Raw genomic sequence first — 57,282 nt, 5'->3', positions numbered from 1 at the left:
CGCCGTATGTACATGCCTACCAACGCCAGCATCCAACCGCCAAATTGCATTTGGTGATATCCATGCTCGCTGATAAAGACATCGAGCCCGTGCTCGCCCATCTACAGCAATTCTCCCAGACGGTGATGCCGATTGACAGTGTTCACAGCGGCGTTATATCTCACCCTAGAGCGAGTAGCCAAGAGCGCTTAACTGAGCTGTTACCGCGCTATTTTAATTCTGTATGTGTTTTTGAGGATTTGAGTTTAGCGACCCAATCTGTGATTGACCGAAGCCAAGATAATGACCTGATTTTGGTGTGTGGTTCTTTTTATACCATCAGCGGTGTACTGACCAGCCAATCACTGAGTGAATAACGAATTTGTGCGTCAAATGATTTTACTTTTCAAAATTTTCAGTTAATATCTCAACAATGGTAAAAACTGCTCACGCGAATTTTGCTATGATTAGTCAAAATTCATTGATTTTTATAGGTTGAAAAAATCATTTATCAAGACACATAAACTAGGGTAATTGGCATGAAATTTTCTAAGCAAGCATTATTGGGTACAACGGTATTGTTAGGCGGTAGCGTGTTGTTATATGCCACTATGCACCAAGTCTTAAACGCGCCTGCCAAACCTGCAGCCAATAGCCAACAAGTTATCGCTAAACCCACGACAGATAAACAATCGGCAATCAGCAACGAGCCACTCACTGCGGATGTCGCAACCGAAAAAAATTTGCTGGCACAAAAACAAAAAGAACGGGAGCAACGAGTCGCTGCGCAAGAACAACAAGCCCAGCAATACATGACCGAGCAACAGCGGATTGAAGCCAAAGCTTTAGCGCGTAGCCGTGCTGAAAATCAACTGTATGCCAACAAAAATGCCGCCAATACCAATTCGGTGGTTGCCAGCTCAGTGACCGCGATTACCCAACCTGTGGTAAAGCCCCGACCCGTTGACACGGTCGCCGCGCCACCACAAACGCAAGCTGCAGTACCCAATAGCGCACAAAATACTGCACAGAGCCAAAGCGCTGCGCAAACTAAAGTACAAGCAGCTACGCCAACGCCCACAGTGGCAGCACCCGTCGTCGCACAGCCACAGCCCGTGGCAAAAACCACCCCTAACAATACTGGTGCCTATCAAGTCAAGGCAGGCGAGGGGTTGATAGGGTTATCACGTCGCTACAATGTGCCAGTCGACGTATTGGCAAGCGTCAATAATCTCAACACCACCAGCAGCTTACGTGTCGGGCAAACTATCACCATCCCGACTGCGGCACAAGTTAACCGTATTACCCAACAAACTCAAGCGCGAGAGCAACAACGTCAAAATGAGATTGCTCGCAAAAAGCAAGAAGCTGAACAAAAAAAGCAACAGGCGCTACTGCAGCAGCAGCAAGAAGTCGCCCGTAAAAAACAAGAAGCCGCGCAAAAAGAGCAGCAAAAACAGCAAGAAATCGCTCGTAAAAAGCAAGAAGCCCAGTTAAGAGAGCAGTTAAAAGAGCAAAAACGTCAACAAGAAATCGCCCAAAAAAAATTAGAAGCTCAGCAACAAGCCCAGAAAAAACAAGCATTCCAAGCGGCACAAGACAATTTAAGGCAGGCGCGTCAGACGGTGAAACAAACGGATGTTAAAGGCACATTTGGGGTACAAGTTGCATTGGCAACCGACCAAAAAAAAGCCAGTGAAATCACCCAAAAATTACAAGCGGCAGGCTATAAAGTCAAAACCACCCAAACGAGTAAAGGGGTACGTATCGTCGTAGGTCCAGAAAAAGGCAAAGTTGCTGCCTTGGCGCTCAAAGACAAGCTTAATAACGATAGCCGTGTGGATGTCAATAGCGGCTGGGTGCTTTACTGGTAACCTTTTTAAAGCCAAACTATCCAAATAAGGCAAACCAATCTAAACAATGCGACATTTTGTGTCGTATTATTTATTTACGCGCTTGTGAAAATCACCCAATAGAGGAATAATGCTGCCTTGTGGTAGTTATCCTGTTGATAAAAGTGTGTGGTTATTGTGACAATTTTTTTAGTGTTAGCGTTTGTGTTGTTTATCCTGTTAGTGTTTGCCTTTCGCAGTAGTGGCAGTAGCCATGAAGAGGTTATTAAGCCCGTTCGGGGAGATGAATTAGCAGTATGGCCGTTTGAGCCGATGCCAATCATGACGCCGACTGAAGTAATATTTTTTAATCGCTTGCAGCAGGCGGTACCTGAGCTGATTATTTTTGGGCAAGTACAGCTATCGCGTATTATTATGCCAAATGACGATGACGATACTGAGCAAGGCTTTTGGTTTAATCGTATTTGTCGTATGAGTGTTGACTATGTGCTGGTCGATCAAGACAAGCAAACCGTACTATTGGCAATTGAATTAGACGACTGGACGCACAACACTCGCCGCCGTCAGCAGCAAGATGAAAAAAAAGACAAAGCGCTGTTGAGCGCAGGCATTTCGATATTACGAATCGATGGGGAAGCCATGCCGGATGCTGCACATTTACGCCGCAAAATCTTAGCGATACTAGGTTAAGATTAAAATCGCAAAAAACTGTAGAAAGTGTTGCATTCAAAAAAAAACTCGCTATAATACTCAAACTCAACATAGGCGATTAGTTCAATTGGTAGAGCGTCGGTCTCCAAAACCGAATGTTGGGGGTTCGAGTCCCTCATCGCCTGCCACATTTTAGTTAGGTTAGCGTGTACGCTGTATTCTAATAATAAAATACGTTTTAATGATAGACAGGGCAGCCTTATGAAACAAATGCTAGAGAACAAACTAGCAGAGCTCAATGGCAAAAGGATGTCTGGTGAAAAAGTGGTTGTCCACGAACCTGCTGCTATTGAGATTGCCAAACGACACTCCCCTAAAGATTTTGCCCTGTGGATTTTTGCTTTTGTCGCATTAATCAGCGCAACTTTAGTCAATCAATATTTACCCGCATATTGGCAACCCGCTAGCAGTTTATGGACGCGCGTGGCTGTTATTGCTGGACTAATCATTGCTGCATTATTGGCACTGGCATTGACCAACCAAGGCAGTGCTTTTAAGACACTTTTGCAAGATTCCCGCGTTGAATTACGCCGTGTGACTTGGCCGACCAAACAAGAAACCCTTGAATATACTTGGCAAGTTGCGGTAGTGGCTGGGATATTAGCCTTTATCGTGTGGTTATTAGATACCGTATTTAGCCAGTTGATTCAATACGTCATTGGTCAATAGCAAAAATTTAGCCAAACCCTTTTATTTGACCCACATCTGTGGGTTTTTATCTATCTAGCAATATCAATATTTTACCTGCATTGCTCATATTTGGTATAGTAGGCGATGTGTTTAGCAATGAATTAGAGGAAGATTATCCATGCGTTGGTATATCGTACAAGCATTTTCAGGCTTTGAAAAACAAGTGCAGCGTTCATTGATTGAACGTATCAATCGCAGCGAATACAAAGAATCGTTTGGTCAAGTACTCGTCCCAACCGAAGAAGTTATCGAAATGCGGGATGGCAAAAAACGCAAATCTGAGCGTAAATTCTTCCCAGGTTACGTATTGATTGAAATGGATATGAACGACAACACATGGCACTTAGTTAAAGACTGTCCACGTGTGATGGGTTTTATTGGCGGTACGCCAGAAAATCCTGCGCCGATTACCCCAAAAGAAGCCGATACCATTTTGAATCGTTTAAATACCAACGAAAATAAACCGCGTCCAAAAACCTTATTTGAGCCAGGTGAAGAAGTATTGGTTATCGATGGTCCGTTTACCGAGTTTAGAGGCTTGGTGGAAAAAGTGGATTACGAAAAATCACGCTTACAGTTGACTGTCAATGTCTTTAACCGTCCAACACCGGTTGAGTTAGAATTTAAGCAAGTAGAAAAAATTAACTAATTTTTAATTTGAATCTACTAATAAAATTGTAACTAAGTGCCAAATTTAGCAATTTTTGCTTTACCTAAGTAAAAATTCGCTTATAATATGGCACTTTATTTTTTCTGTTGTCTGCAAGATTGACAATATCACCCGGGGAGCCAGATAGCCATTCGATGAGTGGGAGTCTAGCGCTATTACCCATAACAGGAGTCTATCATGGCTAAAAAGATTGATGGTTACATCAAACTACAAGTGCCAGCTGGTAAAGCTAATCCATCACCACCTATCGGTCCAGCATTGGGTCAAAAAGGTGTGAACATCATGGCATTCTGTAAAGAGTTCAACGCAGCTACTTCTAGCATGGAACCAGGTCTACCTGTTCCCGTTGAAATCACGGTTTACAACGACAAATCGTTCACCTTCATCATGAAGTCACCACCAGCGGCGTTCTTAATTCGCAAAGCTGCAGGTGCTGCTAAAGGTTCAGGCGTACCGAACAAAACTAAAGTAGGTAAAGTTGACCGTGCACAGTTAGAAGAAATTGCTAACACTAAAAATGCTGACTTAACTGCTGCTGACTTAGAAGCTGCGGTTCGCACATTGGCGGGTACTGCTCGCTCAATGGGTATTGACGTGGAGGGCGTGTAAATGGCTAAATTAACTAAACGTCAAAAAGCAATCGCTGAAAGCTATGATGCGAACAAACAATACACATTGACTGAAGCGGTGGAAATCCTAAATAAATTACCACCTGCAAAATTCAAAGAGTCAATCGATATTGCTATCAATCTAGGCGTTGACCCACGTAAATCTGACCAAGTGGTTCGTGGTGCTACTAACCTACCTGCAGGTACCGGTAAAACCAAACGTGTTGCCGTGTTTGCACAAGGTGCAGCAGCTGATGCAGCAAAAGAAGCGGGTGCTGATATCGTAGGTTTTGAAGACCTAGCAGAAAGCATCAAAGCAGGTAACATGGACTTTGATGTTGTGATTGCGTCGCCTGATGCAATGCGCGTTGTTGGTCAATTAGGTACAATTTTAGGTCCACGTGGTTTAATGCCAAACCCTAAAGTAGGTACAGTTACCCCTAACGTTGCTGAAGCGGTTAAAAACACCAAAGCGGGTCAGGCAACTTACCGTGTTGATAAAGCGGGTATTATCCATACTACAATTGGTCAAGTAGGCTTTAGCGCTGAACAAATCGAGCAAAATGCGTCTGCATTAATCGCTGATTTGAAAAAAGCAAAACCTGCGACCTCAAAAGGTATTTATATCAAAAAAATCACCCTATCAAGCACGATGGGTCCTGGCATCAACTTAGATGCAGTTCCTTATCGTAATGCCTAAGCTTTAAAGCTTAATGGTGAATTTTTAACATATTATAAATTTAGTTCAGCACAAACGGGTTGTGCTGTCTAAGACCGTAGGTTCTATTGGTTTAATCATAATTCTATTGGTTTAATCGTAAATAGTTTAATTGTGAAAGTTTTTCACAGCCTACGCAGACGGGATGGCAGTTTAATTTATCATTGACTGCCACCGTATCGGAGTGATAATAAGTTGTAATTTAACTTATTATATTAACTAAGTTTATTGGTGCCCTAAGTTAATCATAACTAGGAAACTGATAATATGGAGACAACCCATGGCATTAAATCTTCAAGACAAACAAGCGATTGTTGCTGAAGTAAGTGAATCTGCCAAAGGTGCCCTTTCTGCTGTTGTTGCCGATGCTCGTGGCGTGACAGTAGGTAAAATGACCCAGCTACGTAAAGAAGCTCGTGCAGCGGGTGTTGATATGCGTATCGTGCGTAATACTTTATTACGTCGTGCCTTAGAAGACACTAACTACACTGTGTTAAATGACGTATTTGTAGGTCCAACACTTATCGCATTCTCAACTGAACATCCAGGTGCTGCGGCACGTTTGTTCAAAGAATTTGCTAAAACAAACGATAAGTTTGAAATTAAAGGCGCAGCTTTTGAAGGCGAGTTTATCGCTGCTAAAGATATCGATCGTTTAGCAAGCTTACCAACTTACGACGAAGCGATTGCGCGCTTAATGGGTACGATGAAAGAAGCCGCTGCAGGCAAATTTGTTCGTACTTTGGCAGCATTACGCGACAAAATGCAAGGTGAAGGCGAAGCAGCTTAATTTATTTAAGCAAACTCACCTACGCTTAGCATTTTTTAAACCAAATTCACTTATTTAGGAATACACATCATGGCATTAACTAACCAAGAAATTCTTGATGCAATCGCTGAAAAATCAGTAATGGAAATTGTAGATCTTATCTCTGCAATGGAAGAAAAATTTGGCGTATCAGCCGCTGCACTAGCAGCAGCACCTGCAGCAGCCGGTGACGCACCTGCAGCAGAAGAAAAAGACGACTTCAACGTCGTATTAACTGGCGCTGGCGACAAGAAAGTAGCTGTTATTAAAGCAGTTCGCGAAATCACTGGCTTGGGCTTAAAAGAAGCTAAAGACCTAGTTGAAGGCGCACCACAAACTGTTAAAGAAGGCGTAGCGAAAGCTGAAGCTGAAGAATTGAAGAAAAAATTAGAAGAAGCAGGCGCATCAGTAGAATTGAAATAATTCTCGCACCTAAGTTTTCTAAACTTCAAAAAGCCATTATTGCACTTGCAATAATGGCTTTTTTTTATTATAATCATTCTCTTGACCTTTCGTGTCTGATTGAATATAAGATGGCACACGCACCAAGGACAGAATTGTTCCATGCAAGTTAGAAAGTCTGGTAATGCGTAAAAAAACTTGAGCTAAATACCCCAAAGGTGTTTGGCTTTTTGTCGTCTCTACAGTTTTTGTTTGTATCGATTTTATATTATATCGCTGATTGGGTTATGCATCCTGTGATGATTAACTTATCCGCTGATTGAGCAAGGTTTTAAGATTTCCGTTAGGAAATTGGATTTAAGTTGGTGACCTAAGACTGTAGGGATTGGGTCATCAAATCTTTTAAAAATAGATTCCATCGTTAATAAATGCGCAAAAAACTTAATTTCCTAACAGGAAATGTGGTGATTTGTGGCTTTATCAGTGCACAGCAGTATCAGTGCACTGAAGTATTGATAGATGGGTAGGCATTAACGCTTTGAATGTTTAAGGACTTTTAATGGCATACTCGTATACTGAAAAAAAACGCATTCGTAAAAGTTTTGCAAAGTTGCCCACCGTCATGGACGTGCCATACTTATTGGCCATCCAAGTTGACTCGTATGAGCAATTTTTGCAAGAAAATAAAAAGCCAAAAGGTCGGGAAAACATTGGTTTACAAGCCGCTTTTAATTCTATTTTCCCTATTGAAAGCCATACTGGCAATGCCGAGCTACAATTTGTTGAATACTATCTAGGTGCACCAGAGTTTGATGTGCGCGAATGTATTTTACGTGGTTCAACCTATGCAGCGCCATTACGTGTCAAAATCCGTTTGGTCATCAAAGACAAAGATGTCAAAGACAAAGATGCCAAAGCGGCAATTAAAGATATCCGTGAACAAAGCGTCTATATGGGTGAAATCCCATTGATGACCGAAAACGGTACTTTTGTGATTAATGGTACTGAGCGTGTCATCGTATCGCAGTTACACCGTTCACCAGGGGTATTCTTTGACCATGACAAAGGCAAATCACATTCAAGTGGTAAAGTGTTGTATAACGCCCGTATTATTCCTTACCGTGGTTCATGGTTAGACTTTGAATTTGATGCCAAAGACTTGGTGTTTGCTCGTATTGACCGTCGTCGTAAATTATTGGCAACAGTGATTTTGCATGCCATTGGGATGAATACACAGCAAATTTTAGATGCGTTTTATGAAAAAACCCACGTCTATAAAGGTGATGAGCAATTTGAAATCGATCTTGTCACTGACCGTTTACGCGGTGAAATGGCGCAGTTTGAAATCGTTTCACCTGATGGCGAAGTGATTGTCGAACAGGGCAAACGTATCAACGCGCGCGCGATTCGTAAAATCGAACAAGCCGGTATGACTAAATTGCCTGTGCCTGATGAATACCTGTATGAACGTATTTTGGCACAAGATATCGTTGTGGATGATGAAGTCATTGCACGCGCTAACCAATTGCTTGACCACGAGACTTTGGTCAAAATCAGCAATAACGGTATTAAAGAATTTGATATCTTATTCACTAACGATATCGATCATGGTTCATACATCGCCGATACACTGCGCGCGGATACTGCGATGAGCCGTGAAGAAGCGTTGATTGAAATATACAAAGTGATGCGTCCAGGTGAACCACCAACACTCGATACGGCTGAAAAACTGTTTGAATCGATGTTTTTTAACGCAGACCGCTATGATTTATCAAATGTCGGTCGCATGAAGTTCAACCGTCGTTTGGGCCGTGCCTATGAGCCAACCAATGACCCTGATGTGCAGCGTGAACGCAGTGTGTTGACCAACGAAGATATTATTGACGTATTAAAAATGTTGATTGAAATTCGTGATGGTCGTGGGGTAGTGGACGATATTGACCATTTAGGTAACCGCCGTGTCCGTTCAGTCGGTGAGATGACAGAAAATCAATTTCGCGTGGGTCTAGTCCGTGTTGAGCGTGCTGTTAAAGAGCGTTTAAGCTCAGCTGAAACAGATAACTTATCACCACAAGATTTGATCAACTCAAAACCTGTGGCAGCCGCTATTAAAGAGTTCTTTGGTTCATCACAATTGTCACAATTCATGGACCAAAACAACCCGTTGTCAGAAATCACCCATAAGCGTCGTGTTTCTGCATTAGGTCCAGGTGGTTTAACACGTGAACGTGCAGGCTTTGAAGTCCGTGACGTACACCAAACCCATTATGGTCGTGTGTGTCCGATTGAAACCCCTGAGGGTCCAAACATCGGTCTAATCAACTCACTAGCTGTTTATGCTAAAACCAATGAATTTGGTTTCTTAGAAACTCCGTATCGTAAAGTAGTCGACGGTAAAGTAACGGATGAAATCGAGTATTTATCAGCGATTGAAGAAGTGGGTACTGTGATTGCACAAGCGGATTCGCCGATTGATGAAAGCGGTCAATTGACAGAAGATTATGTCTCTGTGCGTAACTATGGTGAATTTGTACGTATGGCACCAGAGAAAGTGACCCATATGGACGTATCACCGCGTCAGGTTGTGTCTGTGGCAGCAAGTTTGATTCCATTCTTGGAACATGATGATGCCAACCGTGCCTTGATGGGTTCAAACATGCAGCGCCAAGCGGTACCCACTTTACGGTCGGATAAACCACTGGTTGGAACGGGTATGGAACGTCACGTTGCCCGTGACTCCGGTGTGTGTGTGACTGCCAAACGTGGCGGCGTCATTATGGACGTGGATGCGAGCCGTGTCGTTGTAAAAGTGAATGAAGATGAAATGCAAGCGGGCGAAGCGGGTATTGATATCTACAACTTAATCAAATACACCCGTTCAAACCAAAATACCTGTATTAACCAACGCATTATCGTCAACCAAGGTGATGTCATTGCGCGCGGGGATATCTTGGCAGATGGTCCATCAACCGATTTGGGTGAGTTGGCATTGGGTCAAAACATGCGTGTGGCGTTTATGCCTTGGAACGGTTATAACTTCGAAGACTCGATTTTGTTATCGGAGCGTGTGGTTAAAGAAGATCGTTTTACCACCATCCATATCCAAGAATTAACCTGTGTGGCGCGTGATACCAAATTGGGTACGGAAGAAATCACTGGCGATATTCCAAACGTGGGTGAAGCAGCCCTAGCTAATTTGGATGAAGCAGGTATCGTCTATATTGGTGCGGAAGTACAAGGTGGCGATATCTTGGTGGGTAAAGTGACACCAAAAGGTGAAACGCAGCTCACCCCTGAAGAAAAACTACTTCGTGCAATTTTTGGTGAAAAAGCCGCGGACGTTAAAGATACGTCGTTGCGAGTGCCTTCTTCTACCAAAGGTACGGTGATTGACGTCCAAGTCTTTACCCGTGATGGTGTAGAAAAAGACAGCCGTGCGCAAGCTATCGAAAAAGCCCAGCTTGATAGCTATCGTAAAGACTTAAAAGAAGAATTGCGTATCTTTGAAAACGCCGCACGCGGTCGCATTATTTCATTGCTTGACGGTCAGACTGTCAGTGGTGGCGCGGGCTTAAAATCAGGTACGGTATTGAGTGAAGACTCAATGCAAGACATGTCACTTGAAACATTGCTGGATATTCAGCCAACCCAAGAAGATACCGCAGAGCGTTTATCACAAATTGGTGACTTTTTAACCGATAAACAAAAAGAAATCGATGAAAAATTCACTGAGAAAAAACGCAAATTAACGGCAGGTGATGACTTAACGCATGGTGTGCAAAAAATCGTCAAAGTGTATTTGGCAGTAAAACGTCGTATTCAGCCAGGTGACAAAATGGCGGGTCGTCATGGTAACAAAGGGGTGGTATCACGTATCATGCCGATTGAAGACATGCCATATGATGAAAACGGCAACCCAGTGGATGTGGTACTAAACCCACTCGGTGTACCATCGCGGATGAACGTCGGTCAGATTCTAGAAACTCACTTAGGCGGTGCAGCACGTGGTTTGGGCATCAAGATTGATGAGATGATCAAACAACAAGCGGCAGTTGCTGAGTTACGTGATTTCTTAGACAAAATCTACAACCAAATTGGCGGCGAGCAAGTGGACTTAGGCAGCATCAGTGATGAAGAAATCATTGCGATGTCAAAAAATCTACGTGCGGGCGTACCAATGGGTACCGCAGTATTTGATGGCGCTAAAGAACAGCAAATCAAAGGCTTGCTAGAATTAGCGGGTATGCCAACCTCAGGTCAACAAGTATTGTTTGATGGTCGTACCGGTCAACAATTTGATCGTCCGGTGACCGTAGGTTACATGTACATGCTCAAACTCAACCACTTGGTTGACGACAAAATGCACGCACGTTCAACGGGTTCTTACTCACTGGTTACCCAGCAGCCATTGGGTGGTAAAGCCCAGTTTGGTGGTCAGCGCTTCGGTGAGATGGAAGTTTGGGCACTTGAAGCTTACGGTGCTGCTTATACATTGCAAGAGATGTTGACGGTGAAATCCGATGACGTGGAAGGTCGTACCCGCATGTACAAAAACATCGTCGATGGTGAACAGAACATGTCAGCTGGTATGCCAGAATCGTTCAACGTATTGACCAAAGAGATTAAGTCATTGGGTATCAATATTGAGTTAAAAGATCATAGCAAAAGTAAAAACTAAGTCATGATTGTGAGTATGGCGGCTTTAAACGTCACCATACTCAAACTCAATAGTTTACCTTGTTAATGACAAACGAATAAAAATTAACCTTAAATTGAAAGTCAATCTGTAGCGACCTTCAATTTAATCGATGGAGAAGCAGTTTGAAAGACTTATTAGACATCATGAAAAGCCCTGCCGACTCTGGTAACCAAGAGTTCGACAGCATTCAAATTTCTCTTGCCTCACCTGACACCATCAAATCTTGGTCGCATGGGGAAGTTAAAAAGCCTGAAACCATCAACTATCGTACTTTCAAACCAGAACGTGATGGTCTTTTTTGTGCCAAAATTTTTGGACCTGTTAAAGACTACGAATGCTTGTGTGGTAAATACAAACGCCGTAAATTCCAAGGCGTGATCTGTGAAAAATGTGGCGTTGAAGTGACCGCTGCCAAAGTACGCCGCGAGCGTATGGGTCACATTGAGCTAGCAAGTCCAGTCGCCCATATTTGGTTCTTAAAATCATTACCAAGCCGTATTGGTCTACTACTTGATATGACTTTGCGTGATATCGAGCGCGTATTGTATTTTGAAAGCTATGTAGTGACTGACGCAGGTTTAACTACCCTTGAAAAATACCAGTTGCTCGATGATGAAGATTACTTCAAAGCGCTTGAAGAGTTTGGTGATGAATTCACCGCAAAAATGGGTGCTGAAGCGGTGCAAGACTTGCTGCGTGATATTGACGTGGATTTGGAAATCGACCAGTTACGTGAAGAAATTCCTAATACAGGTTCAGAAACCAAACTTAAAAAAATGTCAAAACGCCTGAAATTGCTTGAGTCATTCCGTGATTCAAACAATAAGCCAGAATGGATGGTAATGACCGTATTACCTGTATTGCCACCCGATTTGCGTCCATTGGTACCGCTTGAAGGGGGGCGTTTTGCCACTTCAGACTTAAATGATTTATATCGCCGCGTCATTAACCGTAACAACCGTTTAAAACGCTTGTTGGAACTCAATGCGCCTGACATCATCGTGCGTAACGAAAAACGTATGCTGCAAGAGTCAGTGGATGCGCTGCTTGACAACGGTCGCCGCGGTCGTGCGATTACAGGTAGCAACAAACGTCCTTTGAAATCTTTAGCCGATATGATTAAAGGTAAACAAGGCCGTTTCCGTCAAAACTTACTCGGTAAACGTGTTGACTATTCAGGTCGTTCGGTCATTACCGTGGGTCCATACCTGCGTCTACACCAATGTGGCTTGCCTAAAAAAATGGCACTTGAACTGTTCAAACCCTTTACTTATGCCAAACTTTTACAAAATGGCATCGCGACCACTATCAAAGCTGCTAAGAAAATGGTTGAGCGTGAAGAACCGGCAGTGTGGGATATGCTTGCCAGCGTGATTCGTGAGCACCCAGTGCTACTAAACCGTGCACCGACCCTCCATCGTTTGGGTTTGCAAGCATTTGAGCCTGTACTGATTGAAGGTAAAGCGATTCAGCTACATCCGCTAGTTTGTAGCGCGTTTAACGCCGACTTTGATGGTGACCAAATGGCGGTACACGTACCGTTAACCCTAGAAGCCCAGCTTGAAGCCCGTGCCTTGATGATGTCAACCAACAACATCTTGTCACCTGCCAATGGTGAGCCAATCATCACGCCATCACAAGACGTTGTATTGGGTTTGTATTACATCAGCCGTTCGCACATCAATGCCAAAGGCGAAAACATGACTTTCTCAAACGTGAAAGAAGTGTATCGCGCGCTAGGTACCGGTGATTTAAGCGTCAATGCCAAAATTAAAGTACGTATTGAAGAAACCACGTATGACGAAGAAGGCAATGCCAATACCCTTACCAAAATGGTTGATACCGTTGCGGGTCGCTGTTTGATTTGGAATATTACCCCAAAAGGTATGAGCTTTGAAGAAGTCAACAAAGAGATGACTAAGAAAAACATCGCTCGCCTTATCAATTCTTGCTACCGCAAAATGGGCGTGAAAGACAGCGTCATGTTTGCTGACCAATTGATGTATTTGGGTTTTGCCCAAGCGACGTTGTCAGGTGTATCCATTGGTATGGAAGATATGCTCATTCCACCTACCAAAAATAAAATCATCGAAGCGGCTGATGCAGAAGTTCGTGAGATTGAAAGCCAGTTTGAACAAGGCTTCGTGACCGCGGGTGAACGTTATAACAAAGTCATTGATATTTGGTCACGTACCAATGACCAAATCGCCAAAGCGATGATGGATAACCTATCACAAGATACCGTTGTCAACAGCCAAGGTGAAACGGAAAAAGAAAAATCGTTTAACTCGATTTATATCATGTCGGATTCAGGGGCGCGTGGTAGTGCCGCACAGATTCGTCAGTTGGCAGGTATGCGTGGTCTAATGGCAAAACCAGACGGCTCGATTATTGAAACCCCCATTAAAGCCAACTTCCGTGAAGGCTTAAGCGTTTTACAGTACTTTATCTCGACGCACGGTGCCCGTAAAGGTCTAGCCGATACCGCACTAAAAACCGCAAACTCAGGTTACTTAACCCGTCGCTTGGTTGACGTTGCGCAAGATTTGGTTATCACCCAGCCTGATTGTGGTACCGATAAAGGTATCTTGATGAAGCCACACATTGAAGGTGGTGAAATCATTGAGCAATTGGCTGACCGAGTGCTGGGCCGAGTCACTGCTAAAGATGTGATGTCAAATAAAACAGGCGAATTAGCCATCCCATCGGGTACCTTGCTCGATGAGCATTGGGTAAAAGTGCTTGATGAACATGGTATTGACGAAGTTTGGGTGCGTTCAGTGATTACTTGTGAAGTGCCACATGGCGTCTGTTCACAATGTTATGGTCGTGACTTAGCACGTGGTCACCGCGTCAATATTGGTGAGTCTGTGGGTGTTATGGCGGCGCAATCAATCGGTGAGCCGGGTACCCAGCTAACCATGCGTACCTTCCACGTGGGGGGTGCCGCGAGTGCCGCAGCCGTGGAAAACAGTATTCAGGTTAATAAAGGCGGTACTGTTCGCTTCCAAAACTTGAAATCTGTAAGCCATGCCGATGGTCATTTGGTAGTGGTCTCTCGCTCTGCAGAAATTAGTATTACCGATGAATTGGGCCGTGAGCGTGAGCGCTATAAAGCACCGTATGGTTCGTCAATTTTAGTGGCTGATGGCACTGAGGTTACCCCAGGTCAAACCATTGGTAAATGGGACCCCCACACCCATCCAATCATTACCGAGGTATCAGGTACCGCACGCTTTAGCGAAATCACCGATGGCTTAACCGCCACCATGAAAATCGATGAAGCAACAGGTATGAGTTCATACGAAATCTTGGCGACCAAAGACCGCCCAAGCTCAGGTAAAGATTTACGTCCTGCGATTATCCTTGATACCAAAGAGGGTAAAGAAGTGGTGTACTTCTTACCACAGCAAACCATCATTCGTGTGCGTGAAGGCGATGAAGTAACAACAGGTTCGATTTTAGGTCGTGTACCACAAGAATCATCAGGTACCAAAGATATTACCGGTGGTCTACCGCGTGTTGCTGACTTATTTGAAGCGCGTCGTCCAAAAGATCATGCGATTATGGCGGAAATGAGTGGTACAGTAAGCTTTGGTAAAGACACCAAAGGTAAAAACCGCTTTATCATTACCAATGATGATGGCGAAGTGCATGAAGAGTTGATTCCAAAATGGCGTCAAATCAACGTATTTGAGGGTGAACGTGTTGAGCGTGGCGAGGTGATTGCCGATGGTCCGCAAAACCCACACGATATTTTACGCTTAAAAGGTGAAACTGAGCTTGCCAACTACATCGTCAATGAAGTACAAGACGTTTACCGCTTACAAGGGGTAAAAATCAACGACAAGCATATTGAAGTGATTATTCGTCAGATGCTACGTAAAGTTGAAGTTACCGATGGCGGTGACTCAAGCTACTTCAAAGGTGACCAAGCTGAATACGCTGATATCGTCGCCATGAACAAAAAACTCGACGAAGAAAACAAATTCCCAGTCAAGTTTGACCGTTTATTGCTCGGTATCACCAAAGCCTCATTGGCAACTGAAAGCTTTATTTCTGCGGCGTCATTCCAAGAGACAACGCGCGTATTGACGGCGGCAGCAGTTACTGGCAAGATTGATGACTTACGTGGTCTAAAAGAAAACGTGGTTGTCGGTCGCTTGGTCCCATCAGGTACTGGTTTAGCTTACCATGCCCAGCGTCTAGAGAGCGGTAAAACCACCGCTACAGAAGCTACTGAAAATCAGCAGCTAGAAGCATTAGACACCTTGTTTGCCGAAAACATGGAGCCTGCGTCAATGTCATTTGAAGACAAATTTGCTGAAGAGTTTAATAGCCAAGATGCAAAATAAAGGTTAAATAATCGTTAATCAGTCATAAAAAGGCCGGTGCTTGCAACTGGCCTTTTTTTTCATCAAAATAGCCGTATCAAATGTCTAAGGAAACAATATGGCAGGTCGTGTTGCACGTTATCAAGCAGATAGAACCAATCAAAAAATGTATTTTTGCCGAATTTATTGTCAGCAAGCTGAACAGACGCCAAAAGGGCAATTACAGGAAGCACATATTGAAAGTGCGCTCATGCATTTGTACGGCGGCTATTTGGCATTTTTACAAGAAGTAGCACGCTATTATAATTTAACTATGCTAAACCCGAGTCTGCAATCAATTAGTGATGCGTTGGAGGCTAAAACCCAAGTATCACCTGAAGTCATACGGTTAAAGCAACTATTAGCTAATGATTATTTGGGGGATATCGAAAAAGCATGGCAGCAGATTATCTATAAACCTGTGCCCCAAAACCTCGGCAATGAGAGTGATGAAAGCAACAAAAATGCTAAATTGCCAGTGATTGATGTTATGGCAAGCCCATCAAGTACCAATATTTCAGTCGATATGATTCGCCAATGGCGTGGCGATTTGGTGGATACTATCGATAGTTTGCGAGAAGGGATGATTGAATTTTAATTGTTTAATCAACCTTGGTGCTTAGCAAAGACCATAAAAAAGCTCGATAATTAATCGAGCTTTTTTATTAACGACTCATTCGTTTAGTGGTTTATTGCTATTTAATTGAGCGTAGTTGATATTGTTACCCATCGTGGGCATCGGCACAGATGCTTGTTCCTCAGGGCGTTTTCGGGTAACCGCTTGCGGGGGTTTACTGTCATCACGGGTGATTTCATTGCCCTTGCTATCGACGCGTCTAGTACCATTGTCAGTAAGCTCAATGGTTTCCTGCTCTTGTTTTTTGGATTTGGCGCGATTATTCACTGACACCCATTCCACAGGTTGACCTTTGAGCATTTTAGAGGTGAAATCCATCCAAATAGGTAGCGCCGCCACGCCACCAAATTCTTTTTTACCCATACCGATGGGTTGGTCAAAACCGACCCAAACTGTCGTCACCATTCTGGGGTTGATACCGGCAAACCACGCATCTTTGGCATCATTGGTAGTACCTGTCTTGCCACCCAAATCTGAGCGACCTAACGCCCGTGCCTTAACCGCGGTACCGCGCTGGATGACATCACGTAAGATATTCGCCATTTGGAATGCCACGTTAGAAGAAAGAATACGGGGCGCTTGCTGCGCTGGAATATACTGAATAGGCATGGGTTTTAGCTTATCAGTGTCGGGACCGGCATCATATAGTTGCGCTTCAAGGGACGCTTGGCGTGCTAGCATTTGCTGAGTGCTGGCTTCTAATGCCGCTTCTTCTTTGCTAAGTTTTTTCTTATCTTGTTTGTTTAAACTGTCTTTTTCGTTGGTTTTAGCCAGTGGGTTTGCGTTGAATAAATCAGATTTTTCAGTCGCTTTATCGCCTGCTTGCATGTCTTTGCTTTGACCACTTAACAAAGCAGTTTGTTGTTCTTGGAAGGCAGTTAAGTTATCTTCATTGGTTTGCTGTAAATCATTGTTAAAACATACTGCACAGGCTTGTTTTGGGTTGGCTTGGTATTGCAGCTTACCGTTGTAGTCAAAAATTTGCTGAATAAAATAAGGTTGAATACGGTGACCGCCGTTGGCAAAGGTCGCATAGCCCGTAGCCATCTGTAATGGGGTCGCTTCACCAGAACCGAGTGCCAATGATAAGGTGTTTGGCATGCGTTCTTTTTCCAACCCAAATTCATTGAGTAGCTCACGTGTATCAGAGATACCCGCTGAACGTAGTACCCGAATCGATACTAAGTTACGTGATAGGTATAAACCTTTACGCAGTGGAATCATCCCCAAATTGCGACCATCTGAGTTCTTGGGTTTCCATGAGCCGACGGTCAATGGATCATCAGATATCATGGTATCTGGGCTAAAGCCTTTTTCTAGGGCAGTGGTATAGACTAATGGCTTGATAGTTGAGCCTGGTTGGCGATAACCTTGAATCGCGCGGTTAAATTTACTTTTATTAAAATCAAAGCCACCAACGACCGCAAGTAACGCGCCAGTTTCTGGATTGACCGATACTAGGCTACCTTCAACGGCTGGAATTTGCACCAAGCTCCAGCTGGTGTTGTCAGCATTTGATGTGACATACACAATATCATGCAGGTTGACGATGTTGTTTGAGATAAATGCTGAGTTGGGATTGCGATAGTGCAGCGTCGCCCAGCGCATGTTTGACCAAGGCACTTTAATCTGGGTACCGTTTTTCATAACCGCATCAAAGCCATTGCCAGGATAGACTTTGGTGACTTCAACCGGATAAAAAGAATGGATAACCGGGAAATTGGCAAGCTTGCCAAGTTTTTCTTTATCTTTTGTATTAGCAGGGGCGCCACGCCAACCGTGGCGGCGATCATAGGCAAATAGACCGCGTTTAATGGCGTTTTCTGCAATTTCTTGTGCTTCACTATTAATGGTAAGTTTCACACGCCAGCCCGAATTGATGACAGCTTCGCCATATTGCTCCACCAATGAGGCACGGGTCATTTCCGCCAAATACGGTAAGTTTTTATCAAGCTTTGCTTGGTATAGGCGCAGTCCAATGGGTGCGGCAACCGCTTCGTCGTGTTGCGCTTGGCTAATCGCGCCATTTTTAAGCATCTGACCCAAAATCCAGTTACGCCGCTCTAAGGCGCGCTCAGGGTTGGCAACAGGATTGTATTTTGATGGCGCTTTTGGCAGACCGGCAATCATTGCCATTTCTGCAATGGTTAGGTTATTTAATGATTTACTATAATATTGCTTAGCGGCAGCTTTAATCCCATACGCACCTTGACCCAAATAGATTTTATTAACATATAAGGTCATGATGTCTTGTTTAGACAGCTTTTCTTCAATTTTACGGGCTAAAAATAACTCCGTTAATTTACGATTAAGGGTACGTTCGGAGGATAAAAAATAATTTTTGGCAACCTGCTGGGTAATCGTTGACCCGCCTGTTTGGCTATCCTCGCTCACTGCTTCGGTCAGTGCGCGCCCAATGCCCTTAATACTGATACCACTGTGCTGAAAAAATGACGAATCTTCGGCTGCTAAAAAAGCATTCACCATATTTTTGGGAATTTGCTCATAACTCACTGGCAAAGACATATCATTACCGTATTGACCAATTAATTGGTTGTCCTCGGTATAGATTTGTAGTGGCATTGACAGCTTGGCTTTTTTAAGGTCATCTAGGCTTGGCAGGCTAGGTGATATATACATCGCCATACCATAAAAACCGATGGGGAAAGCTAATACCAAGATAAAAAGAAACGCTAAAATTGCAACCAAGAGATTGAGTAAAAATTTCATCCAAGTAAAGGTAGCAGCAGTCGACTGGGTCATAAAGTCATTAGCTCAAAGCAAAATAAAGCCCCATTATACCTAAAAAAATTTGAGTTCTGTGAAAAATCTATTTTGCTTTTATATTGTTTTTAAGCCACCTAATAAATTAGTCATAACTAATGGTTGAATCTCTGAAGCTTCTAAAGTATTGTAGCGTAGTAAAAATCACGTTACCGAACTTAGTATACAAGGAACAAACTTGTGAGGTTATTTACAAAAAACAACAAGCTAGTCGTTGGGGTAGATATCACCACCACTGCGATAAAAATGGTTGAAATAACACGGCAGCAAGGTCTATTTCATTTAAGAAATTACGGCATTGAACCGTTACCCCGCGGTGCAGTTGTGGATAAAAATATTGTAGATATTGACGCGGTCAGTGACGCCCTCGCAAGATTATCCCGCGGTAGCAGTTTTTCTAGTAAACATATCGCGACAGCCGTATCAGGGTCTTCGGTTATTAGCAAAATTATTGAGATGGAAACGGATCTCACAGAGCTTGAAAGAGAATCTCGTATCCGTCTAGATGCTGACCAATATATTCCCTATCCTTTATCAGAAGTTAATTTAGATTTTGAAGTGATAGGTCCTTCAGCCACGCCTGATATGTGTAAGGTATTGTTAGTTGCCTCTCGCACTGAAAACGTCGACCAGCGTGTCGATGCGGGTGCTTTGGCGGGACTGGAAACTAAAATTGTGGACGTAGAGGCTTACGCAGTTGAACGCGCCTTTCAATTGATGGTCGATAGCTTGCCAGGTCAACCTCAGCATGTAGCTCTCATTGATATCGGGCACAGCCAAACCACGCTTTATATTGCAAAAGACGGGGAGTTTGTATACAGCCGAGAGCAGCTTTTTGGTGGCGCCCAGTTAACTGAAAGTATTCAAAGTCGTTATGGTTTAACGTTCGAGGAGGCGATGATTAATAAGCGCACCTTGTCATTGCCAGATGATTACTATACGGATGTATTAATGCCATTTCTAGATGCCATTGTGCAGCAAATCACCCGCTCGCTGCAGTTTTATTTTTCATCAAGCCAAAATAGCCAAGTAGACTATATTTTGTTGGGTGGGGGTAGTGCCAGCATTGCGGGTCTAGCAAGCATGGTTGAACAAAAACTTGGTACGCGCGCAGGTATTGCCAATGCATTTTCAAATATGACGATTAATAACCATATCAACACTGAATTACTGATTATGGATGCGCCAAGCTTAATAGCAGCTTGTGGCTTGGCGTTACGGAGTTTTGATTAATGGCAAAGATTAATTTACTTCCTTGGCGTCAAGAACTTCGTGAACGTAGAAACCGTGAGTTTATGACTTTAGTGGTTGCGGTATTGTTTTTATCGTTACTCGGTGCCTTTGCAGCATGGAGTTACTATAAAAATACCCTAGAAAACCAGCAACTTGCTAATGAACGCATCAAACAAGAAAACGCTAATTTGGACAAGGCGTTAAAAGAAATCGAAACCCTTGAGCAGCAGCGTGATGATATCATTGCGCGTATGAAAGTGATTCAAGACTTGCAAGGTCGTCGCCCTGTCCCTGTTCGTATTTGGGACGATATTGCCAGAATTATCCCCGCACAAATGTATTTAACCAGCATGAAGCGAGAAGCTGATACCATCACCTTTACCGGTCAAGCCGACAACCCGAATGTGATTTCAACATTTATACGCAGTCTTGATGGGACGCAGTGGTTAGAAAAATCTGCGGTGGTCAGTATACAGCAGCCCAATGCAGTGGCTTATCAAGCCCCCACACCCACGCCTGCTGCCGGTAACATCAGCGCTAGCAGTACCAGCGCAACATTACCAGAAGCCAATTACGTGACTTTTGTGGTAACAACCATGGTTAAGCAAACCGACGTCGCCAGTGCCACCGCTGCGAGTGGCGTTGCGGCAAGTGCGAGCAAGGAGAAATAACGGTGAAATTAACCAATCCGCTAAAAAGACCGAGACTTGTCAAAAAACCTGTTCAAATTACCGCAAGAAAATCGTTTGATGTTAAAGCCTTCGCCGAGAGCTTTAAATCACTAGACCAAAATAATTATGGTAGCTGGCCTGTGCCTGTTAAGGTTACCGTCTTGCTATTTATGGTCGCTGTTATCGCCTTTTTAACTTGGTTTTTACCGATTAGTACCAAACGTGAGGAGATTGCCGCTGCCGAAGCCGAGCAGCAAACCTTGCTCGATCAATATCGCCAAAAAGAATCCAAAGCACGTCATTTAAAAGAATATCAAGCGCAAGTATTAAAAATGCAGTCTGATTTTAAAGAACTGCTCAATCAATTACCCAAAGACACCCGTATTTCTGACCTAGTGGATGGGATAAATATGGTTGGTGTGGGCAGTAATGTCAAATTTCAGGATATCAAAGTTGAACCTGAAGTGTCTCAAGAGTTCTTTATTGAGCAGCCAATTCGTATTGCCGCTTTAGGAGATTATCACCAATTTGGCTCATTCATTAGTGGGCTTGCTAAATTACCTCGCATTATTACACTGCATGACTTTGAAGTTGCCAACCCTAGTCCTAGCCTAGACAAGCTACCAGAAACCAATCTTGTTTTGAACGTTAAAACTTATCGTTCAAAAGAGCTAAATGAAGAAGAATTGAAAAAGGCACAAAAAGATAATCAAAAAAATCCAGCTGGGTCTGACAATAAGGAAGCAAATAATGGCAATAAATAAAAAACCGCTCACTATTTGCTTAGCGCTATTAGCCCTCTTATCTGGCTGTACCGACCGTGTCGGTTTGGCAGAGCAACAAATGCAGGACATCCGTCAAAAGCCGGCGCAACCGGTAAAGCCACCACCGACACCTGAAGTGGTACAAGAGTTTAATTACAGCGCTTCACAGCTGCGTAGCCCATTTATGCCGCCCAGTTTAATGCTGCAAGCCAATCAAGTACAGCAAATGCAAGGGGTCAGACCCGATGTGACCCGACTCAAAGAGCCGCTTGAACAATTTGAGTTGAATGAGCTTACCTATAAAGGTACGATGGTGTCATCATCTGGCGAGGTATATGGTCTTGTGCAACGCCCAGATGGGGGCATTGCCAGTGTCAAAGTGGGTAATTATATGGGTAAAAATGATGGGCGTATTGCAGAGATTACGCCAACCCAAATTAACTTAATTGAAATCATACCAGACAGTCGTGTCGGCTATGTCGAAAAACCAAACTCAATTGTTGCCGCAGTTAGTCAATAAAACAAAGGGATAACTCAATGAATTTTAATGCCTATCCATTTCGAACTTCAACATCTAAGCTAGCGGTAGCGATGAGTGCGATGTTAGTATCTAGCAGCGTGTTTGCAGCTGATACGATTAGAAATATCTCGGTTACCACGCCGAGCGCTATGTTAACAGAACTCAATGTCGACTTTGCTAATATTGCTGTGACGCCGACAGCTTATGAGCTTGCTTCACCCACACGACTGGTGTTGGATTTTCCCAATGTGAATAATCAAATTTCATCACGGATGCAAACTTATAACAAAGGCTATGTCAACAATGTCACAACGCTGACCAATGACAGTATGACACGTATGATTATTGAACTGTCAAATCAAGCGACTTATAGTACGCGTGTGGTCAATAATCGCCTTGTTGTCTCCATGCAGCCGAAGGGAAGCACCCCTGCAGTAACCACTGTAGCTACCAATCCCGCAATCGTTACACCTGTGGTGACTACCCCCGTCGTTGTGAGTCAGCCCGCAGTAGTAGCGCCTGCTGTCGTCGTGACTGAACCTGTTCCTGCCCCTGTGATTGTCACGCCGCCACCTGTGGTCGTGCAAACGCCGCCACCTGTTGCCGTCGTGACCCAAACACCAAAAGTCGCCCCACCCGCCAATACCATGGTAGTCAAAGTCAATCCTTTATTAAATCCTGCTGCCGCGGTTGTTCAACAATATAACTATGATGGTCTAGCGGCGATTAATTTTAATGGCACCTCGAACGGCGGCGGTAATATTAGCATCAATTTGGTAAATGACAGTATCCCTGTGGATGTGCAGCGCATGGGTGATGAGTTGGTCATTCGTCTGACAGGCGCCACCATTCCAAGTCGCCTACAAAAACAAATGACCGTAGGTAATGGCTTGGTGCGTGATGTTATCGCAACCAACCAAGGACGCAATGGCGTGATTCGTGTTGCCATGACAGGCGATTATGACTATAAAGCCTTTCAAACAGGTAATCAGCTAAATATCAATATCGATCCCCCCAAACGTCTGCGCGAGCCGACCCTTGAAGAACGTACCTATAGTGGGGCGCCTTTATCACTAGAGTTTCAAGATGTCAGCGTGCGGACGATTTTAGAAGTTTTGGCACAACATACCAATACCAATATTGTTGCCAGTGACAGCGTCAGTGGTAATATTACCTTGCGTCTGATTAACGTGCCTTGGGATCAAGCTTTAGATATTATCCTAAAAAGTAAAAATTTGGATAAACGGGTTAATGGTAATGTAATTTGGGTGGCACCCGCGGCAGAACTTGCCAAACAAGAAGCCGATGAGTTAAAAGCGCAACAAGAGAAAAAAGTATTAGACCCCCTGCGTACCGAATATATTCGACTTAACTATGCCAAAGCAGAAAATGTACGAACATTGATTGAAGCAGGCAGAGCAACATCCGATCGTTCGAGTGGCAGCAGCTCACTGTTAACAGACAGAGGTACAGTCACAATCGATACCCGCACCAATACCTTGATTGTTAAAGACACCGCTGAAACCATCAGCAACATTCGTGATTTGATTAGTAAAATCGATATCGCTGTCAAACAAGTGATGATTGAAGCGCGCATTGTGAGTGCGACAGACACCTTTAGTAAAGAAATTGGGGTGAAATGGGGCATTTTATCGCAAGGCGCGGCAAGTAATCGTAACCTGCTGGTGGGTGGTAATTTAAGTACCATTGATAACCTTAAGACTTATACCACGGCTACAAATGCCGATGGTACTACCTATCCAGTCTATAGCGGTCTCACTGCCGCTAATAACCTCAGTGTCAATCTAGGTGCAGCTAACCCTGCAGGCTCGATTGCCTTTGGCTTGTTGAGCATTTCAGATTTACTATTAGATTTAGAATTGTCAGCCATGCAAGCAGATAACAAGGGTGAAGTCATCTCCAGTCCAAAAATTTTGACCTCTGATAAACAGACTGCAAAAGTTTTATCAGGGACGAAAATACCCTTCAAAAAGGATACTTCTAGTGGGGCAACAGCTATTGAATGGATTGATGCTGCACTCGTTTTAGAAGTTACACCAAATATTACTCCTGAAGGTCGTATAGGGATGGCACTAAATATTGAAAATGGTAGTCCTACATCCAGCCCAACGGGTGAATTAGCTGTAAATTTAGATTCTATTAAAACTGATGTTGTAGTGGATGATGGTCAGACAGTCGTACTGGGCGGTGTATTTAAAAATACTGCATCGAATGGGGTTACTAAAGTTCCATTCTTAGGCGATTTACCGTATGTTGATCGCTTTTTCAAAAGAGATGTGAAATTAAATAACAAGCAAGAATTATTGATTTTTGTGACCCCAAAATTGGTGAATGACACGGGTCGTATCAATTAATTGACAACCCAACAGACGCTTTGCATAACAAAATAGTCTTATAGCGCATTGCCACAAATCACAGTATAATGTTTTCAATATATTATAGAGTGATTTGTGGTTTTTTTATGGAGTGTAATCAACCTAAGCCGTTAATTATTTTGATTGGTCCGATGGGTGCGGGTAAGACGACAATTGGTAAACTGTTGGCGCAGCAACTTGAGTTTACGTTTTATGACAGTGATCAGGAAATAGAACGCGTCTCGGGCGCGAGTATTAGCTGGATTTTTGAAAAAGAGGGCGAAGTAGGGTTTCGTCAACGCGAAACACGTGTGCTTGATAAACTAACCCAGCTCGATCATGTCGTACTGGCCACAGGCGGCGGGGCAGTAACTATCGCTGAAAATCACCATTTTTTAAAACGTGGTATAATCATTTATTTGCGGGCAGAAGTTGACATTCAGTATGAACGCACTTGTCGTGACCGCAACCGTCCGTTATTACAAATAGACAATCCTAAGCAAAAGCTAACCGAGCTTTTTTGTAAACGTGACCCAATTTATCAGCAGCTTGCTGACATCACCGTTGTTACGGGTCACAGTTCCCCAAAAAAAATGGTGCATGATATTTTGCTGCAATTGCAAGACGCCAATATAACCGTCTAAATGTAGCACTCTCGATATGACAAGCTAATTGATGACAACCTGCTAGATGACAAAAAGATAACATTGATATGAATAATGCCATGCGCCGTGAGTTAATTGTCCATACACGTTCACACGACTATCCCATTTTTATTGGGGAAAACCTCATCGAAACCTTTGATTTTGCTGACTATATAGGTGGCAAACAAATATTGGTTGTCACCAATGAGACAGTTGCACCCTTATATCTTGATAAACTCGTCGCACGTCTGCCTGCCGATAAAATCATTAAGACTTGTATTTTACCTGATGGTGAGCAGTATAAAACCCAGCAAAGCATTGATAGTATCTATGATCAGTTGATGGAAAATCACTTTAACCGCGACTGTACGCTGATTGCCCTTGGTGGTGGCGTCATTGGTGATATGGTGGGTTTTGCGGCAGCAAGTTTTATGCGCGGTGTCGATTTTATCCAAATCCCCACAACGTTGTTATCGCAAGTGGATTCTAGCGTGGGCGGCAAAACAGGCATCAATCATCGCTTGGGCAAAAATATGATTGGCGCGTTTTGGCAGCCGCGTCTTGTTTTGGCAGATATGACCACCTTAAAAACCTTGCCAGCGCGTGAATTGTCAGCAGGGTTAGCGGAAGTGATTAAATACGCGTTAATCGGCGATGTGGCGTTTTTGGCTTGGCTTGAAACCCATATGACATCGTTACGCGCGCTCGATTTGAATTTGTTAGCCCAAGCGGTACTGATTTCTTGCCAGCATAAAGCGGATATTGTGGCGCAAGATGAGTTTGAAGCCAATACACGTGCGCTACTTAATTTTGGTCATACCTTTGGTCATGTGATTGAAACGCATGAAGGTTATGGCAATTGGCTGCATGGTGAAGCAGTCGCGGTAGGCATGATTCAAGCGATGCAGTTGTCACAAAAACAAGGGTGGCTTAGCGCGGATGATGTTGACAGAGCCAGCTCTTTAATCGCTCGTGCTGATTTACCCACCCATCCGCCAGCCATTGAGGTGGACACAGCACTGGATTTGATGGGTCATGATAAAAAAGTCAAATCCGGCAAAATTCGTCTAGTATTACTAGAACAGTTGGGACAAGCGGTATTGACGTCAGCGTACGATCCAGCGTTACTGACAGACGTGCTGGCTTTGACTAACAAACCTAATTGATATAAATTTATAGATGGGTTAAAGCGTCCTATCGGACGTTAACCTTACCTCGGACAGAAGGTTGTTTTATGGTGCATTCTTTATCTACGCTGTATCGTTCATGGGCATTTAAAGTGACCACTTGGCTGATTTTAGCGGCGATTGCAGGCGGCTTGACAGTCATGGTGTGGATTGCCTCTGCGGTAAAGCCTGCCAAAAGTGCGGTGAAAGCGGCGAGTAATGCCAATCTCAATCAAGATCCCACCGCGCTACTATTGGCAAAAACACCTGAAGAGCTTAATAAAGAAGTGAGACCCATCAAATTTGATGCGGTGATTCGTGATATGCGTAACTATCCCAAAGAATTTAAGGACAGTCGCTTTATCAAGGCCAATAATGGGAAATGGACAGTTCAAGTCATGAACGTGGTGGAGCACGAAGTGGTCACCGATTACCTAAATAGCCGTGACGATCGTGATAAATTTAATTATTTTCGTATCGTCGATGCCCATAACCAAAAACGCTTTGTTGTCACCTATGGCGTATTTGGCTCAGTACAAGAAGCGGTTGGCGCGGTAAAAGTAGTGAATTTTAATTTACCAAAAGAGGTCAAAGCATTTCCTGAAGAATTTAAAATGTATGCCCCGCAAATGGATGAGTATGAAGTCGCGCCGCCACTTCGTGATGTCGGTAAGACAGCCGCGCGGGAAGTCAAGCTAAACGCCACACCAAAATTATTGCCCGCACCAAAAGCCAAAGTTGAACCGCAACCACAAACTGCGACTTCCACAGCAGCAGAACCAAAACGCGTAGCGCCAAAAACTAGCATTGAAAAGTCAGTCAATCCGCAAGAGACCCTTTCTATCCAAGAAGGTAAAGTGATTGCTGAAAGCAACAGTAACGACTCAAATACCACCCGTTCAGAACCAAAAGTTATCAATAGCAAGAATGATAATGCTGACGTTAAACCCAAACAAACCCCTAGCAAGCCGGCTGAAGAAAAGCCAAAATCCAAAGAAGCCTCAAAAGATAGCATGGGCGAGTTAATCAAGCAGAAGTCCCAAGCTAACTAGTGAGGTTAGACGGGTTGGTTGGTTTTGGGGTTCAAATAACAGTGGATTTTTTTACCCTTTTTCGTTAATATAACGAAGGGTGCCATTTTTATTTCTTATGGTGTATATAGATAACAAACATGACGGTTATCTATTCCAATCTTTTATGATTCAATAGCAAACATTGCACATATTTATAGTATGCCCATTTCTTTGCTACCAGCTTGTTAAGGGAACACGCTTATGTCTTTAAATCAGTATTCAGATCAGCATAATCTTTACCAACCCGATGTGTTCAAAGACAACTGTGGGTTTGGTTTGATTGCGCATACCCATGGTGAAGCTAGTCATGACTTAGTGCAAACAGCGATTCATAGTTTAAGCTGTATGACCCACCGCGGTGGCGTGGCAGCCGATGGTAAGACAGGCGATGGTTGTGGTCTATTGATTGCGACGCCCAAAGTATTTTTTAAAAAAATCGCTTCAGACAATGGCTTTACCCTAAACGAAATTTTTGCCGTCGGCACGGTATTTGTTAACCTTGACAAAGCATTAGCACAGCATAGCCAAGATACATTAAGCCAAGCGATTGAAGCACAAGGTTTGCTAGTCGCTGGCTGGCGTGATGTGCCGGTTGATTTAAGTATCGTGGGTGACATTGCCCGTGAATCACTCCCAGGCTTTAAACAAATTTTAGTCAATTGCCCAATCAATATGGACGAGGCAACCTTTAACCGTAAATTATTCGTTGCACGCCGCAAAGCAGAAATCGCGCTGAAAGATGATCCGTTATTTTATGTGACTTCATTGACCTCACAAGTGGTTATCTATAAAGGCTTGGTCATGCCTGCTGATTTGCCCGCGTTCTTCTTGGATTTGCAAGACGAACGTTTGGCGTCACACATTGTGGTATTCCATCAACGTTTCTCAACCAATACCCTGCCAAGATGGCCATTAGCACAGCCTTTTCGCTATCTTGCCCACAATGGTGAATTAAACACGATTGATGGCAACCGTGACTGGGCAGTCGCTCGTACGCCAAAATTTGTCACCGATTTGATTCCAGAGCTGCAACAATTACAGCCACTCGTCAACCGTGTGGGCTCTGACTCATCAAGCTTAGATAATATGCTTGAAGTGCTGGTGTCAGGGGGCATGGATTTATTCCGTGCGCTTTCTATCCTTGTGCCGCCAGCATGGCAAAATGTTGACACGATGGACATGGATTTACGCGCGTTTTATGAGTTTTACTCACAGCACATGGAAGCGTGGGATGGTCCAGCCGGTCTAGTCATCCAAGATGGTCGCTATGCGGTTTGTATGCTTGACCGCAATGGTTTGCGTCCATCACGTTGGGTGACTACCAAAAATGGCTATATCACCGTGGCTTCAGAAATCGGCACTTGGGATTATCAACCTGAAGACGTGATTGCTAAAGGTCGCGTCGGACCGGGGCAAATGCTAGTAATTGACACTGAAACTGGTAACATCATGGACACCAAAGCAGTGGGTCGTCAGCTGAAAAAAGCCCACCCATATCGCCTATGGTTACGGGAAAATGCGGTACGTCTACGGGATGATGAACAGCTAGAAGAAAAAGCTTACGAGCAACGTGAAACAGGCGAGAACCTGTTAGCACTGCAAAAAATGTTTCATATCACCAATGAAGAACGCACAGAAATCATCCGTCCTTCAGCCGAAAACGGTCAAGAAGCCGTTGGTTCAATGGGGGATGATACCCCGATGGCGGTACTGTCAAAACAAGTTCGTCACGTGGCTGATTTCTTCCGTCAACAATTTGCTCAGGTTACCAACCCACCAATCGATCCTCTGCGCGAAGCGATTGTCATGTCACTGGAAACTTGTTTGGGTAGCGAAAAAAATATTTTTGAACCCACCCCAGACCACGCTAACCGTATCGTGTTGTCATCGCCTGTGTTGTCATCGAGCAAAATGATGCAACTACGCAGCGTCACAAAACCAGGTTTTGAAATTGAAACCATTGATTTAAATTATGATGAATCAATGCCATTAGATGATGCCATCAAACACATCTGTGAGCAAGCTGCACAAGCGGTACGCGCAGGTAAAGTATTGATTGTATTATCTGACCGCAATATTGAAAAAGGTAAAGTACCTGCCAATGCCATTATGGTGACGGGTGCGGTGCATCATCACTTGATTAATGTGGGTTTACGCGCAGATGCCAACTTAATCATCGAAACAGGTTTGGTACGTGATTCGCACCAATTAGCGGTCTTGTTAGGGTTTGGGGCTACCGCGGTTTATCCCTACTTGGCTTACAATGTGATTGCAGACTTGGTCGATAAAGGCGACTTGCTTGGCGACCCGTTGTACGCCAAAAATAACTTCCGCAAAAGCTTAGATAAAGGCTTATTAAAAATCCTATCAAAGATGGGTATTTCGACCGTCTCTTCTTATCGCGGCGCGCAATTGTTTGAAGCCGTGGGTTTATCAGAAGAAGTGGTTGAGCTTTGCTTTACTGGGGTTGAAAGCCGTATCTCAGGTGCCACGTTTGAAGATTTGGCGATTGACCAACAAATCTTGGCAAAAAATGCCTTTACCAAACGTGTACCGCTTGACCAAGGTGGCTTGTTAAAATTCGTCTTTAACAAAGAATACCATGCCTTTAACCCAGATGTGATTCAAGCGCTACATAAAGCGGTACGCACGGGCGATTACGACAACTACAAAGAATATGCGTCGATTGTCAACAGCCGTCCTGTCGCGACGTTACGTGATTTGCTGCAGTTAGATACTAGTAAATCCATCAGTGTTGATGACGTTGAGCCCATTGAACAAATCCTAAAACGCTTTGACTCAGCAGGTATGTCATTAGGCGCCTTGTCACCAGAAGCACACGAGGCGATTGCAACCGCGATGAACACGATTGGCGGACGTTCAAACTCGGGTGAGGGCGGTGAAGATCCCACACGTTATGGCACGATTCGTAACTCAAAAATTAAACAAGTCGCCTCAGGTCGTTTTGGGGTCACACCCGCTTACTTGCGTTCTGCCGAAGTCATGCAGATTAAAATCGCGCAGGGGGCAAAACCCGGTGAAGGCGGTCAGTTACCCGGTGGTAAAGTAAATAGCTTAATTGCGCGTTTGCGTTACTCAGTGCCAGGTGTGACCTTGATTTCACCGCCACCGCATCATGATATCTATTCGATTGAAGACTTGGCGCAGCTAATTTTTGACTTAAAACAAGTCAATCCAAACGCGCTTGTGTCAGTGAAATTGGTGTCACGCCCAGGTGTAGGTACTATTGCAACGGGTGTGGCAAAAGCGTATGCCGATTTGATTACCATTTCAGGGTATGATGGTGGTACCGCAGCGTCTCCTTTATCATCAATTCACTATGCAGGCTCGCCTTGGGAACTAGGTTTATCTGAAGCACACCAATCGCTTCGTGTCAACGGTTTACGTCATAAAGTGCGCGTGCAGACAGATGGTGGTCTAAAAACGGGTTTAGACGTAGTCAAAGCGGCAATATTGGGGGCGGAAAGCTTCGGTTTTGGTACCACGCCAATGATTGCCGTGGGCTGTAAATACTTGCGTATCTGTCACCTAAATAACTGTCCAACGGGTGTGGCAACGCAAAAATCAGAACTGCGCGATGAGCATTTCATCGGTGAAGCTGACATGCTGATTAATTTCTTTAGATTTGTGGCACAAGAAACCCGTGAATGGTTGGCGGCATTGGGCGTACGCTCAATGGAAGAGCTTGTGGGTCGTACCGACTTGCTATCAGTCATGTCAGGCAGCACCAACAAGCAACAACACCTAAACTTAGCGCCGCTATTATTTACCCATAGCAAAGGCGATGGCAAACCACAAACCTGCCAAGTTGAGCGCAATGAGCCATTTGACAAAGGCTTGCTCGCTGAGCAAATGGTTATCGATATGATGGATACCATCAAATCAGCCAAAGGCGGTGACTTTAGTTATCGTATTGGCAACTGTGACCGTTCTATCGGTGCGCGTATCTCAGGGGAGATTGCTGCGCTGCATGGCAACAATGGTATGGCGAGCGCGCCAATTAACTTACACTTAACCGGCACTGCGGGTCAAAGTTTAGGTGTGTGGAATGCAGGTGGCTTGAACATTAAGCTTGAAGGGGATGCCAACGACTACGTAGGTAAAGGCATGGCAGGGGGTGAAATCGTGATTTACCCACCAAAAGGCTCGACTTTTGCTAGCCAGCAAACTGCTATCATCGGTAACACGTGTCTGTATGGTGCTACAAGCGGTCATCTATATGCAGCAGGTACTGCCGGTGAACGTTTTGCGGTTCGTAATTCAGGTTGTTTTGCGGTTGTTGAAGGTACCGGCGACCACTGCTGTGAATACATGACAGGTGGTGTGGTGACGGTGTTGGGTAAAACAGGGCTAAACTTCGGTGCCGGTATGACAGGCGGTTTTGCTTACGTGCTTGACTTAGATGGCGATTTCTTTGACCGTTGTAACCATGAGCTTATCGATATGCATCGTATCTCAAGTGAGCAAACAGAAAATCACCGTATCAACTTGATGTCGATTATCAAAACACACGTGGCAAAAACAGGTAGCCAATGGGGTCAAACCATTCTTGACGACTTTGAGCATTATGTTCGTAAGTTCTATTTGGTCAAACCAAAAGCCGCGAACATTACTTCGCTACTAAAAACGACCATGGCAGACCCACAATAAGCGATTGTGTAGCATAATTTGATGATATTGGATTGCTAAAGGTAGCGCGTGACCAGCGCTCTAGCTTTAACTTAAATTTTAAAAGTTCGCTGTCAAGCAGGTCGGTATGCAGTGAATCACTGGATACCACTCACTTAGGAGCATTGCTTTAGGAGCATTGGGGCATGGCAAAACGATTACACAACGATTTTCAGTTTTTAGACGTCGCACGTGTCGACCCTTCAAAAAAAGACATTAATACCCGTACTCACGAGTTTGTTGAGATTTATTATCCATTTGAGCAAGACAAGGTAACTGACCAAGCGCACCGCTGTCTTGAATGTGGTAACCCTTACTGTGAATGGAAATGTCCCGTTCACAACTACATTCCAAACTGGTTAAAGCTGGCTACCGAAGGTCATATTTTCCAAGCGGCAGATTTATGCCACCAAACCAACACGTTGCCGGAAGTCTGTGGGCGAGTATGTCCTCAAGACCGTCTGTGTGAAGGGGCCTGTACCCTCAATGATGGCTTTGGGGCAGTCACCATTGGGAACGTGGAAAAATACATCACCGATACTGCATTTGCGCTAGGCTGGCGTCCAGATATGAGCGGTGTGACTTGGACGGATAAAAAAGTTGCAGTAATTGGCGCAGGTCCTGCCGGTCTTGGCTGTGCTGACATATTGGTTCGTAATGGCGTCAAACCTGTGGTATTTGACAAACGCCCTGAAATTGGCGGACTACTGACCTTTGGTATTCCAGAATTTAAAATGGAAAAAAATGTCATGCGTCGTCGCCGCGAAGTGTTCGAAAGCATGGGTATTGAATTTCGTTTAAATACCGAGATTGGTAAAGATGTCACCATTGATGAATTACTCTCTGACTATGACGCGGTGTTTATGGGTATGGGTACCTATACCTATATGCGTGGCGGTTATGCCGGTGAAGAGTTATCTGGCGTGTATGATGCGTTAGATTTTTTAATCGCAAACGTCAACCGCTGCCAAGGTTGGGAAACGAACCCACAAGAGTACATTGACTTACAAGGCAAAAAAGTGGTCGTCCTTGGCGGTGGTGATACTGCGATGGACTGTAACCGTACCAGTATCCGCCAAGGTGCAACTTCTGTGACTTGTGCCTATCGCCGTGATGAAGAGAATATGCCAGGCTCACGCCGTGAAGTGCGTAATGCGCGTGAAGAAGGCGTACAGTTTTTATTCAACCGTCAGCCGATTGAAATTATCGGTTTAAACGGTAAAGTAACGGGCGTAAAAGTAGTGACTACTAAACTTGGCGAACCTGATAACCGTGGTCGTCGTAGCCCAGAGCCTATTCCCAATTCAGAAGAAATTTTGCCAGCCGATGCGGTGATTATGGCATTTGGTTTCCGTACTAGCCCGGCTGATTGGTTTACCACCCAAGGCATTGAGATGGATAATAGCGGACGGGTGATTGCGCCTGAATTACAAACCTATAAGTACCAAACTAAGAATCCAAAAATCTTCGCAGGTGGCGATATGGTGCGGGGTTCAGACTTGGTGGTAACCGCGATTTGGGAAGGTCGTGAGGCCGCTAAAGGTATCCTAGATTACCTAGATATTTAAGCATAAACCTTCTTTAGCTAAGAATTGCTGTTAATTACGTCAAAAAACCCAATATTGATTGGGTTTTTTTACAGGTAAATTTCGGTGCGTTTTTGTTCACTTTGGGCTATTATGTCGCATAAATTCATCATACTACTAGGTCAATGACATGCCATTTGCGCAGCATTTTCGTCCCGCTACTTGGGCAAAATTACGGTGTCAACATGCCAATCTTTATCAAATCGATGAGCAGCTGTTTCGTAGTGAGCAGCTGACGCCCGATGATATTGGTATTATCCAGCAATACGGCATCAATACGCTTATCAATTTACGATTTTTTGATCGCGATGATAATGAAGAAAATTTAGCCAATTTGCCGCTAACCTTTATCAATCACCCATTGATGACTTGGGCGATTAAGCCGCAGCAACTTGCTGAAATTTTGTATGATATTTTATGGCACCAAGCGCGTGGCGACAAGGTGCTCGTGCATTGCTATCATGGCTCAGATCGCACGGGTATTACCGTTGCTATGTATCGCATTTTGGTACAAAACTGGACGATTGAACATGCCAAAATTGAAATGCAGGACGGCGGGTATGGCTTTCACTGGATTTGGATTAATATCAGCAATTTATTGACCGAGAAAAAAGTACAAGAAGTGCAACACGCTTTGTTAGTGCTACAACGCCAAAAGCCTATTATTAGCCAACCTTAAAACCCATCAAGCGACATTAACTTTGGATAGCCTGTGAATATCAAACGACTGTTAGGTGAAACCATTATTTATGGTATCGGTGCGATTTTACCCCGTGTCATTACCTTTTTACTCAATCCGTTGTATATCAATTACATCGATAAAGAAGCCTTTGCTATCTTTACCAGCCTATATGCCTGGATTGCTTTTATCAATATTGTGCTCACTTTTGGTTTTGAAACATCTTATTTTCGCTTTTCAGGAGAAGATAAAACAGGCGCCGCCGAAAAAAATGTGTTTAGCACGGCGTTTTGGTTTATTGCCATGTTGGCAGGCGGGTTTTTGGTCATGGTGTTGCTGTTTAGCAATCCATTATCAATCCTGATGGATTATGGCAATCACCCTGAATTTTTGCGCTGGTTTGCTTGGATTGCGTTTTTTGATGCGATTTGTACCATTCCGTTTGCTTGGCTACGTTATCACAACCAGCCTGTGAAATATTCGGTGGTGCGTGTGGTGTCGATTTTGATACAAACTGTGGTGGTTATTGCGCTATTTCGCTTTGTGTCCATTGAGGCTGCCAAAAGTTTCGGTTTGACCGAGCAAGTGGCGTATCCGTTTTTTGCCAATTTAGTTGCCAGTCTCGCCACTTTTATGATGCTGTTTCCAATTATCAAAAAAGTACGCTGGCATTTTGATAAAGCCTTGTTCAAACGTATGATTCGCTATTCTTATCCTGTCATGCTGGCAGGGTTGGCGTTTATGGTGAATGAAAACTTCGATAAAATCATTCAATATTATATGATTGATAAAGGCGATGCGGGGGCATACGGTGGCTGCTATAAATTGGCGGTATTAATGACTTTGTTTGTGACCGCCTATCGGATGGGGATTGAGCCGTTTTTATTCAAACAAATGCACCACGCCAATGCCAAACATACTTATGCCATGATGACAGAGTACTTTGCTTTATTTGCATCGGTGGTGGCGCTTGGGATTATTGCCAATATTTCATGGCTCAAACGGTTATTTATCACCGATCCCAGTTATTGGACAGCGATTAATATCGTACCGATTATCGTCATTGCGAACCTATGTTTTGGGATTTATTACAACCTATCAACTTGGTATAAGGTAACTGACCGTACTGGGATTGGCTCAGCCATCTCATGGCTTGGGGCGGGACTGACTATTTTGCTTCATATGCTGTTTTTAAAACAATACGGCTTTATGGTGTCGGCGTGGGTGACGCTTTTTGTTTATTTCCTCATGATGATAGTATCGTACGCGCTTGGACAGCATTTTTATCCAATACCTTACCAAACCAAAAAAATCGTTTTCTTTTTGGGCACGCTGATGCTGTTTAGCGTGATAATCGTCAGTGCTTTTCAAATGAATTTTTGGTTATCCAATACCTTATTACTGGTCTATATTGGCTTAATCGGCTATAGCGAGCGCGCGCTGTTAAAAGGTTTGGTAAAGGCAAAAGCGTCATGATTGAGGCTCAATAATATTTTAATGGGTCCCAGTATTTAATTTAGCCAAATTACCCTTATATCAGTTACTAGTCGCCATTGATTCACCTTGCGCAAAAAAGTTTGCTATAGTAACAGCAGGAGAATCAATGAATTGCTACTTACCTGTGATAGACATGGGTAAGTCATCTCATGAGAAGGAGTTTTTCATGCAACAATCAAGTACACCGCAAGCAACTACCCAGCTAGCCAATCCTCTATTAGCGAATAATGAGCAACTGATAGCAGTGTCTGCCAAAGATATTGTTAAACAACATCTCGATAAGCTCGGTATACCCCAAGATATTGAGATTGATGATGCCGAATTTGCAGAAAAAAAACAGCGCATTGCCGATTTGTTAGAACAGCATAATGCCACGTTGATTGCTCACTACTACACCGACCCAAAAATCCAAGCAATTGCCGAAGCCACTGGCGGTATCGTGTCGGATAGTTTAGAGATGGCAAGGTTTGGGCGTGATAGTGATGCTGATGTGCTGATTGTTGCAGGCGTCAAATTCATGGGCGAGACCGCTAAAATCCTAAGTCCTGCAAAAACGGTATTAATGCCAACGCTAGAAGCCACTTGCTCACTAGATTTGGGTTGTCCGATTGAAGACTTTAGCGCGTTTTGTGACCAGCATCCTGACCGTACTGTGGTGGTGTATGCCAACACCTCAGCGGCTGTTAAAGCGCGGGCAGATTGGGTGGTGACATCGAGTATCGCGGTTGAGCTCATTGACCATCTAGACACCCAAGGTGAAAAAATCATTTGGGCGCCTGACCAGCATTTGGGGCGTTATATTCAGCAAAAAGTGGGCGCAGATATGCTACTGTGGGATGGCGCTTGTATCGTGCATGAAGAGTTCCGTAGCCGCAGCCTAAAAACTATGAAAGAGATGTACCCCGATGCGGCGGTGCTAGTGCACCCCGAATCGCCGATTGAGATGACCCAAATGGCAGATGCTGTGGGTAGCACCAGTCAGCTGATTAAAGCGGCGCAAACCCTGCCGCACAAGATGTTCATCGTCGCCACGGATCGCGGTATTTTTTATAAAATGCAGCAAGCGGCACCAGATAAGGTGTTTATCGAAGCGCCGACGCGTGGCGAAGGTGCAACCTGTCGTTCATGTGCGCACTGCCCGTGGATGGCGATGAATGATTTAGACCAAATCATCCATGCACTGGAGAAAGTAGGCACGCCTGACGCCGTACCGCACGAGATTTTTGTTGATGCGCAGCTAATCGAACAAGCTAAAAAACCCCTAGATCGCATGTTGGCGTTTGGCGCCACGCTCAAAAAATAGACATTAAAAACCATTGTCTGTTTTTAAAATATTGAAAAAAGTTGTTGACAGCCTAACTAACTTGCTTTAATATACGCACCACTTAGCGATGATGGCCTTTAAGCTCACTATTGCTAAGGTATTGAAGTAACAATTAAAGCCTAGTTAGGCAATCGGAGTGTAGCACAGCTTGGTAGTGCACCTGGTTTGGGACCAGGGGGTCGAAGGTTCGAATCCTTTCACTCCGACCATTCATTCTTTAAACTTACCCAAGTTGAAAAGATGAATCAAGAGCCGAGCAGGCTTTTTTTATGCGCCTGTAGCTCAGTTGGATAGAGCACCCGCCTTCTAAGTGGGTGGTCACAGGTTCGAATCCTGTCAGGCGCGCATTTTGCTAGTCTGTAAAACCTACCTTATGGCGGATGTAGCTCAGTTGGTAGAGCCCCGGGTTGTGATCTCGGTTGTCGTGGGTTCGAGTCCCATCATTCGCCCCATATTTTAAAAAAGCCCCTAATTCAATGAATTAAAGGCTTTTTTTATGCCTTATCTATTTATCGCGTTTGCAAATTTGTTATAAAAAACAACGTTTGGGCTACACTTTTTTAGGATGAACAATTATCTACTCTATATACTAGGGTCATATAGTGTACTAGAAGATAAGCTCGTAAAGATAAATTGCCAATAGCGTAACTTTACCTGATGGAAACCCTAAAATAAAATGGCGTGAGGCCCTGAATATGAGACGACGTAACGCTATGTTTCATCAACTCGCTGTGAGCAGCTTTGCTATAAGTGCTGGCTTACTTGTTAGCTTACTTGCTAATACTGCCCAAGCGGCTACTAGGCTGCCAAAATCACCTTGGCAATCGCATGCATCACTCAAAAGTAGCCAAGTTAGCCCAATTTATCAACAACAATGGCGACAATCTGATTATAAATATTGCCCAATTTTAGCCATTGCTAATCATTCATCAATCAATATCAAAACTGCACAACCACGCGCTGCCAATTTTTCAGGTGGCTTTGCAGTGGCGTATGATTTGAAGAACTATAAAGGCAAGCCTTTACGCAGTGCTTACGGTGTAGCCAATGCAGGTACCACGTCTAAGCGTGACTTGTACCAGGGCTGGGCATATCGTAAAAACTATGCCGATGGCAGTTATGTGACGCCTGGGCGAGAGGGCAATAACCCACAGGGTAAAATGCTGGCTTACCTCGTGCTGAACAATGGCTGTTTTTATAACATCTGGAGTCAATTAAGTAGTGAGCATTTGCAAAAAATGATAGGTCAATTACGCTATGTCAATTGATAAATCTGCCCTATAAAAAAATAGCGATAAAAAAAGCAACGTTGCCGCGTTGCTTTTTTTGAAAATTGCTTTTTTTCGAATTTGTTTTTTTGAATTTGATTTTTTTAAAGTGGCTTGTTTCAAATTTCCTTGTTTTAAGCAAAGTCATGCAAAGAAATTTTCTAGCACCTTACGCTGACTGCTTTGCCAGTGTGACCAGTCTTTGGCAGAGTCCGCCAGTGAGCCCCGCCAGCCTTTGATATTGCCTTTCATGGTAGATAACCGATGTTGGCTGGTGGTATTGAGCAGTGTCGGCTGTTTTTGCAAACGCTCAAGCGCGACCAAGGCAGCAGGGCGGTCATTACACAATAGTCCCATATCGCAACCTGCCGTTAAAGCAGCGGCAATACGGTCACCTGCATCACCTGCAACATGTGCCGCTTTCATCGACAGGTCATCGGAGAACAATACCCCATTAAACCCTAATTTGCCACGAATAATTTGCTGCAGCCAAATCGATGAAAACCCTGCAGGTTTGTTATCAACTGTGCTAAATACCACATGAGCGGGCATGAGTGCATCCAGTAGCGGCTTGTTGCGAATAAATGGCTGCATATCGTATTGGCGAATCTCATCATAACTGCGCTCATCGGTGGCATCATCCACATGAGAATCAGGGGCAACTGAGCCGTGACCGGGAAAATGCTTGCCCGTGGTTGCCATTCCGGCAAGCTTCATGCCTCGCATGAATTCAGCAGATAAGGCGGTGATTGCAATCGGATGTACGTGAAACGCGCGATCACCAATCACGCGGCTAACCCCATTGATATCAAGTACAGGCGCAAAACTAAAATCAATCCCAACTGCTAGTACTTCGCTTGCCATCAAATAGCCTGCGCAATAAGCAAGATCAAGCGCAGTGATAGGGTCATGCTCAAACCTTTCACCGAGTTTACCCATAGCAGGTAGCGGCGAAAAACCCGCGCGCAAGCGAGCGACACGTCCACCTTCTTGGTCAACCGCAATTAGAATATTGGGTTTGATGGCACGCATACTATCAGTCAATTCGCGCACTTGCTCAGGGCTTTCTACATTGCGTCCAAACAAAATCACGCCGCCAACTTCCGGTTGGCGTAGCAGTGCTTCATCTGCTAGGCTAAGCGCTGTGCCTTCAATATCGAGCATGAGTTGACCGACTGCTTGCATGCGGTAATCCTTGTGGGTATTGCTTGCCATCAACTGTTAGGTAACTTTAGTTTGAGGCAGAAAAATTTTGAAAAAACATAGCATACGCTTTTTTTGATAAAAATGCGACTAGCTTACGGGCGATTATTATTAGCGAATATTACTGACGGTTGAGCCGTGATGGTGGCGGCAACAAACTGATATCACTCACCCGACAAGGATTAATATCAATCCCGCCACGGCGTGTGTACCATGCGCGTACCATGAGTGTTTTTGGCGCAAAGGCTTGTGTTAAATCACTAAAAATCTGCTCCACGCATTGTTCATGAAAGCCATTATGCTGACGAAAGCTCAAAATATACTCAAGCAGTCCTGCTCGGTCAATCGGTTGGCTATCTATCTGAATCTCCAGTGTTCCCCAATCTGGCTGATTGGTGACAGGGCAGTTTGAGCGCAGCAGATGCGAATGCAAAATTTGTAACTGGCTATCCGAGGCGCCTTGATGGGCAACGGTCAAACTTGAAGGATCGACATCACTGACAATGGCGATTTTTTTATCGCTACTATCCAACGCGTTATCAATGCAATCACCCTGTGGCGCGCTGATGGGTAAGCTATTTGCGATGTTTACTTCAAAAATCTCAAGCGTCACATCGGTTTTTAGACAAGCCGATAAGTCTTTTTCCACCGTTGCTTTAACAGCTTGTTGATTGTCAAATTCAGTGAAATTTAGGCTATTAAAATACAGTTTGAGCGATTTTGATTCGACAATATAGTCCGATGTGGCAGGGATGGCAAGGCGCGCCATTGCCACCTGTGAAATGCCTTGCGAATTCAGCCAAGACATCTCAAAAACCTGCCACCAGTCCATGCCAATACTTAAGGCGTCAGCAGGCAGCGCTAGGTTTGCTCGTCCTAATGCGCGGGGAATGGGGTAGAGCATATCGGGGGCGTAGGTTTTTGGATAGCTGGTGGATTGACCCAAAATACCGTGAGTTTCAAGTGGTTTCATATTTTTTTAATTTAACTAAGTTATCTAAGTTATAAACGAACGCGTGAGCCATCTGCTAAAAGATAATACGCAATGCCATAAAATATCGCGGTAAAAATCCCAATCGCCACCAAAGATGACCATACATTGACATCTGAATGACCCAAAATACCATAGCGAAAAGCATTGACCATATAAACAATGGGGTTGAGTAGCGATATGTTTTGCCAAAATCCTGATAAATCTTTAAGTGAATAAAACACACCGCCCAAATATGTCAAAGGTGTCAACACAAAACTGGGTACGATGGAAATATCATCAAACGAGCGCGCAAATACCGCATTAATCATACCGCCCAGCGAAAATAATGCTGAGGTCATCACCACAGTAAAAATCGTGACAAATGCATGCACCAGTGATAACTGAGTAAAAAACAACGCGAGCACCGTCACAATCGCGCCAATGGTCAATCCCCGAAACAAACCGCCTGCGATAAAGCCCAGTAAAATGGTATGTTTAGAAATCGGACTGACCAGCATTTCTTCGATATTACCATGAAACTTGGTGGCAAAAAAACTCGATACCACATTGGAGTAGCTATTGGTAATCACCGACATCATAATCAAGCCAGGCACGATAAACTGCATGTAGGAGACACCGCCCATATCGCCAACCCGAGCGCCAATCATTTTACCAAAGATGATAAAATACAAACTCATGGTGATGGCAGGGGGCAACAGCGTCTGCGGCCAAATGCGAAGAATTCGGCGGATTTCTTTGACTAACAAGGTGTTAAATGCAACCAACTGGTGCTGAAAATCCATGTTAATTCTCCAATTTTTCAGTCAAATTGTTTTCAACAATCCCCAAAAACAGCTCTTCAAGGCGATTGGCTTTGTTACGCATACTGGCTACCTGAATATTTTGAGCAGTTAACTGGGCAAAGACGTCATTTAGACTGTCGCCTTTTTTGAGTGTGACTTCAAGGGTCAACGGGTCTGGCTGCTTGGTTTTTACCACATTGGTTAACGCAATGGGTGCGGGATAAGGTTGCGCCAAATCAAACACAAAGCTTTCCACATCAAGGCTGGTAAGCAAACTTTTCATATCGGTATTGATACGAATTTCACCCTGGTCAAGGATAGCAATGTTTTTACACAGCTGCTCAGCTTCTTCTAAATAATGGGTGGTTAAAATAATGGTCGTACCTTCTTCCGTGTTAATTTGCTGCATAAAATCCCACATCGAGCGGCGCAGTTCAATATCCACCCCTGCAGTCGGCTCATCCAAAATCAGCAGTTTGGGACGGTGCATTAAAGCACGCGCAATCATCAAACGGCGTTTCATGCCGCCAGAGAGCATACGCGCTTTGTCGTCGCGTTTTTCCCAAAGCCCCAATGCTTTTAGGAGTTTTTCGGCACGCGGGCGAGATTCCTTGGCAGGTATACCAAAATAGCCCGCTTGGGCAATCAAAATATCTTCGATTTTTTCAAACTGCATAAAGTTAAATTCTTGCGGCACCACGCCTAAGAACTGCTTGGCTTTGGCAGGCTGTTTAAGCAAATCTACCCCAAAAATTTCTACCGAGCCTGAGGTGGGTTTAAATAGCGAGCTGATAATACCAATCGTGGTGGATTTACCCGCACCATTGGGACCAAGGAGGGCAAAAAATCCACCTTGGGGTACGGTCAAATCAATGCCTTTGAGTGCGGCAAAACCATTTGGGTAGGTTTTGGTGAGATGGGTAATTTTTAGAGCAGGGATGGTAGTGTCAAAGTTTGCCATAGCAATGCAGGTTCTGGTTAAAGGTGAGACCTTAATGGGGATGGGTTGGACAGTTTAAAGATTTGCGTGAACTAAGTTAAGTTAAATTATATCAATGATACAATTAAAAAAGCCTATCAGTTGATAGGCTTCATCTGGGCTAAAAATGATTATTTGGCTTGAGACACCATATAATCAACCGCGTTGGTCACTTCCACATCTAGCAAATCAGCGTTACCGCCTTTAGCTGGCATGGCATTAAAGCCTTGTAGCGCGTGTTGGTGAAGGGTAGCGGTACCTTTAGCGATACGGGGACCCCAAGCGCCTTTATCACCAAATTTTGGTGCACCTAACAGACCTGCAGTATGACAAGTATGGCACACACCTTCATAAATTACTTTGCCTTCACGTGGTTTATCTGGATCAGCGGCACCCAATGCAGCGGCAATAGTGATATCACACTCTTTACCTTCAAAACAAACTTTACCTTGTGGGGCAATACGTGCGATTAGATTTGGGTATAATGCAACCAATTTTGCAACTTGAGGTGGGTCTTCAGGTGCTTTTTCTGCTTCCTTTTTTGCGGGAGCGGCAGAGGATGCAGGGGCTGAAGCAGTTGCAGTACTTGAGGCTGTCGCGGTACTTGAAGCGCTAGCGGTAGCTGATGCCGCTGCGGGGGCACTGGCTTTATCCTCAGCTTGGCTGACAGCGATACCCGCAAGACTTAGCATAGTAATCGCTGATAACATCACTACTTTTTTCATTCGTCACGTTCTCTCAAACAGGTGAATTAAATTATCGTAATACTTTTGAAACGGACAATATGAGCCATTAGATTGCTCGATTGTATCCGTTGATGCGATAAATGTTACATAGATTTATTTTCCATACTATTATAAGGGAAAATTATCTGAAAAAGCTATGCTTATTTGATATGTGCTATCAACTTTGCCGAGCAGTTTTTGGCAGTAATTTTGATGATTTGCTTATTGCACGAAAAGTTTGCTAAAATAGCCCACTGCTTTTTTTCAATGCCAATCAAAGCGTTCGTAGCTCAACTGGATAGAGTACAGGTCTCCGAAGCCTGTGGCGTGGGTTCGAGTCCCGCCGAGCGCACCATTTTCTTGATTTAATCCTTAATCTAAAACATTAATTTTATTGATAAATTCACTATCATCTGCTTTTTAGTTTACCTCATTGTCATTGATTGTTTTATCCTTGATAGCAAGTTTGTTGAATCTATTAATTGAGCAACCATTAGATTGAATGATAAAACGGTTTATCCCCATTGATAGTCGCACGGTGCATGACACGATGTACCGTATCGCCATAATCATGGGTCGCATAGTGCTGAGTAGCTCGATTATCCCAAAACGCAATGTCATCATTTTGCCAGTGCCATCTTACCGTAAACTCAGGTTTGCTAATATGTTGGAATAAAAAGTTGAGTACCGATTTACTTTCTGAGTCGGACAATTCATTTATCTTTGTGGTAAAGCCTTCATTGACAAAAATCAATTTTTTACCGGTGACAGGGTGGGTGCGAATGACAGGATGCACTACAGGCGGATTGTCAATTTGCGCTTGTTGCCACTGAGCAAAGCCCTCGGGGGTATTGCCAAATCGCTCTTGCGGGAAGGATTGAATAATATTGTGCGTTGCCGTCAACCCTGCCAAAAAAGCGCGAAACGCAGGTGATAAATTATCGTACGCCGCATAGCTGCTTGACCATAGCGTATCACCACCAAAGCTTGGAACTTGTTTGGCTGCCAAAATACTGCCAAGCGGTGGCGTTTCGCTAAAAGTCACATCAGTATGCCAAATGGCATTGTCTCGCAAATCGGTTTTATGATTATCAAGCAGTACAATCTCTGGCTGGTTATCGGCTTGGGGGAAAATCGGGTGAATATGCAGTGAGCCAAATTGACGCGCAAAATCCGCTTGTTGTTTTGGGGTAATTGCCTGTTTACGAAAGAATAAGACTTGATGCGTCAATAATGCTTGCTCAATTTCGTGTTGTTGAGTCTCTACCAAAGGTTGGCTAAAGTCGACACCTGTCACCACCGCGCCAATATTTGGGGTGATTTTTTCGATTGTTAACGTGGTCATGATGATCTCCAAATTGTTCAGTTATCACTTGTTATAGCTGTTTTAATATTTGCCGTACCAAGGGGCAAGATTGGCTTGTAATTTTCTTAATAAAATTTCTAAAATAAACGCAATCACCGCAATAATTATAATCCCTAGAACGACAATATCCGTCGATAGAAACTGCGCGGCTGACTGAATCATAAAGCCTAACCCTTTAGTTGCAGCCACCAATTCAGCTGCCACCAAAGTCGACCAACCTACACCCAGCCCAATACGAATCCCTGTTAGGATATGCGGTAAAGCCGATGGCAATGTCACATGCCAAAGTAATTGCGATGGGGTTGCACCGAGCGATAGCGCGGCAAATTGGCGGCTTTTATTAACGGTCAAAATACCCTGCAATGTTGAGATAATAATCGGGGCTAAAATCGATAAAAAGATAAGCGTGATTTTGGTCAGCTCACCAATCCCTAACCAAATCACCAATAATGGCAAATAAGCGAGCGGGGGAATTGGGCGATAAAACTCGAGCAACGGGTCAAAAATAGCCTGAACTGTGCGATTGGTTCCCATCCAAATAGCGATAGGCACACCCACCACCACTGCCAAAACCAAGGCAATAAATACCCGTCCTAGGCTAGCAAAGGTATGCTGTATCAAGGTTGCCGACATATAGCCTTCGGTGGAGACTTTGACAAACTGTTGCCACACACTGGTAGGATTTGGCAAAAATAAACTTGGCACCAGTCCTGTCGCAGTCACCGCCCACCAAATCGCCAATGCAGTAACCACACTGATAAACCCCCAGACTACCCCATGATGTTGGGATACAAAAGATGAGGCAGGGGTGGGGCGTGTTGTCATGGTAGTCTCAATAACGGCTGCGGTTGGCGCTGACTGATGGTCGATTGGTTTATCAGCGGGGTGAGTTGCGGTATCAATCTTAGAAATTGTTTGGCTCGTCATGACCTAATTCCTGTTAAATTATTATGATGAATTGGCGCAGTTTTAGCAGCTGTCAAATACGACCCGCCACAATTTGCTGAAATAACTGTTCTCGCCATTCAATAAACTCACGGTCTGATTTTATGGCGCGCGTGCTTTGTCCTTGGGCAAAGCGTTGGCTAAAAGTCGGCTGGTAATGGTGCAGAATTTTTCCTTGACCCATCACCACCAAGTCGGTTGCCAAAAATAACGCTTCTTCAATATCATGCGAAATCAACAATATTTGTCGTTTGCTTTGTTGCCAAATATTGAGCAGTAGTTCTTGCATGGATTCGCGCATAAAAGCATCGAGGGCGGCAAACGGCTCATCTAGTAATAACATTTTGGCTTTTGATGCCAATACGCGGGCAATGCCCACACGTTGTTGCATCCCGCCTGATAATTCCCAAATCGATTTTTCGGCAGCGTTTTCTAGTCCTACCCATTGCAAAATTTGCTCGGTTTGTTTGGCTTGCGTTTTGGCATCGACCCCTGCTAATTTGCCGGCAAAACTGACGTTGTCAGCGACATTGAGCCAAGGGAATAACGCATGGTTTTGAAATACCACCGCTCTATCTACACTGGGTTTGGTAATGGCTTGACCGTCTAGGCTTAACGCGCCTTGGGTCACAGGAATAAAGCCTGCAATGCTGTTGAGCAAAGTGCTTTTACCGCAGCCTGATGCCCCCAGCACCACACAAAAACTTTGCGCTGCCAATGATAAGTTCACCTTATCAAGTGCCAAGGTGGGATGGCTATTGGACTGGGTAGTTGGATACTGTACGCTTAAATTTTCAATCACTAATCCGCTCATGCTATCTCATTCCTTATTAAGCCTTGCTATTACTTGCTATCCAAATATTGATTGGTGACAAAATCTGAATAATCAGCTAATACAGTATCCACCTTGCCTTGTGACTTAAGAAATTCAGCCGTTTTGCGGATGTTGTCAGCAAATGGTTTTTGTAGCAAAGTCTGCTGTTCACTGACGGGTAGATAACGATTGCCTGCCAGTAGGGTGCTGATATCGCTCGGTGTTGAACCGGTAATTTGCGCAATTTTTTGCACGTTGCTAGCATTACCAATAAAGGCTTTAGGGTCTTGGCTATATTTACCGGTGGCATCGGTGCTGATTTTGACGAACTGTTTTAAGAAGTCAGGATTTTTTTGGGCAAAATCTTTACGTGCCACCCATAAGTCATAGGTCGGACTACCCCAGCTAGCCACTTCTTTTGAAGTCGTCAAAACATGCCCAGTGGCTTTGACTTTACTTAAAACAGGCTCCCAAACATACGTGGCATCAATATCTCCTCGCTCCCAAGCCGCATTGATTTCCGGTGGACGAAGGTTAATAATGGTGACTTTGTTTGGGTCAATGTTCCAATGCTTCAGCGCGGCAAGTAAGCTGTAATGGGTGGTAGAAACATAGGGCACGGCAATTTTTTTACCGATTAAATCTTGCGGTGTTTTGATATTACTAGCATTTCTGACGACCAAGCTTTCCGCTTCACCGATTTCACTGGTCACCAAAAAAACTTGAAGCGGTACGCCTTTGGTGGCAGCGGCTGCCAGTGGACTTGAGCCGATATTGCCAATATCAATGCTGCCGGCACTGATGGCAGCAACGACGTCTGCACCGGTATCAAACTTTCGCCAATTGATATCACGCTGCGTGGTTTGTTCATAGGTTTTGTCGGCTTGAGCAAGTTTGGCTGGGTCAACCCCCGTTTGATAAGCAATGGTAACGGCTTGCTTGCTATCCGCGGTTGATGTGTTGCCTGCTGCGGATGCGCTGTTGGGCGTTGCTTGATTTTGCGATTGTGTTGATGATTGAGAATTCGATTGAGAATAAACATAGCCCGCGCCAATCGCCATAATTCCTGCGGTCAATCCTGCCGCGAATAATTTATTTTGCTTAGTCATTTTTACCCCTTAATTCATCATAGATATTCTATATGTGAATTATTATGTAAAAACCTGTATATTCTGTAAAATAATATTAACAATATTATATTTTCTAAAATGGAATAATACTGTGTGTTTGCCAATCGCCCTATAACTAAGCTAACCAGAAATAAGCTGACCATTCGTATATAAAATTCGCTACAATATTGCCTTTGATAGTTAATACACTAAAAATCGGGCAATACCATGACAACCAATCTTTCTCAACTGTCACCCACTGCTGTTTGGCAATGGTTTGATCAAATTTGTGCTATTCCACATCCTACTTTTTATGAACACGCATTGGGTGACTTTATTGTTCAAACAGTTCAAACCCGCGGACAGCAATACGGGTTAACGGTCAAAAAAGATGAAAAAGGCAATATTTTTATCTATAAGCCAGCAAGCGTACAGCTTGATAGCAATATGGCAAACCATCCTGCGGTGGCTATCCAAGCGCATTTTGACATGGTGGCACAAAAAGGGGAAACCACCAACCATGATTTTATCACCGACCCTATCAAGCCTATCATTAAAGACGATTGGGTTTGGGCAAGCGATACGACGCTTGGAGCAGATAATGGTATTGGGCTTGCTATGGCATTGGCGGTGGCGTTTAGTGATGATATTGTCCATCCACCGCTTGAATTGATTTTAACTTGTGAAGAAGAAATCGGCATGGGCGGCGTCCAAGCGATTCACCCTGAGTGGCTGACCGCACCTGCGATGATTAACCTTGACTCAGAAGATGAAGGTGAGCTGTTTATTGGCTGTGCTGGCGGGCGTGATGCCACATTCCAGTTAACTTCCTCGCTCATTACCGTAACCGAAGATGTCACGCCGATGGTGATTAAGGTGAGCGGTTTACAAGGTGGGCACTCTGGCATTGATATTCATAAAGGCTTAGCCAATGCTAACTTATTACTGGCGCGCGTGCTGGCAAGCCTGTTTGGTTCATCGCCTTTTTATTTACAACACTGGACAGGTGGGGTACTGCGAAATGTGATTACGCGTGAAGCCTCTGCGGCGGTGTTGGGTGATTTTGAGCGTATCAGCCAGTTGCTTCCTACTATCTTGCAAACGTTACAAGCTGAATATAAAATCACGGAACCCAACCTCACCGTGACTGTTGAAAAACTAGTAGCCACGGACGCGTTGTCACCTGACGCTGCCAACCTGTCCGCTCTTAGTATAGCCGACAGTCAGCGTGTGCTTAATTTGCTGCGTAGCCTACCCAATGGCGTGATACGGATGAGCGATAGTTTTGCCGGCGTGGTAGATACATCAATTAGCACGGGCGTGGTAAAGCTTAGCCAAACTCATGACAATAATCACACCGCCACCCTTGAGATACGTTGTCTGATGCGATCTTTGGGTGAAACCCCAAAAGATGACATCGCCCAGCGGCTACAAGCTTTAGCAGATTTGGCAGGCGCAGCGCTAGAGTTAAGCGATGATTATCCAGGCTGGCAACCTGACCCAGATTCCAAGCTATTGGCAGTGGCAAAATCTGTGATGGCGAGTCATTTTGCAGGCGAGCCAAAACTGCAGGTGATTCATGCCGGTCTTGAATGCGGCATATTTAAAGGTAAAGCGCCAAACATGGACATGATTTCTTTTGGTCCAAATATCCGTGCGGCGCACTCACCCAAAGAGCGCGTAGAAATCGCCAGCGTGGCAAAAACTTGGCAGGTGCTATTAGACTTATTAAAAGTCTTGTAATGGCTAATGATTGCTTATGCTGCTATCACAGTTGTGAAAAAATGTCGTTGCTAAGGTTTTGAATTTAAGGTTTTAAATCTAGGGTTTTGAGCCTATTTTCTTACACAGCGATACATAGAAAACCCTTGAAAATACTGATTTTCAAGGGTTTAGTTTATAGGGATATTAGATTTTAATGCTTGTTATGCCGATGTTTTGGCACTGCTCAACACGCGTCTGGCTAGTATCACAATAGCCAATACAAATGCCAATAACCCTAGCCATTGGGCAATGTTGTCCCAATTGGCAAGTTTAAGCGCGAGCGGTGCATCTGAGCCGCCCGTCGTGACTGACGCGGCAATAATAAACGCCATAATAACACCAATCAAGCTTTCGCCCACAATTAACCCTGCAGCAAATAACGTACCTTTGCGCTCTGCAAGCTTTAAGTTGCGCTCACGTTGCGCCGCTGCACTGTTTTTGGTGATACGGTTTTTAATCCACCATGCCAACACCGAGCCTATAAAAATCGGCATATTAATGGTAGGTGGCAAATAAATGCCCATACCCACTGCCAATACTGGCAAGCTGTATTTACCCGCTGAAGTTTTGCGTAATAAAGTATCAGCGACAATCAGTACCGCACCAATCAGCACACCGATAAGGATAAAGTCCCAGTTCAAATTATGCGCGAAAATCCCTTTGGCAATCGTAGTCATCAAGGTTGCTTGCGGTGCGCCCAAGGCTTGCGAGGCATCCATATCAGGGCGAGGCAATGCCCCAGTAAAGCCATAAGCTTTGTACAGTAGTTCTAAGATAGGGGAGATTACCAATGCACCTACCACGACACCAATCATTAAGGCAACTTGCTGACGCCAAGGTGTGGCTTTTACCAAGTAACCCGTTTTTAAGTCTTGCAAATTGTCATTTGAAATCGTCGCCACACATAATACCGCCGAACCACAGAACAACGCCAACGCGGTGACAAATTTGCCATCGCCCGTGGTTAACAATTGTGGATAGGCATTGCCAACAAGCAATAAAATAAGCGAAATCACCACAATCGAGATAATACCAATACCTGAAATTGGGCTAGACGACGATCCAACCAAACCCGCCATATAACCACACGCTGCCGCTACCAAGAAACCAATGATAAAGGTGACCGCGGTACAAACCAATACTAGGAGCCATGCCAAACCCGCTGGCAAGCTTGCATCCGCCACAAACTGATAGAAACTAACCGCCAATAACAACGTCATTACCACCGTCCAGCCGATCATAACCTTGGGCGATAAATCCTGCTCCATACGACTGAGGTTTGATGAATTGCCACCTTTGAGCGCCTGCATGGAAATTTTTAATCCCTCAATCATTGGCTTCATAAGCGTGAGTAGCGTCCAAATTGCGGCAACACCAATGGTACCTGCACCGATAAAACGGACATTTTCCTTCCAGATTTTCATGGCAAATGCCGACATTTCCACGTCACTGGGCTGAGGCGTCATGCTCGTCAATATCGGTACCGCTGCACCCCAAGCAATAATGATACCCAGCAAAATAGCAATACCGCCCGCTACGCCAACTAGGTAACCTGCCCCAAGGAGCGCCAAGGAAAACCCCATGGGTAATTGGGTAATCGCCGATCCTGCTTTAAACCAGTAGCCTGCCGAATCTGCCAATACCCTAAGTCCACCGGTCAAAAACGCGACAATGCCTGATAACGCGCCACCAATCACAATATCCTTGGCACCTGTTGAGGCATCTGACTGAGCGGGGGTATCATCTGCGGTGTCCTGTTCGCCTGCCCGCAAAATTTCAGCAGCGGCAACGCCTTCAGGATAGGGCAAATCACTGTTAACCACCATCGCATAGCGAAGTGGAATAGTAAAAATCACCCCCAAGATACCGCCAGCGATACATAAAATAGTGGTTTGCCAAAATGGAAACCCTGTCCAGTAACCGAGCATTAATAACGCTGGCAAGACAAAGATAATGGACGATAAAGTACCTGCCGCCGAAGCTTGGGTTTGTACAATATTATTTTCAAGAATATTGCTATCTTTGGCAAATTTTAAAACCGCCATTGATATCACCGCCGCCGGAATGGACGAGGCAAACGTTAACCCGACTTTAAGTCCAAGATATACATTGGACGCAGTAAAGATGACAGTGATTAATGCCCCAAGAATAATGCCCCTTAGCGTCAATTCTTTGTGATTGGCATACATATCACCGATAGGCTGAACTTGCATGGGCAAATCTCCATGTAAAAGCAAAAGTTAATGGTGAGTAAAAAAAAGCTTATGGATTATACTGCGTTTTATGGCTAAAACAATAATTTTTATCTAGTACCCTAACCCTTGAAACATCGAAACACTACGGGTCTGAATAGGGCTATCATTGTGTAGCAAACGTTGTTTGGCAAATATTGTTTGGCAAAGCACGCCAATAAGAGTTGCCCCTCATGCGTATAGATATAAGATACCTAGGTGATTGGTAAAATAATAAGTCTTACCTACTAAACAAAGAAAAGTTAAGCAAAGATAAGTAGTCAAGCATATCCTGCAGTGGCAGCCAGGGTTTATTTAGCGAGATAGATTAAAATTTTGCATCATCTGCTATATAATTCTTGCTACACACTCAGCATGTTATATCTCAATGACAATCGATTACAGTTGTATGAAGATTTGCTAATGGAAATTGAATGATTTTAAACCCCAGTAATACCCCGTTTTCAATTTGGTTGGCAGAAGGGCAGTCAAGCCAGCGTGACATGCTACGTGCCATGCAAGCCATGAAATGCCAATATAACTTACCGATGACCATCGTGGCATCCCATCGACAACCACGACCAGAAATCTTAAACTGTGCCGACATAGCGTACCAAGAGCCATCCGAGCCAAGTGAGCGGGTTGGGTTTGTACTTGAACAGGCCAAAAAGCACAATAGCAAAGTGGTACTCACAGGGCGCAATAGCCAAGATTACGAAGCCAGACGTCAAGACTTCAAAGCAGCCGGTATTCGGTTATTGACAGGCGCAACTGACACAGCCACGCTTGAATTAATGGATGATAAAGCCGCTTTTACCGCCTTTTGCCAGCAACATGACATCCCTGTGGCAAGTGGCTGGCAGTTTGCTAATGCAGATGAGTTAATGGCACTGCTAGCCTTGCATGGTGGGCAGCCGTTATGTGTAAAACCCGTTAAAGGCATATTTGCGCAAGGGTTTTGGCGACTCGATACGGGAGCGGTTGAGGCGTGGGATAGTTTTGAGCATTTATACTTTACCGATGCTAAAAAAATTCATCTTGCACAATTTTTACACGCTTATAACCATAGCCAAATGATAACTGACAAACCCATTGCCATGCTATTGATGCCCTATCTAGCAGGCAAAGAATACTCGATTGATGTGGTATGTGAGACAGGGGAAGTGTTAGCCGCAGTGACGCGCTACAAAGAAGGCAGTGAGCAGCATGTGGGCTATGACGAGACAGTGATGGAACTTGTCAAGCATCTGGTAGCAGCCCTAAAAGCCGATGGTATTGTGAGCATCCAAACCAAGGCTGATGAAAATGGGACGCACAAGGTACTGGAAATCAATAGCCGCGCGTCAGGTGGTATTGGTTATACCGATCATGCCTTTGATAACGGCACGATGAATTTAACCCAATTAGCTTTTGCCTATTGGTCAGGCTGTATTGCCAAACCACATCTGGCAGCGGTACGTGATACCATCACCCCTTGCATCGTGCGCCCGCTGATGACCAGTGTCAAAATCGGCTAACGCAAAAATAACAGGACAACAGACGCCATGACTGAGCAAAAAACCATTTCGTTATCGCGTGGCGAGCTTACTTTACGTTATCAAACCAGCGCTGATTATCAGCTTGATGAGTTGTTGGGGTTTGCTGAGCGTATCAATCCCAAGCGCGCATTTTTGTTTGTATCCAAAGTATTGGGGCGACATATTCCGGTATCCCCCGATAAGATGCGACAAGCCTTCACCCAGTTGGCAACTCTCATACCCGATGATTTGCCCGAGCCAATTGTGGTAATTGGCATGGCTGAGACCGCAGTCGGACTGTCGGCAGGGGTGCATCAAGTGCTGCAGGCGCGTTATCCGCAGGCTATTTTGCTCAACTCGACGCGGCATGCACAGGCAGGAGAGCTTTTCACCACGTTTAGCGAAGATCATAGTCATGCCAGTGTGCATTTGATTTACCAAAGTGATGACAGCACGCTACAAGCGAACGTTGAAAACGCCAAAACCTTGATTATGGTCGATGACGAAGCCTCCACAGGTAATACCTGTCAAAATGTGGTCAACGCCCTGCGTCAAGCAGGAATGAGTAAGCTTGAGCAAGTGCATTTGGCGACGCTGGTTGATTGGTCACTGGGCAAAAAACTGGGCAAAAAACTGGGGGAAACGGATAGTAATATTTTTAATGACATCGCCTTTTTTCGCCATCATCTGCTGGCAGGAGATTGGACGTGGACAGATAGGGTGAATGCGCCCGCGGTTACCATGCCAAATGTGTCAACCACAGAGGCAGGCAGTCAGCCACTGCTGCCTACCGGCAATTGGGGTAGACAACCGACACGCGATAGTACATCAGGATTGGATTTTTTGCTGCAAGGTTTGCATCATACGCTTCGCCAAAGGCAATTGACCCTAGCGTCATTCGCCCATCAAAAAATCTTGGTACTGGGCAGTAATGAGTTTGTTTGGTTGCCGTTGCTGCTTGCCGAACGCTTGGCGCAGTATCAAGCGGATGTCAAATTTTCCGCCTTGACGCGCTCACCCATCGCCATCCATGCTGATAGCGCCGTGACTAGCGTTATCAAGTTCTTTGATCATTATGGCTTGGGCATGACCAATTTTGTTTACAACGTGACGCCTGAGGCGTGGGATTGGGTGCTGTTGTGCGTGGAAACCCCCCAAGATAGCGTGGATGAGATTTGGCAGGGCTTTGATAATGTCATGGTAATTTCACCGAGACTCAAAACCTGACACCCGAAATCTGATACCCAAAATCTGATACCCAAAATCTGACAAACGAATTCCGAAAGCTAATCAACCACAAGAACGATAAAAGTTAAGTTTGATAAAAATGAGTGTGAATGACCGATTTTTTTAAACCCGAAGCGCGTTTTTTTGAATCAAAAGTCGCGCTAGTCAAACCTTATGCTTTGATGGATTTGGATGATACCTTGTTTCAAACCCAACGAAAAATTGCAGCTTGGCAATTGCCAATGGATGGGTTAGTGGCGGCGACCGTCGATAAGCAGAATGCGCCATTGAGCTTTTTGACCCCAAAGCAGCGCCATTTTTTTAATTGGTTATCCCAATCAACGGAGCTCATCCCCGTCACCGCAAGAGATACCACTGAGATTATGCGCGTGAAACTGCCGTTTGATAGTTGGCAAGTTTTGACCCATGGTGCGGTGATTATCGAGCCATCGGGGCAGATTTGTGCGCGTTGGCAGCGGCTAATGGCAGGGCAGTTGGTGGCGCTACAAGCCAAACTGACCCAGCTTATGGCGCGATTGGCAGGGTTTGAAGCACTACGCATAACCCCACATTATGAACATTTTATAGTAGACAATAACGCGGCGGATTTGATGGTATATGTCGCCATCAAACATCAGCATAAAGACCACGATGCTTTGCTGCAGTTTGCGGCACAGCTGCCGAGCCTGCTAAATGAGGCGGCTGATTTGGACGATGAGTTTTATATCCATGTTAATGCCAATAACTTGGCATTGTTGCCGCACGTCGTCAACAAACATCACGCGATGCGTTTTTTGCTCGATTATCATTTGGATAAAAACCGCCCTTGTTTTGGTTTTGGTGATAGCTTGGCGGATTTGCCGTTTTTACAATTATTGGACTGGTATGGCACGCCCAATCGAGGGCAACTGCATGATGCTATCAGTCAAGGGTGTTTATAACCATGACAATTCAGGCGAATTTTTCGGGTAGTTATTTACCTTCTGAGGTTACCTTGCTGCTCGATATCGTCAGTGCTGATAGCGTCAATGATATCAGCCCAACCCAAAAAGAAGCGTTAATCCAATCAGGTCAGCGCCATTATTCAGATATGCTGACGCTTGAAAAGCCGCCCAGCGCCACGCATGAAGCCTTGTACAATCAAGCATTGGCGGCAGGCAAACAGCGCATGGCAAATGATGTCACAAGCCTTGCCTTTAGCTTACATCAGCTATTTCATGCTTGCGTGAGTGCCTCGCAGCCGCTGATATTGGTCAGTCTCGTGCGGGCAGGATTGCCGATTGGGGTATTGCTGCAAAAAGCGCTTAGTGATGCCTCTGCTAGCTATGCGTTAGCCAGTCAGCATTACGGGGTGAGTATCATCCGTGACCGCGGGCTTGACCCGGTTGCCTTGCAATATATTTTGCAGCAACATCCCCATAGCCCGATTGTGTTTGTCGATGGTTGGACGGGTAAAGGGGCTATCTATGGTGAATTGCAACGAAGTTTAGCCCAAATCACTGATAAGCGGCAACAAGCGCAACTGTTTCACCAAGGTGACGGGGTGATTCCACTGGTGACGTTGGCAGATCCTGCTGGGGTGGCTTGGCTATCGGCAAGTAATGATGATTGGCTGATGCCGGCAAGTTTGCTCAATAGCACTGTCTCTGGGCTGATATCGCGTACCCTGTATCGTGAGCCCAGTGATGGACTGCACCAAGCAGTGTATTATGACAAGTTACAGCCTTGGGACCGCAGTGGCGAGTTTATCCAAACCATTGATGCGTTGCGTCAGCAAATACCTTTACCAACGCCGCTAACGGGCAAGTTGTTGCCGACTTTTGCCACCCAGTCTGTGATAGATGACTTAGCGGCGCGCTTTGCCATCAACAATCGCAACCGTATCAAACCCACCATTGCCGAGGCGACCCGCGCGATATTACGGCGCGACCCTGAGTATGTATTGGTCAATGAGATGGCAGACGGACAAGATACGGCATTACTGCGTCATCTTTGTGAGGAAAAAAATATTCAAGTAATTGAAGATACTAGCATTGCACCTTACCAAGCTGTCACCATTATTAAGGACAGAAGCCAATGATAACCGAGTCTTTGCGCTCATCGACCTTGTTGACCGCCCATTTATCCTAATCGCTCTTTTACGCACATTGTACTTTTATGACACTATTACACCCTGTAAATCATTTTTTACCTGCGTCTGTTGCGCCGACTATCAATCCCTATCAGCTGGGCGCAACCTTATATATGCCAGCCACGCGCCAAGATATTTGGCAAATTATTAGCCAGCAAAAATTGGCTGAGATTGACAGTATCGTGATTTGTTTGGAAGATGCGGTAAGTGAAAGTGAGATTCCTGCCGCGCTCGCAAATTTAAAGCAGCTGCTTGCAACATGGGCTCAGCACGCCCAGACGCATGGTTTTGGCGATGAATCGCGTCAAATTTCACCGCGAGCCTCACGCCCGATGGTATTTATCCGACCGCGTAACGCCTTGATGCTCAGCGAGCTTGCTAGTTGGCAGTCGATTGCTTTGGTAGATGGCTTTGTGTTACCAAAAATTGATATGCAAAGCCTTGCTGATTGGCGATTGGCTTGTCAGGCATTGCCATCGACACAGTTATTGATGCCGACCCTTGAGACTCGACTCATCTTTAACCCGATACACAACCAAGAACTGGCGCTAGCGTTTAGCGAAGGGTTTAGCCAGTCGATTTTGGCACTGCGTATTGGCGGCAATGATTTATTTGCCTCGCTGCGCTTGCGTCGTCCGTCTGATGTGACGATCTATCAAACCCCAGTCGGTATACTCATCTATCAGTTAATTGCGTGTTTCGTGCCGCAAGGTTTTTATTTGACCGCGCCCGTGTTTGAATATTTGGATAAACCTACCTTGTTTGCTGAAGAATTGCGGCAAGATGTCGCCTTGGGACTGGTGGGAAAAACCATCATTCACCCTGACCAAATTGCTGCAGTCAAACAAGCTTTTTATGTCAATGACATAGAGCGCAGTCAAGCCACCGCGATTCTTGCTACTGATGCCAAGGCGGTATTCAAGCAAGACAACAGTATGCTTGAGCCAGCCACGCATCGCGCGTGGGCGACCAGTGTCATGCTCCGCGCCAATGTCTAAAAGCTAAGTTTTAACAGCCAATGTCTAACAGTTTGTCACATCAAAGTCAGATAACAAATCACTGACCGATAATTGA

At 44.6% G+C, this 57,282-nt stretch carries 43 protein-coding genes and 5 tRNA genes; 37 read left to right on the top strand and 11 right to left on the bottom strand.

Annotation, left to right across the window (positions count from 1 at the left end; translation table 11 throughout):
* From RTR63_RS00700 to RTR63_RS00640, 13 genes are all read left to right on the top strand, one after another.
* Positions 1-356: glutamate ligase domain-containing protein (locus RTR63_RS00700; protein WP_409418174.1), on the top strand; the 356-nt coding region annotated here is incomplete at its 5' end.
* A gap of 162 nt (positions 357-518) precedes the next feature.
* Complete coding sequence (locus RTR63_RS00695; RefSeq protein WP_312522119.1) at positions 519-1,853, top strand: SPOR and LysM peptidoglycan-binding domain-containing protein; 1,335 nt, start codon at positions 519-521, stop codon at positions 1,851-1,853.
* Between the two features lie 156 nt (positions 1,854-2,009).
* Positions 2,010-2,522 carry a DUF2726 domain-containing protein gene (locus RTR63_RS00690; RefSeq protein ID WP_309591632.1) on the top strand — a complete coding sequence of 171 codons (513 nt, stop codon included), beginning with the start codon at positions 2,010-2,012 and terminating at the stop codon, positions 2,520-2,522.
* A 73-nt stretch (positions 2,523-2,595) separates the two neighbouring features.
* Positions 2,596-2,671: transfer RNA gene (locus RTR63_RS00685), tRNA-Trp, on the top strand.
* 73 nt (positions 2,672-2,744) lie between these two features.
* Positions 2,745-3,212, top strand: coding sequence for a preprotein translocase subunit SecE (gene secE / locus RTR63_RS00680; protein ID WP_138018876.1), 468 nt, complete (start codon positions 2,745-2,747; stop codon positions 3,210-3,212).
* A 139-nt stretch (positions 3,213-3,351) separates the two neighbouring features.
* Entirely contained in the window at positions 3,352-3,882 is a 531-nt protein-coding gene (gene nusG / locus RTR63_RS00675) for a transcription termination/antitermination protein NusG (RefSeq protein WP_007116399.1), read from the top strand.
* A gap of 198 nt (positions 3,883-4,080) precedes the next feature.
* Positions 4,081-4,512 (top strand): 50S ribosomal protein L11, encoded by a 432-nt coding sequence (gene rplK, locus RTR63_RS00670; RefSeq protein WP_036597691.1) that lies wholly within the window; start codon positions 4,081-4,083, stop codon positions 4,510-4,512.
* Positions 4,513-5,211, top strand: coding sequence for a 50S ribosomal protein L1 (gene rplA / locus RTR63_RS00665; RefSeq protein WP_060996316.1), 699 nt, complete (start codon positions 4,513-4,515; stop codon positions 5,209-5,211).
* Between the two features lie 298 nt (positions 5,212-5,509).
* Positions 5,510-6,019 (top strand): 50S ribosomal protein L10, encoded by a 510-nt coding sequence (rplJ, locus tag RTR63_RS00660; protein WP_007116396.1) that lies wholly within the window; start codon positions 5,510-5,512, stop codon positions 6,017-6,019.
* 69 nt (positions 6,020-6,088) lie between these two features.
* Complete coding sequence (rplL, locus tag RTR63_RS00655) at positions 6,089-6,460, top strand: 50S ribosomal protein L7/L12 (RefSeq protein WP_036597696.1); 372 nt, start codon at positions 6,089-6,091, stop codon at positions 6,458-6,460.
* 538 nt (positions 6,461-6,998) lie between these two features.
* Positions 6,999-11,117, top strand: a complete 4,119-nt coding sequence (gene rpoB, locus RTR63_RS00650; RefSeq protein ID WP_312522117.1) for a DNA-directed RNA polymerase subunit beta — start codon at positions 6,999-7,001, stop codon at positions 11,115-11,117.
* Positions 11,118-11,260: 143 nt separating this feature from the next.
* Complete coding sequence (gene rpoC / locus RTR63_RS00645) at positions 11,261-15,493, top strand: DNA-directed RNA polymerase subunit beta' (RefSeq protein WP_312522115.1); 4,233 nt, start codon at positions 11,261-11,263, stop codon at positions 15,491-15,493.
* 97 nt (positions 15,494-15,590) lie between these two features.
* Positions 15,591-16,109 (top strand): DUF6586 family protein, encoded by a 519-nt coding sequence (locus tag RTR63_RS00640; protein WP_312522113.1) that lies wholly within the window; start codon positions 15,591-15,593, stop codon positions 16,107-16,109.
* A gap of 75 nt (positions 16,110-16,184) precedes the next feature.
* On the opposite strand, the gene RTR63_RS00635 is transcribed toward RTR63_RS00640, so the two are convergent.
* Entirely contained in the window at positions 16,185-18,911 is a 2,727-nt protein-coding gene (locus RTR63_RS00635) for a penicillin-binding protein 1A (RefSeq protein ID WP_312522111.1), read from the bottom strand.
* Between the two features lie 201 nt (positions 18,912-19,112).
* Between RTR63_RS00635 and RTR63_RS00630 the strand changes: the two genes are divergently transcribed.
* The 17 genes from RTR63_RS00630 to RTR63_RS00550 all read left to right on the top strand — a co-directional run bounded on the left by RTR63_RS00630 (position 19,113) and on the right by RTR63_RS00550 (position 38,421).
* On the top strand, positions 19,113-20,165 hold the full coding sequence (locus tag RTR63_RS00630; RefSeq protein WP_312522109.1) for a pilus assembly protein PilM: 1,053 nt from the start codon (positions 19,113-19,115) through the stop codon (positions 20,163-20,165).
* The gene (locus RTR63_RS00625; RefSeq protein ID WP_312522107.1) at positions 20,165-20,836 is read left to right on the top strand and encodes a PilN domain-containing protein; all 672 of its coding nucleotides are present in this window, start codon (positions 20,165-20,167) and stop codon (positions 20,834-20,836) included. The genes RTR63_RS00630 and RTR63_RS00625 overlap by 1 nt, the downstream gene beginning before the upstream one ends.
* Before the next feature lie 2 nt (positions 20,837-20,838).
* The gene (locus tag RTR63_RS00620) at positions 20,839-21,600 is read left to right on the top strand and encodes a type IV pilus inner membrane component PilO (protein ID WP_409418173.1); all 762 of its coding nucleotides are present in this window, start codon (positions 20,839-20,841) and stop codon (positions 21,598-21,600) included.
* The gene (locus RTR63_RS00615) at positions 21,587-22,120 is read left to right on the top strand and encodes a pilus assembly protein PilP (protein WP_312522105.1); all 534 of its coding nucleotides are present in this window, start codon (positions 21,587-21,589) and stop codon (positions 22,118-22,120) included. The genes RTR63_RS00620 and RTR63_RS00615 overlap by 14 nt, the downstream gene beginning before the upstream one ends.
* A 17-nt stretch (positions 22,121-22,137) precedes the next feature.
* Positions 22,138-24,495: a type IV pilus secretin PilQ gene (pilQ, locus tag RTR63_RS00610; protein ID WP_312522103.1), complete on the top strand. Its 2,358-nt coding sequence runs from the start codon at positions 22,138-22,140 to the stop codon at positions 24,493-24,495.
* A gap of 107 nt (positions 24,496-24,602) precedes the next feature.
* On the top strand, positions 24,603-25,139 hold the full coding sequence (locus tag RTR63_RS00605; protein WP_312522101.1) for a shikimate kinase: 537 nt from the start codon (positions 24,603-24,605) through the stop codon (positions 25,137-25,139).
* 68 nt (positions 25,140-25,207) lie between these two features.
* The gene (gene aroB / locus RTR63_RS00600; RefSeq protein ID WP_312522099.1) at positions 25,208-26,305 is read left to right on the top strand and encodes a 3-dehydroquinate synthase; all 1,098 of its coding nucleotides are present in this window, start codon (positions 25,208-25,210) and stop codon (positions 26,303-26,305) included.
* Between the two features lie 68 nt (positions 26,306-26,373).
* Positions 26,374-27,357 (top strand): hypothetical protein, encoded by a 984-nt coding sequence (locus tag RTR63_RS00595; protein ID WP_312522097.1) that lies wholly within the window; start codon positions 26,374-26,376, stop codon positions 27,355-27,357.
* A 222-nt stretch (positions 27,358-27,579) separates the two neighbouring features.
* On the top strand, positions 27,580-32,049 hold the full coding sequence (gltB, locus tag RTR63_RS00590; RefSeq protein WP_312522095.1) for a glutamate synthase large subunit: 4,470 nt from the start codon (positions 27,580-27,582) through the stop codon (positions 32,047-32,049).
* Positions 32,050-32,213: 164 nt separating this feature from the next.
* Entirely contained in the window at positions 32,214-33,635 is a 1,422-nt protein-coding gene (locus RTR63_RS00585) for an FAD-dependent oxidoreductase (protein WP_007116381.1), read from the top strand.
* 148 nt (positions 33,636-33,783) lie between these two features.
* Positions 33,784-34,332, top strand: a complete 549-nt coding sequence (locus RTR63_RS00580; RefSeq protein WP_007116380.1) for a tyrosine-protein phosphatase — start codon at positions 33,784-33,786, stop codon at positions 34,330-34,332.
* 33 nt (positions 34,333-34,365) lie between these two features.
* Positions 34,366-35,808 carry a lipopolysaccharide biosynthesis protein gene (locus RTR63_RS00575; protein ID WP_312522092.1) on the top strand — a complete coding sequence of 481 codons (1,443 nt, stop codon included), beginning with the start codon at positions 34,366-34,368 and terminating at the stop codon, positions 35,806-35,808.
* A gap of 187 nt (positions 35,809-35,995) precedes the next feature.
* The gene (gene nadA, locus RTR63_RS00570) at positions 35,996-37,132 is read left to right on the top strand and encodes a quinolinate synthase NadA (RefSeq protein WP_312522091.1); all 1,137 of its coding nucleotides are present in this window, start codon (positions 35,996-35,998) and stop codon (positions 37,130-37,132) included.
* A gap of 153 nt (positions 37,133-37,285) precedes the next feature.
* Positions 37,286-37,362, top strand: a tRNA-Pro gene (locus RTR63_RS00565).
* A 62-nt stretch (positions 37,363-37,424) separates the two neighbouring features.
* Positions 37,425-37,498 (top strand) — tRNA-Arg (locus RTR63_RS00560).
* 31 nt (positions 37,499-37,529) lie between these two features.
* Positions 37,530-37,605: transfer RNA gene (locus tag RTR63_RS00555), tRNA-His, on the top strand.
* A gap of 243 nt (positions 37,606-37,848) precedes the next feature.
* Entirely contained in the window at positions 37,849-38,421 is a 573-nt protein-coding gene (locus tag RTR63_RS00550) for a hypothetical protein (RefSeq protein WP_312522089.1), read from the top strand.
* Positions 38,422-38,565: 144 nt separating this feature from the next.
* On the opposite strand, the gene nagZ is transcribed toward RTR63_RS00550, so the two are convergent.
* From nagZ to RTR63_RS00525, 5 genes are all read right to left on the bottom strand, one after another.
* Entirely contained in the window at positions 38,566-39,606 is a 1,041-nt protein-coding gene (gene nagZ, locus RTR63_RS00545; protein ID WP_312522087.1) for a beta-N-acetylhexosaminidase, read from the bottom strand.
* 139 nt (positions 39,607-39,745) lie between these two features.
* Positions 39,746-40,597 carry an NADPH-dependent 7-cyano-7-deazaguanine reductase QueF gene (gene queF / locus RTR63_RS00540; protein ID WP_312522085.1) on the bottom strand — a complete coding sequence of 284 codons (852 nt, stop codon included), beginning with the start codon at positions 40,595-40,597 and terminating at the stop codon, positions 39,746-39,748.
* Between the two features lie 29 nt (positions 40,598-40,626).
* Complete coding sequence (locus RTR63_RS00535; RefSeq protein ID WP_076774539.1) at positions 40,627-41,400, bottom strand: ABC transporter permease; 774 nt, start codon at positions 41,398-41,400, stop codon at positions 40,627-40,629.
* Between the two features lies 1 nt (position 41,401).
* Positions 41,402-42,361 (bottom strand): ABC transporter ATP-binding protein, encoded by a 960-nt coding sequence (locus tag RTR63_RS00530; RefSeq protein ID WP_312522082.1) that lies wholly within the window; start codon positions 42,359-42,361, stop codon positions 41,402-41,404.
* A gap of 149 nt (positions 42,362-42,510) precedes the next feature.
* Positions 42,511-43,104: a c-type cytochrome gene (locus RTR63_RS00525; RefSeq protein WP_312522080.1), complete on the bottom strand. Its 594-nt coding sequence runs from the start codon at positions 43,102-43,104 to the stop codon at positions 42,511-42,513.
* Between the two features lie 279 nt (positions 43,105-43,383).
* Between RTR63_RS00525 and RTR63_RS00520 the strand changes: the two genes are divergently transcribed.
* Positions 43,384-43,459 (top strand) — tRNA-Arg (locus tag RTR63_RS00520).
* A gap of 138 nt (positions 43,460-43,597) precedes the next feature.
* Here the strand turns inward: RTR63_RS00520 and tauD are convergent.
* The 4 genes from tauD to tauA all read right to left on the bottom strand — a co-directional run bounded on the left by tauD (position 43,598) and on the right by tauA (position 47,290).
* Complete coding sequence (tauD, locus tag RTR63_RS00515; RefSeq protein ID WP_309593675.1) at positions 43,598-44,461, bottom strand: taurine dioxygenase; 864 nt, start codon at positions 44,459-44,461, stop codon at positions 43,598-43,600.
* A gap of 30 nt (positions 44,462-44,491) precedes the next feature.
* The gene (locus RTR63_RS00510) at positions 44,492-45,295 is read right to left on the bottom strand and encodes an ABC transporter permease subunit (protein WP_409418177.1); all 804 of its coding nucleotides are present in this window, start codon (positions 45,293-45,295) and stop codon (positions 44,492-44,494) included.
* Between the two features lie 154 nt (positions 45,296-45,449).
* The gene (locus RTR63_RS00505; RefSeq protein ID WP_309593674.1) at positions 45,450-46,229 is read right to left on the bottom strand and encodes a taurine ABC transporter ATP-binding protein; all 780 of its coding nucleotides are present in this window, start codon (positions 46,227-46,229) and stop codon (positions 45,450-45,452) included.
* A 29-nt stretch (positions 46,230-46,258) separates the two neighbouring features.
* Positions 46,259-47,290, bottom strand: coding sequence for a taurine ABC transporter substrate-binding protein (tauA, locus tag RTR63_RS00500; RefSeq protein ID WP_409418176.1), 1,032 nt, complete (start codon positions 47,288-47,290; stop codon positions 46,259-46,261).
* Between the two features lie 276 nt (positions 47,291-47,566).
* On the opposite strand from tauA, the gene RTR63_RS00495 reads away from it, so the two are divergent.
* Positions 47,567-49,081 (top strand): aminoacyl-histidine dipeptidase, encoded by a 1,515-nt coding sequence (locus RTR63_RS00495; RefSeq protein WP_312522078.1) that lies wholly within the window; start codon positions 47,567-47,569, stop codon positions 49,079-49,081.
* A gap of 182 nt (positions 49,082-49,263) precedes the next feature.
* On the opposite strand, the gene RTR63_RS00490 is transcribed toward RTR63_RS00495, so the two are convergent.
* A complete protein-coding gene (locus RTR63_RS00490) occupies positions 49,264-51,315 on the bottom strand; it encodes an OPT family oligopeptide transporter (protein WP_312522076.1) in 2,052 nt (683 codons plus the stop codon).
* Between the two features lie 452 nt (positions 51,316-51,767).
* Here RTR63_RS00490 and RTR63_RS00485 point away from each other — a divergent pair, with 452 nt between their 5' ends.
* The 5 genes from RTR63_RS00485 to RTR63_RS00465 all read left to right on the top strand — a co-directional run bounded on the left by RTR63_RS00485 (position 51,768) and on the right by RTR63_RS00465 (position 57,206).
* Entirely contained in the window at positions 51,768-52,850 is a 1,083-nt protein-coding gene (locus RTR63_RS00485; protein ID WP_312522074.1) for an ATP-grasp domain-containing protein, read from the top strand.
* Between the two features lie 27 nt (positions 52,851-52,877).
* The gene (locus RTR63_RS00480) at positions 52,878-54,077 is read left to right on the top strand and encodes a phosphoribosyltransferase domain-containing protein (RefSeq protein ID WP_312522072.1); all 1,200 of its coding nucleotides are present in this window, start codon (positions 52,878-52,880) and stop codon (positions 54,075-54,077) included.
* A gap of 110 nt (positions 54,078-54,187) precedes the next feature.
* Entirely contained in the window at positions 54,188-55,018 is an 831-nt protein-coding gene (locus RTR63_RS00475; protein WP_312522070.1) for a hypothetical protein, read from the top strand.
* A gap of 2 nt (positions 55,019-55,020) precedes the next feature.
* The gene (locus RTR63_RS00470; protein WP_312522068.1) at positions 55,021-56,157 is read left to right on the top strand and encodes a cysteine protease StiP domain-containing protein; all 1,137 of its coding nucleotides are present in this window, start codon (positions 55,021-55,023) and stop codon (positions 56,155-56,157) included.
* A gap of 77 nt (positions 56,158-56,234) precedes the next feature.
* On the top strand, positions 56,235-57,206 hold the full coding sequence (locus RTR63_RS00465) for an HpcH/HpaI aldolase/citrate lyase family protein (protein WP_312522066.1): 972 nt from the start codon (positions 56,235-56,237) through the stop codon (positions 57,204-57,206).
* Positions 57,207-57,282 lie beyond the last annotated feature (76 nt).

This window comes from Moraxella sp. CTOTU47724 (genome assembly GCF_032014955.1).
GTDB classification, from domain to species: domain Bacteria; phylum Pseudomonadota; class Gammaproteobacteria; order Pseudomonadales; family Moraxellaceae; genus Faucicola; species Faucicola tetraodonis.
The sequence above is the reverse complement of the archived record's forward strand: the minus strand, read 5'-3'. Positions and strand labels throughout refer to the sequence as shown.

What these genes read in the sequence shown, in the direction of transcription:
- RTR63_RS00550 (WP_312522089.1), top strand. Translation starts at nt 37,849, where the DNA reads ATGAGACGACGTAACGCTATGTTTCATCAACTCGCTGTGAGCAGCTTT.
- rpoB (WP_312522117.1), top strand. Translation starts at nt 6,999, where the DNA reads ATGGCATACTCGTATACTGAAAAAAAACGCATTCGTAAAAGTTTTGCA.
- RTR63_RS00595 (WP_312522097.1), top strand. Translation starts at nt 26,374, where the DNA reads ATGGTGCATTCTTTATCTACGCTGTATCGTTCATGGGCATTTAAAGTG.
- rplK (WP_036597691.1), top strand. Translation starts at nt 4,081, where the DNA reads ATGGCTAAAAAGATTGATGGTTACATCAAACTACAAGTGCCAGCTGGT.
- nagZ (WP_312522087.1), bottom strand. Translation starts at nt 39,606, where the DNA reads ATGCAAGCAGTCGGTCAACTCATGCTCGATATTGAAGGCACAGCGCTT.
- gltB (WP_312522095.1), top strand. Translation starts at nt 27,580, where the DNA reads ATGTCTTTAAATCAGTATTCAGATCAGCATAATCTTTACCAACCCGAT.
- nadA (WP_312522091.1), top strand. Translation starts at nt 35,996, where the DNA reads ATGCAACAATCAAGTACACCGCAAGCAACTACCCAGCTAGCCAATCCT.
- RTR63_RS00525 (WP_312522080.1), bottom strand. Translation starts at nt 43,104, where the DNA reads ATGAAAAAAGTAGTGATGTTATCAGCGATTACTATGCTAAGTCTTGCG.
- pilQ (WP_312522103.1), top strand. Translation starts at nt 22,138, where the DNA reads ATGAATTTTAATGCCTATCCATTTCGAACTTCAACATCTAAGCTAGCG.
- tauA (WP_409418176.1), bottom strand. Translation starts at nt 47,290, where the DNA reads ATGGCGATTGGCGCGGGCTATGTTTATTCTCAATCGAATTCTCAATCA.
- RTR63_RS00625 (WP_312522107.1), top strand. Translation starts at nt 20,165, where the DNA reads ATGGCAAAGATTAATTTACTTCCTTGGCGTCAAGAACTTCGTGAACGT.
- RTR63_RS00485 (WP_312522074.1), top strand. Translation starts at nt 51,768, where the DNA reads ATGATTTTAAACCCCAGTAATACCCCGTTTTCAATTTGGTTGGCAGAA.
- aroB (WP_312522099.1), top strand. Translation starts at nt 25,208, where the DNA reads ATGAATAATGCCATGCGCCGTGAGTTAATTGTCCATACACGTTCACAC.
- RTR63_RS00695 (WP_312522119.1), top strand. Translation starts at nt 519, where the DNA reads ATGAAATTTTCTAAGCAAGCATTATTGGGTACAACGGTATTGTTAGGC.
- RTR63_RS00640 (WP_312522113.1), top strand. Translation starts at nt 15,591, where the DNA reads ATGGCAGGTCGTGTTGCACGTTATCAAGCAGATAGAACCAATCAAAAA.
- RTR63_RS00615 (WP_312522105.1), top strand. Translation starts at nt 21,587, where the DNA reads ATGGCAATAAATAAAAAACCGCTCACTATTTGCTTAGCGCTATTAGCC.
- RTR63_RS00535 (WP_076774539.1), bottom strand. Translation starts at nt 41,400, where the DNA reads ATGGATTTTCAGCACCAGTTGGTTGCATTTAACACCTTGTTAGTCAAA.
- rplL (WP_036597696.1), top strand. Translation starts at nt 6,089, where the DNA reads ATGGCATTAACTAACCAAGAAATTCTTGATGCAATCGCTGAAAAATCA.
- nusG (WP_007116399.1), top strand. Translation starts at nt 3,352, where the DNA reads ATGCGTTGGTATATCGTACAAGCATTTTCAGGCTTTGAAAAACAAGTG.
- secE (WP_138018876.1), top strand. Translation starts at nt 2,745, where the DNA reads ATGAAACAAATGCTAGAGAACAAACTAGCAGAGCTCAATGGCAAAAGG.
- RTR63_RS00465 (WP_312522066.1), top strand. Translation starts at nt 56,235, where the DNA reads ATGACACTATTACACCCTGTAAATCATTTTTTACCTGCGTCTGTTGCG.
- rplA (WP_060996316.1), top strand. Translation starts at nt 4,513, where the DNA reads ATGGCTAAATTAACTAAACGTCAAAAAGCAATCGCTGAAAGCTATGAT.
- RTR63_RS00505 (WP_309593674.1), bottom strand. Translation starts at nt 46,229, where the DNA reads ATGAGCGGATTAGTGATTGAAAATTTAAGCGTACAGTATCCAACTACC.
- RTR63_RS00580 (WP_007116380.1), top strand. Translation starts at nt 33,784, where the DNA reads ATGCCATTTGCGCAGCATTTTCGTCCCGCTACTTGGGCAAAATTACGG.
- RTR63_RS00585 (WP_007116381.1), top strand. Translation starts at nt 32,214, where the DNA reads ATGGCAAAACGATTACACAACGATTTTCAGTTTTTAGACGTCGCACGT.
- RTR63_RS00605 (WP_312522101.1), top strand. Translation starts at nt 24,603, where the DNA reads ATGGAGTGTAATCAACCTAAGCCGTTAATTATTTTGATTGGTCCGATG.
- queF (WP_312522085.1), bottom strand. Translation starts at nt 40,597, where the DNA reads ATGAAACCACTTGAAACTCACGGTATTTTGGGTCAATCCACCAGCTAT.
- RTR63_RS00635 (WP_312522111.1), bottom strand. Translation starts at nt 18,911, where the DNA reads ATGACCCAGTCGACTGCTGCTACCTTTACTTGGATGAAATTTTTACTC.
- RTR63_RS00470 (WP_312522068.1), top strand. Translation starts at nt 55,021, where the DNA reads ATGACAATTCAGGCGAATTTTTCGGGTAGTTATTTACCTTCTGAGGTT.
- rplJ (WP_007116396.1), top strand. Translation starts at nt 5,510, where the DNA reads ATGGCATTAAATCTTCAAGACAAACAAGCGATTGTTGCTGAAGTAAGT.
- RTR63_RS00495 (WP_312522078.1), top strand. Translation starts at nt 47,567, where the DNA reads ATGACAACCAATCTTTCTCAACTGTCACCCACTGCTGTTTGGCAATGG.
- RTR63_RS00475 (WP_312522070.1), top strand. Translation starts at nt 54,188, where the DNA reads ATGACCGATTTTTTTAAACCCGAAGCGCGTTTTTTTGAATCAAAAGTC.
- RTR63_RS00480 (WP_312522072.1), top strand. Translation starts at nt 52,878, where the DNA reads ATGACTGAGCAAAAAACCATTTCGTTATCGCGTGGCGAGCTTACTTTA.
- RTR63_RS00510 (WP_409418177.1), bottom strand. Translation starts at nt 45,295, where the DNA reads ATGACAACACGCCCCACCCCTGCCTCATCTTTTGTATCCCAACATCAT.
- RTR63_RS00530 (WP_312522082.1), bottom strand. Translation starts at nt 42,361, where the DNA reads ATGGCAAACTTTGACACTACCATCCCTGCTCTAAAAATTACCCATCTC.
- RTR63_RS00490 (WP_312522076.1), bottom strand. Translation starts at nt 51,315, where the DNA reads ATGCAAGTTCAGCCTATCGGTGATATGTATGCCAATCACAAAGAATTG.